Here is a 41,202-nt window from a genome sequence, read left to right as displayed (position 1 = left end):
CGCGCCCGTCCCGCCCGCCCGATCCGGCCCGCCCGGACGCCCCGGAGGTCCTGCCCCCCATGAGCCTGGCGACCCCCGCCCCGGCCACCCCCGCCCCGGTCCTCCCCGCCCCCGTCACCGCCGCCGTCACCGCCTACCCCGGGGTCGAGGACCGGCTCCTCGCCGGCCGGGGCGAGCGCGAGGACCTCGCCGCCTACCGGGCCGGCGGCGGCTACGCGGCCGTCGCGGACGCCGAGCGGCTGCTCGACGAGGTGGACGAGGCCGGCGTCCGCGGCCGCGGCGGCGCGGCGTTCCCCGCCGCCACCAAGATCCGGACCGTCCGCATCGGCCGCGGCGTCCCCGTCGCCGTCGCCAACGGCGAGGAGGGCGAGCCGGCCTCGGTCAAGGACCGCTGGCTGCTGCGCACCCGCCCGCACCTGGTGCTCGACGGCCTGCGGCTGGCCGCGCTGATGGCCGGCGCGGACCAGGTGCACGTGTACGTCTCCGACCCCGGCGCCGCCGCGAGCGTCACCCGCGCCGTGGAGGAGCTGCGCGGGGCCGGGGTGTGGGACGCCGACGTGGCCGTCACCCTCGTCGAGCCGACCTACGTGGCCGGCGAGGAGACCGCCGCCGTCCAGGCGCTGAACGGGGGGCCGGCGCTGCCGACGGACAAGCCGCCGCGGCCCTTCGAGGAGGGCGTCGGGGGCCGGCCGACCCTCGTCTCCAACGTGGAGACCCTCGCCCACCTGCCGCTGGTGCAGCGCCTGGGCGCGACCGGCTACCGGGCGCACGGGACCGTCGCCTCCCCGGGCACCTTCCTGCTGACGCTGTCCGGCGTCGCCGCCACCGGGCTGTACGAGGTGCCGTTCGGGGTCACCCTGACCGAGGTGCTGCGGTGGCTCGGCGAGGACCCGGAACGGGCGGACGGCGTGCTGATGGGCGGCTACTTCTCCGGCGTCCTCGGCCGGCACGTGCTCGACGTGCCGCTGGAGTACGACGCGCTCAAGGCGCTGCACAGCGGCCTGGGCTGCGGCGCGGTGGCCGTGCTGAACTCGGGCACCTGCCCGGTCGAGGTCTCGGCCGCCGTCATGGCCTACTTCGCCCGGGAGAACGCCGGCCAGTGCGGCTCCTGCTTCAACGGGACCGCCGCGATGAGCGCCGTCCTGGAGGCGCTGCGCGACCACCGGGCCGAGGAGGCCGACGTGCAGCGGCTGACCGACTGGTCGGTGCGCCTGCGCGGCCGCGGGGCCTGCGGCACGCTCGACGGCGCGACGAACGTGGCGGCCGCCGTCCTGCGGGAGTTCCCCGACGCCGTCCGCACCCACCTGGACGGCACGTGCGCCCCCTGCGCCGAGGCGGAGGGGCAGCCGCTGCCCCGGGAGCCGTTCGCCGTCGGCCTGCCGGCGCCGGCCTGACCGCGAGGAGGACCGCCGTGAAGATCAAGCTCGACCGGACCAGGTGCGACGGCTTCGGCTTCTGCGCCCGCTACGCCCCCGACGTGTTCGACCTCGACGAGTGGGGCTATGTCTCGCTGATCGGGGCCGGCACCGTCACGCCCGAGCGGGAGGACGACGTGCGCCGCGCGCTGCTCGACTGCCCCGTGCACGCGATCACCGAGCTGCACCCCGTCGCCGAGGCCTGACCTCGCCTCGACGAGATCTGCACTCTCGTCGCCATCAGGCGCTGATACCGACGACTGTGCAGATCTCGCCGGTCAGGGCAGGCGCAGCACCCGGGCCTCCCAGGCGCGCAGCTCGGGGCCGGGGTCGGGCAGGTTCCCCAGCACGAGCTCCGCGCCGGCCGCCTCGGGCAGCAGCCCGGCCAGGTCGTGCGGCCGCGCCGACAGGTTGCAGGCCACCAGCAGCGTCTCCCCGGCCAGCGAGCGGGTGAACGCGTAGACGTCGTCGTGCTCGGGCAGCAGCATCCGGAAGTCCCCGACCGCGACGACGTCGGAGGAGTGCCGCAGCGCGATCAGCCGCTTGTGGTGGGCGAACACCGAGTGCGGGTCCGCGCGCTGGGCGGCGGCGTTCCACTCGACGTGGTCGGGGTTGACCGCGATCCACGGCGTGCCGGTGGTGAACCCCGCGTTCGCCGAGGCGTCCCACTGCACCGGGGTGCGCGCGTTGTCCCGGCTCATGGCCCGCAGCGCGGCCAGCACGGCCTGCGGGTCCGCGCCGGCGGACACCGCGTGCACGTGGTGGTTGAGCGACTCGACGTCCCGGAACTCCTCCAGCGAGGCGAACGGGGCGTTCGCCATCCCGAGCTCCTCGCCCTGGTAGACGTACGGCGTCCCGCGGTGCAGGTGCAGCAGCGTGGCCAGGCAGGTCGCCGAGTCGCGGCGGTACCGGGGCGAGTCGTCGCCGAAGCGGGAGACCGCCCGCGGCTGGTCGTGGTTGTCCCAGTAGAGGGAGTTCCAGCCGACCTCGGCCAGGCCGGCCTGCCAGCGGCCGAACGAGGCCTTGAGGTCGCGCATCCGCAGCGGGTGGACGTCCCACTTCGACGTCCCGTGGTCCAGGCCGACGTGCTCGAACTGGAACACCATGTCCACCTCGGCGCGCGCCGGGTCGGTGAACAGCCGCGCCTGCTCCACCGTCACGCCCGGCATCTCGCCGACGGTGAGGAACGCGCCCTCCCGCCCGGCGAACACCTCGCGGTGCATCTCCTGCAGGAACTCGTGGATCCGCGGCCCGCAGAGGTAGGACGCCGACCCGTCCCCCCACGCCGAGCCCGGCAGCGGCGGCCCGTCGTGCAGGGCGCCGTCCGGGCCGACGTCCTTGCTGATCATGTTGATGACGTCCATCCGGAAGCCGTCGACCCCGCGGTCGAGCCACCACCGCATCATCGCGTACACCGCCTGCCTGACCTGCGGGTTCTCCCAGTTCAGGTCGGGCTGGCGCCGGTCGAACAGGTGCAGGTAGTACTCGCCGCCGGCCTCGTCGAGCTCCCAGACCGGGCCGGAGAAGAAGGACTGCCAGTTGGTCGGCTCGGCGCCCGGGGCGCCGGCCGCCATGCCCGGCCGCGGCGGCCGCCACCAGTACCAGTCCCGCTTCGGGCTCGCCGGCGACGACCTCGACTCGAGGAACCACGGGTGCGCGTCGCTGGTGTGGTTGACGACCAGGTCCATGAGCAGCCGGATCCCGCGGGCGTGCAGCTCGGCGACCAGCCGGTCGAAGGTCGCCAGGTCGCCGAACAGCGGGTCGATGTCGGTGTAGTCGCTGATGTCGTAGCCGTTGTCGGCCTGCGGCGACGGGTACACCGGCGACAGCCACAGGACGTCGACGCCCAGGTCGGCCAGGTGGTCCAGCCGCTGCAGGACGCCGCCGAGGTCGCCGATGCCGTCGCCGTCGGAGTCCATGAACGAGCGCGGGTACACCTGGTAGACGACGGCGCGGGTCCACCACGCCGATTCCCCACCCACCCGCTCGCCGTCCACGTCCCCAGCCCAGCACGGCCCGGCACCCGGCGCATCCGCGTGCTGCGGCGGCCGCGCGCGAAGGGGGTGACGGCGGCCGGGACCCCGGCTACCTTGCCGCCCGGCTCGAGCCGGAAGCGGCTCGGCCGCACCCCGTGCGCGACCGCCCGCGGGACAGTCGTGCCCGAGGAGACCCATGTCCCGCCCCGCCGTCCGCCGTGCCCTCCCCGCCGCCCTGTTCGGTGCCGCGCTCCTGCTCACCGCCTGCGGCTCGGACGACGACACCGCCGACGCGACCGGCTCCGCCGGCTCGGGCGGCGACACGGGCGCGGTGGAGGACGCCGCCGCCGACAGCGGCGTGCCCGAGGAGTGCGCAGAGGCGTACCCGACGGCGTTCGGCCCGGCCGACATCGCCGACGTCGAGCTCGCCGCCGGCTTCCCCGAGCCGCCGTCGGGCGCGGTGCTCTGCGAGACGGGCGGGACCGCCGACGGCTCCCAGGAGTACGCCAACTACGCCGCCGGCCTCAGCGAGGAGGAGGTCTTCGCGTACTACGAGGGCGAGCTCGCCGGGGCCGAGCGCGGCGAGGACGGCATCGGCGCCCCGATCCTGTCCGGCACCACCGACGGCGTGTACTGGCAGGTCCAGTCGGAGGACGGCGGCTTCAGCGTCCTGTTCGCCACCGAGTGACCCCCTCGGTCCCCGCCACTGCGCCGGCCCCGGCCGGCGCTGCTTGGATGGACCGCGGTGCCGGGACCTCCCCGGTGCAGGAGGGAGAGATCTCGTGGCCGAGCTGACCCGACCGGACGTCGACCCACCCACCGGCCCGGCGCCGGCGGACCTGGTGATCGAGGACATCACCGTCGGCGACGGGCCCGAGGCGACCCCCGGCAGCCTGGTGAGCGCCCACTACGTCGGCGTCACCCACGACGGCGGCGAGACGTTCGACGCCTCCTGGGACCGCGGCGACCCGCTGGAGTTCCGGCTGGGCGTCGGCATGGTCATCCAGGGGTGGGACGAGGGCATCGCCGGCATGCGCGTCGGCGGCCGGCGGCGGCTGACCATCCCGGCGCACAAGGCCTACGGCGACCGCGGCGCCGGCGGCGTCATCAAGCCCGGCGCGACCCTGGTCTTCGTCGTCGACCTCGTCGGCGTGCGCTGACCCGCGGGGGCGTCCCCGCGGCGGCGCTTGACCCGCCACCCGCGGGGGCATCCCCGCGCCCATGACCGAGCCGGCGCCCACGCCCCAGCACGCGCTGCTCACCGAGGCGGGCAGCGGCGGCGGTGGAGGTGGCGGCGGCGCGGGGTCCGGCGGCGAGTCGACCGGCACGGTCGTCGTCGCCGGCCTGGCCAACCTCGGCATCGCGATCGCGAAGCTGGTCGGCGGCCTGATCAGCCACTCCTCGGCGATGCTGTCGGAGGCGGCGCACTCGCTGGCCGACACGATCACCGAGGTGCTGCTGTTCGTCGCGCTCAAGCGCGGCGACCGCGCCCCCGACCGGCGCCACCCGGTCGGCTACGGGCGGGAGACCTACTTCTGGGCGCTGCTGGCCTGCCTGGCCACCTTCACCCTCGGCGCGGGCTTCTCCTTCTACCAGGGCGTGGAGACGATCCTCGAGGGCGAGGAGCAGGGCGACCCGCGGGTCGCGTACGTCGTCCTGGGCGTCTCCTTCCTGCTCGAGGGCGCGTCCTGGCTCAAGGCGGTCCGGCAGGTCCGCGGCGCCGCCCGCCGGTGGGGCACGACGCCGCGCCGCTACCTGGCCGAGACCAGCGACACCACGGTCAAGGCGGTCACGTTCGAGGACAGCGCCGCCCTGGTCGGCCTGGTGCTGGCCGCGCTGGGGCTGTTCCTCGAGCAGGTGACCGGCGACCCGCTGTGGGACGGCATCGCCGCGATCCTCATCGGCGTCCTGCTGCTCGTCGTCGCCGGCGCGCTGGCGCGGGCCAACGTGTCGCTGCTCATCGGCCAGTCGGTGCCCGAGCGGCTGCAGGCGGAGCTGCGGGCCGAGATCCAGGCGCTGCCGCAGGTGGTCGGCGTCCCCGTCCTGCTGACGACGGTGCTCGGCCCCGGCCGGCTCGCCGTCATGGCCAAGGTCGACTTCGCCGACGACGCCACCGTCGCCGACGTCGAGCGCGCCTCCGACGAGGCCGAGCGGCGGCTGGTGGCCCGGCACGAGGGCGTCCGCTACGTCTTCCTCGACCCCACCCCCGGCGACGGGCGGGCGCGGGCGCAGGCGCACCGGCCGGAATGACGCCGCCGCCGCCGTCGTTGGCGGCGGCGTGCGCGTAGAGGTGTGGAGCGACGTCGTCTGTCCCTGGTGCTACATCGGCAAGCGGCGGCTGGAGGCCGCGCTCGAGCGGTTCCCGCACCGCGACGAGGTCGAGGTCGTGTGGCGTTCCTTCGAGCTGGACCCGTCGGTGCCGGAGGGGGAGACCCACCCGACGCTGCCGGCGCTGGCCGCCAAGTACGGCCGCAGCGTCGAGGAGATGCGCGGCATGATGCGGCACGTCGAGGAGACCGCCGCCGGCGAGGGCCTGCGCTACGACCTCGCGAACGGCGTCAGCGGCAACACGCTGCTGGCCCACGAGCTGCTGCACCTGGCCGCCGAACGCGGCCGGCAGGGCGAGATGAAGGAGCGGCTGCTGCACGCCCACTTCGAGCAGGGCCGCTCGGTGTTCGACGTCGACTCGCTGGCGGCGCTGGCGGTCGAGGTCGGCCTGGACGAGGCCGAGGTCCGCGCGGCGCTGGCCGACTCCCGCTACCGGCAGGCGGTGCGCGACGACGTCGCCACCGCCCGGGCGCTGGGCGCCACCGGCGTGCCGTTCTTCGTCGTCGACCGCCGCTACGGCGCCTCCGGCGCCCAGCCGGCCGACCTGCTGCTCCAGGTGCTCGAGCGGGCGTGGGCCGACGCCCACCCGCTGCTCACCGTCCCCGCCGCCGAGGGCTGCGAGGGAGACAACTGCGCGGTCTGAGGAAGGACCCCGTCCTCCCCAGCCCTCGCACGCTCGGGGCGGTGCCCTGGACGGGGCCGGCGGGTCCCGTCCAGGGCGTGACGCTGCGGCTCAGCTGGTGGCCGGGCCGCCCTGGTCGGTGCCGGACAGCTTCCGCAGGAACTCGTGGCACCGCCGCGCGCGGGCCGAGTCCTGCTCCATGACCTCGCGGAAGAACCCCGCGATGTCGTCCAGGCCCGCGTTCTCGGCGTCCCGGACGTACTGGCCGTAGTCGTGGCCGGCCTTGAGCGAGTGGTACTGCACCGAGATCAGGTCGTAGGTGACGTCCTCGAAGCCGGTCTCCCCGGTGGCCATGGCTGTCCTCCGTCCTGTTCCGGATGTGTCGCAGGACACCGTTCCCCCGCCGGGCCGGATGAAACGGACCGCTCCGTCACGGGCTAGGAGACGCCGCCCGCGGTCTCCCCGCCGCCGGTCAGCGGGCCGCCGACGAGGTCCTCGCCGACCGGGTCGTCGACCGCCGAGCCGCCGGTCACGTCGCCGCCGCCGGCGTCGTCGGCCTCCGTCTGCCCGGCCGCGAGCTCGTCCTCGCCGCCGGCGGTGGGGTCGTCGGCGGCCGAGGCGAGGTCGTCGCCCTGGCCGTGGGCGCCGGGGTCGGCCTGCAGCGTCCGGGGGTCGTTGAGCGGGTCGGGCACGTCGGGGTCGGTGACGGTCATGGCCGAGCCGTTCCCGGGACGTCGTCGGCGCAATCCCGCGCCCCGAGCCGGACCGGACATGTCAGCGATGTGTTACACATCGGGCCGTGCAGGCGCTCGCGGCGGTGGCCGACCCGATCCGGCGGGAGATCGTGGCGCTGCTCGCCGGCGGCGAGGTGTCGGCGGGCGACCTGGCGCGCCGGTTCCCGGTCAGCCGCCCCGCCGTCAGCCGGCACCTGCGCGTGCTGCGCGAGGCCGGCCTGGTCCGCGCCCGCGTCGAGGGCCGGCGGCACCTGTACGCGCTGGACCCCGAGCCGCTGCGCGAGATCGACGCGTGGCTGGAGCCCTACCGCGACCTGTGGGCGCGGCGGCTGGACGCGCTGGACACCGAGATCGCCCGCGGACGGCGGGCGCGGCGGGAGGAGACCCGATGACCGCAGGGCGGCCGGACGACCGGCGCGGCGAGGTCAGCACCGATCCCGACGGCCGGCGGCGGCTGGTCTTCCGGCGCTCCTGGCCCGATCCCGCCGCGGACGTGTGGGCGGCGCTCACCGAGCCCGAGCGCTCGCAGCGGTGGATCGGCCGGTACGACGGCGAGCACGGGGCCGGCGCCGAGGGCACGTTCACGATGACCGCCGAGGACGGCGCCCCGGTCACGCAGATCCGCCTCGAGGAGTGCGACCCGCCGCGGCGGCTGGTCGTGCGGTTCCTCGACGGCATGGCGTGGCGGCTGGAGGTGGACCTGGCCGAGGACGCCGGGCGGACGACGCTCACCTTCACCCAGGTGCTGGCCGCCGACACCGGCGTCGCCGACGTCGCGGCCGGCTGGCACTGGTACCTCGACCGGCTCGACGCCGTCCTCACCGGCGGTGAGATCCCGGCGGACTGGGACGCCTTCTACGCCGCCGTCGGCCCGCAGTACGCCGTCCCGCCGGCCTGAGGGAGATCCGGACCGCCACGGTCCGGCGCGCCTCCGTCCCTCGGCGGCCGGACGGCGCGGTGTGGGTTAGCGTGGCGGAGGTCCCTTCCCCGAAGTCGACGGGCTCCTCCTCTGGTGTCTCCCTACCTGCACGTCCTGCGGACCCCGCACGCCGTGCCGATGGTCCTCGCCGCGTTCATCGGGCGGCTGCCGCTGTCGATGGTGGGTCTCGGCTGCGTCCTGCTGGTGGCCGACGAGACCGGGTCCTACGCCTTCGGCGGCGCAGTGGCCGCGGTGGGGGCCGTGACGACCGCGGCGGCCGGGCCGCTGCTCGGCCGGCTCGCCGACACCTTCGGGCAGAGACGCACCCTGCTGCCGGTGACCGCGGTGTTCGCGGCGTCCGGCGCGGCCTTCCTCGCGGCGGTGAAGGAGGACTGGCCGGCTTTCACGGTGTTCCTCTTCGCCGGCCTCGCCGGGGCCTGCATCCCGCCGGTGGCCTCGATGATCCGGGTCCGCTGGACGCACCTGCTGCGCGGCACGCGGCGACTGCCGGCCGCGCTGGCGATGGAGTCGGTCGTCGACGAGTTCGTCTTCATCGTCGGGCCGGTGCTGGTCACCTTCCTGTCCACGACCGGGCACTCCACCTCCGGCGTGGTCACCGCCTTCGTCCTGGCCGTCGTCGGCAGCCTGCTGTTCGCCGCCCAGGGCCGGACCGAGCCGCCCCCGCACGGCCACGTCAGCCGCAACGGGCCCTCGGCGATCCGGACCCCCGGCATCCGGGTGCTCTTCGTGGTCGGCGCCGCGGTCGGCGCCATCCTCGGCACGCTGGAGATCGCGCTGGTCGCCTTCGCCGACGAGGTCGACGCCATGTCGCTGTCCGGCGTCCTGATCGCCGGGCTCGCGGTCGGCTCCATGGTCAGCGGCATCGGCTGGGGCACCGTGCACTGGCAGGCCCCGCTGCGCAAGCGGCTGTTCTTCGCCCTCGCCGCGCTCACCGTGCTGATCGTGCCGCTGCTGCTGATCGAGGACGTCTGGCTGATGCTGCCGTTCGTCGTCATCGCCGGCGTCGCCGTCTCGCCGTCGCTGATCAGCTCCTTCACCCTCGCCGAGCTGCTGGTGCCGCCGTCGGCGACCACGGAGGCGTTCACCTGGATCGGCACGGCCCTGGGGCTCGGCGTCGCCGTCGGCTCGTCGCTCGCCGGCCTGATCGTCGACGCCCAGGGCGCCAACGCCTCGCTGGTCGTCGCCGTCGTCGCCGCCGGGGTGGCGGCCCTGGCCGTCGGCGCCTTCCGGCACGTGCTCATCGTGCCCGCGCAGAACGCCGAGGCCGAGGCGGTGATGGCCGGATGAGCGCCGCCGAACGCCCCGCCGGGGCGAAGACCATCGCCGAGGTGCTCGCCGAGGCCCGCGGCCGGCTGCGGCGGGTCGAGCCGCGGGAGGCGGCCGAGCGCGCGGCGGCCGGTGCCGTGCTGGTCGACACCCGGCCCGCGTCCCAGCGCGACCGGGACGGGGCGATCCCCGGGGCCCTGGTGATCGAGCGCAACCACATCGAGTGGCGCTTCGACCCGGCCAGCGACGCGAAGGTGCCCGAGGCCACGGGCTACGACGTCGAGGTCGTCGTCTTCTGCGACGAGGGCTACTCCTCCAGCCTGGCCGCCGACTCGCTGCGTGCCCTCGGCCTGCACCGCGCCACCGACGTGATCGGTGGCTTCCAGGCGTGGAAGGCGGCCGGCCTGCCGGTCATCAGCAGCGACTGAGCCGTGGCCCTCCCCCCGAGCGCGGCGCCGCGGCGGCGACGCCGGCCGGCGCTGCTGGCCGTCGCCGTGCTCGCCACCGCAGCCCTCGCCGGCGGGGCCGCCGTGCTGGCCGGCGGGGACGAGGTCCCCGGGCGCGGGACGGCGGCGAGCGCCCCGCCGTCGCCGGCCGGTCCGCCGCCGGACGAGCCGCCGGCGGCGCGCCCCGCGGCGGCGGCCGGCGCCGCACCGCCGGGCAGCCGGGAGGACCCGGTGCCCGGCGACGCGCTGCACGTGGCGCCCTCCGGGGACGACGCCGCGGCGGGCGGCCCCGGCGACCCGTTCCGCACGGTGGCCCGGGCGGTCGAGGCGGCGCCGGACGGCGCGACGATCGTGCTGGAGGCCGGCACCTACCACGAGCGGGTCACCCTGCCCGAGGACCGGGCGCTCACCCTGCAGCCCGCCCCCGGCGCGGAGGTCTGGTTCGACGGCACCCGCGAGGTGACCGGCTGGGTCGCGGACGGCGCCGCCTGGCGGCTGGACGGCTGGACGGTGGAGTTCGACAGCAGCCCCACCTACGAGCAGGGCGCCCCGGACGGCACGGAGAAGGGCTTCACGTTCGTCGACCCGGCCTTCCCGCTGGCCGCGCACCCGGACATGGTGTTCGTCGACGGCGTGCCGCAGCGGCAGGTGGCGAGCCGGGCCGAGGTGGGCCCGGGCACGTTCGCGGTGGACGACGCCCGGGACCGGCTGTGGCTGGGCACCGACCCCACCGGGCGGGCGGTCCGCGCCAGCGACCTCGACGTGGCGCTCACCGTGCTCGGCGCCGGCAGCACCGTCCGGGGGCTGGGCTTCCGCGGCTACGCGACCTCGGTGCCGCAGAAGGGGACGGTGCGGGTCACCGCCCGCGGCGCCACCCTCGAGGACGTCGTCGTGCGGGACAACGCCACCCAGGGAGTGTTCGTCGGCGGCCGCGGGCAGGGCGAGGACGTCGTCGTCCGCGACGTCACCGTGGAGGGCAACGGGCTGATCGGGCTGGAGTCCTCCTACGCCGACGGGCTGCTGGTCGACGGGCTGCGCGCGGTCGGCAACAACACCGAGCGGTTCAACGCCGCGCCCGTCTCCGGCGGCGCCAAGCTCGGGCGGGCGCGCGGGCTCACCGTGCGCGACAGCCTCTTCGCCGACAACCGGGGCACCGGCCTGTGGTTCGACGAGTCGGTGTACGGGGCGACGGTGACCGGCAACGACGTCCTCGGCAACACGGCGAACGGCATCGCGTACGAGATCTCCAGCGCCGCCGTCCTGGCCGACAACCTCGTCGCCGGCAACGGCCGCACCGGCGTGAAGATCAACAACGCGGCGGGCGTCGAGGTCTGGAACAACACCGTGGTCGGCAACGGCGAGCGCCCGCTGTGGGTGGTGCAGGACGAGCGGCTGGCCGAGGACCTCGACCTCCCGGGCCACGACCCCCGGCAGGACCTCCCCGACCCCTCGGTCACCTGGGTGCTCGGCCCGGTGACCGTCGGCGACAACGTGATCGGCGGCGGGCCGGGCGCCGCGTGCCTGGTCTGCGGGCAGGACGGCGCCCTGCGGCGCACCGCGGCCGAGATCGGCCTGACGCTCACCGGCAACGCCTACCTGGTGGCCGGGCCCGGCGACCCGGCCGCGGTGGTGACCTGGCCGGAGGGCGCGGCGGCGCCGGTGCCGTACCCGAGGCTCGCGGAGTTCCGGGCGGCGACCGGGCAGGAGGCCAGCGGCGCGGAGTTCCCGCCGTCGGCGCTGGCCGGCACCGCGCCCGCGCCGGTGCTGGTGGCCGCGCAGGAGCGGGTCGCCGTGGGGCTGCCGGCCGCGGTGGCGGACGTCCTCGGCCTGCCGGAGGGCACCCGGCGGCTGGGCGCGCGGCCGTGAGCCGCGCCCGGCCCGCCGCCGGCGGTGGCCGCCGGCTGGGCGTGCCCCCGCAGCGGCTGGGCCGGTGGCTGGACGGCGTCGCGGAGCGGCACGGCGCGTTCGCCGACGTGCGGGTGGCGGACGGCGACGCCCTGGCAGTGGCCTGCGCGGACGGCACCGCGGTCACGCTGCGCGCCCCGTTCGGCTGGGCTCCCGAGCCGCCGCTGCTCGCCTCGTTCGCCGCCGCCGCCCGGCGGCCGCACCGGGTGGCGGTGCTGCTGGTGCGCCGCGGGCGTTGGGCGGTGGGGGTGTTCGCCGGCGCGGAGCTGGTCGCGTCGAAGGTGGACAGCCGGCAGGTGCAGGGGCGGACGGCGGCCGGTGGCTGGTCCCAGCAGCGCTTCGCCCGGCGCCGGGACAACCAGACCGCCGCCGTGGTGGCCGCGGCCGCCGACACCGCGGCCCGGGTGCTGCTGCCGCACGCGGGCACCCTGGCCGCCCTGGCGCCCGGCGGCGACCGCGGCCTGGTCGACGACGTGCTGGCCGACCCCCGCCTGCGCCCCCTCGCCGCCCTGCCCCGCCTCGCCCCGCTCGAGGTCGGCGAGCCCACCAAGGCCGTGCTGCTGGAGACCCCGCAGCAGTTCACCGCCGTCGACGTCCACATCGTCGAGCCCGGCGAAGGGGAGGCCCCCACCGGGCGATAGGGCGGTCCTGCACGGGGCAGAACCGCCCTGCCGCGCCGATCTCAGGGCTGGATCACCAGGCGGATGGGGTTGCCCTCCTTGCGCTCCAGCTGCTCGACCCCGCGGGCGGCCTCGGCCAGCGGCAGGGTGCCGGAGATGGACCTCGAGAGGTCCAGCCGGCCGTGCCGGACCAGGCGCACGAGCTGCTCCACGTGCTGCGGCTCGGAGCCGTAGTGGCCGAGCAGGCGCTGGCCGAAGTAGCTGAACTGCGTGCCGTTGCGGATGGTCAGCGGCTGGTCGGTGAGGCCGACCAGCACCAGGCCGCCGTCCCGCTCCAGGCAGCGGACCGCCTGCTCGCGCACCGGCGCCACGCCGGCGAAGTCGAACGCGTACGCCAGCCCGGCGCCGCCGGTGAGCTCGCGGACCCGGGCGGCGACGTCCTCGGCCGGGTCCAGCGCCAGGTCGGCGCCGAAGGCCAGGGCGCGCTCGCGGGCGGCCTCCACCGGGTCGACGGCGACGATCGGCGCGGCGCCGGCCAGCCGCAGCAGCTGCACCGCGTGCGCGCCGAGCCCGCCGATGCCCCACACGCCGACCGGCTCCCCGGCGCGGACGCCGGCCGTGCGGACGATCGAGGCCCACGGCGTGGAGACGGCGTCGGGCACGATGCAGGCCTGCTCGAAGGGCATGTCGTCGGGGATCGGCACCAGGGTGGGCACCGTGGCCAGCGCGTACTCGGCCCAGCCGCCGTCGTAGTCGACCCCGCGGGTGTGGATCCAGCCGCCGATCTCCTCGCCGGCCTGCAGGGTGACCCGCTGGCCGACGGTCGCGCCGCTGACGCCCTCGCCGAGCTCGGCCACCTCGCCGGCGACCTCGTGGCCGAGGGTGACCTCGTCCCCGGCGAGGAACAGCGGGGACAGCTCCCCGGAGATGAGGTGGACGTCGGAGAGGCAGATGCCGGCCGCGCGGACGCGGATCAGCACCTGGCCGGGGCCGGGTGCGGGGCGCGGCACCTCGCGGACCGCGAACTCCCTCGTGCGCACGTTCAACCGGCCGGCGAGCATCGTGTCGGACATGCCCACTCCCTCCCCACCGGGTGCCGGAGGCAACCGCACGGGTCGGCGCAGGTCGGGGACGGCACGGGGCAGGGTGAACTCGTCGCGGGGGGCCGGAGGCCCTCCCGACGAGGACACGGGCAGCGGCTCGGCCCAGGGCGGGGACGGCACCTGGTGGCGGTGTCGTCCGGTAGGACGACGATGTGACCGTGTCGATCCCGCCTGCTGAGACGACCACCACCTCCGATCCCGTCCTCGCCGCCGAGCGCGCGCACCTGGAGCTCGCCGCCGAGTGCCTGGCCGGCATGCGCGCCGCGGCCGCCGCCGTGGTGGACGCCGGCGTCGACGCCTGGGCCTCCGAGCGGCTGGGCGCCGCCCGCGCCGAGCGGCTGCGCGCGCTGGCCGAGGACCCCGGCGTCCCGCCCTTCTTCGGCCGCACCGACGGGCAGGGCGAGACCTTCCACATCGGCCGCCGGCACGTCCGCGACGACGCCGGGCACCCGGTGGTCATCGACTGGCGGGCGCCGATGAGCCGGCCGTTCTACCGCGCGACCGCCGCCGACCCGCAGGGCCTGGTGCGCCGCCGCCGGTTCGGCTTCGACGGCGGCGAGCTCACCGGCTACGAGGACGAGCTGCTGGCCGCCGGCCAGCAGGAGGACGGCCGGCTGCTCGACGGCGCGGGGAGCCGGGTCCTGCTCGAGGAGATCGAGCGCCCGCGCAGCGGCCCGATGCGCGACATCGTCGCCACCATCCAGCCCGAGCAGGACGAGATCGTCCGGGCGCCCCTGGCCGAGTCGGTCTGCGTGCAGGGCGCGCCCGGCACCGGCAAGACGGCGGTCGGCCTGCACCGCGCCGCCTACCTGCTCTACAGCCACGCCGGCCAGCTGGCCCGCAGCGGCGTCCTCGTCGTCGGCCCCAACCGGGCGTTCCTGCGCTACATCGAGCAGGTCCTGCCCACCCTCGGCGAGGTCGACGTCGAGCAGACGACGGTCGCCGATCTCACCGCCCGGGTCCCGGTCCGCGCCGCCGACCCGCCGGAGGTCGCCGCGCTCAAGGGCGACGAGCGGATGGCCGCCGTCCTGCACCGCGCCCTGTGGGGCGCGATCGTCAAGCCCGCCGAGGACGTGCAGGTGCCGCTGGCCGGCCGGCGCTACCGGGTGCCGGTGGAGCGGCTCAAGCGCTACGTCGACGACCTGCGCCGCCGCGGCCGCGGGGACGACGACCAGCAGGTGCTGCACTACGCCGCCGGCCGGGAGCGGCTGGCGATGAGCCTGGCCGAGGACGCGCGCCGGCAGAAGGAGGCCGCCGGCGGCAGCCCGTCCGACGCCGAGACCCGCCGCGCCGCCCGCAGCCCGGAGGTCCGCGCGTTCTGCGACGCGGTCTGGCCGGCGCGCGAGGCCGCCGCGCTGGTCTGCGGGCTGCTGTCCGACCCCGCCCAGCTGGCCCGGGCGGCCCGCGGCGTGCTCGACGAGGCCGAGCAGGCGGCGCTGCGGTGGCCGGTGCCGCCGCGGTCGGTCCGGACGGCGCCCTGGTCGGCGGCCGACGCGGTGCTCGTCGACGAGGTCGCGGGCCTGCTGGAGCGCACCGCCGGCTACGGGCACGTCGTCGTCGACGAGGCGCAGGACCTCTCCGCCATGCAGTGCCGCGCGATCGCCCGCCGGCTGGCCGCGGGCTCGCTCACCGTCCTCGGCGACCTCGCCCAGGCCACCAGCCCCTGGGCGGCGGGGGACTGGGCGCCGACGCTGCGCGGCCTGGGCCGGCCGGACGCCGCCGTCCGCCCGCTGGTGCGCGGGTACCGGGTGCCCGGGGAGGTGCTGGACTTCGCCAACCGGCTGCTGCCGGTGATCGCGCCCGGCCTGCCGGCCGCCACCGCGGTGCGCCGAGAGCCCGGCTCGCTGACCGTGCGGCCGGAGGCGAGTCTGGCCGGCCCGCTGGCCGACGTCGTCCGCGAGCTCGCGGCCGCGCCCGGCTCGATCGGCGTCGTCTGCGCCGACGCGGCGGTCGCGGACGTCGTCGCGGGCCTGCGGGACGCCGGGCTCCCCGCCGAGGCCCTCACCGACGACGGCGCCGCGGCCGGCCGGCCCGCGGTGGTGCCGGCCGGGCTGGCCAAGGGGCTGGAGTTCGACGCCGTCGTGGTGGTCGACCCGGCGGCGATCGCGGCCGCCGAGCCGCGCGGGCTGCACCGCCTCTACGTCGTCCTCACCCGGGCGGTCAGCCGGCTGGTCGTGCTGCACCGCGGCGACCTGCCGGAGGCGCTGGCGGGCTGAGCGTCGTCACCACCCGTCATGCCCTCGTCGCGCGGTGCGTCGTCCCGCCCGTCCCGGGCGTCCCGCCGCGGCGCGGGAGGTTGTGGCACCGGGCGTCGTCTGTTTCCGTGGGCGACCGTCTGGGAGGAGGACCATGGACCCGCGTAGGGGCCGGCTGCGCACGCTGCTCCAGTTGGCCGCCACCATCGTGGCGACGGGCGCACTGGTCGCGGGGCTCCTCTTGCCCTGGGTGGGCGGCCCGGCCCTGCTCGCCTCGCAGTCCACGGGGCTGCTCGGCGACCTCCCGCTGGAGCTGACCGACCGCACCCCGCCGGGCAACACGGTGCTGCTGGCCGCCAACGGCGAGCCGATCACCTGGTTCTACGAGGAGAACCGGCAGCCGGTCGCGCCCGACCAGATCGCCCAGGTCATGCAGGACGCGATCGTCGCGATCGAGGACTCCCGCTTCTACCAGCACAACGGCCTGGACGTGCAGGGCACGCTGCGGGCGCTGGTCCGCAACGTCACCGCCGGCGAGGTCGCCGAGGGCGGGTCGACGATCACCCAGCAGCTGGTCAAGCAGACGCTGCTGCAGACGGCCGACACCCCCGAGGAGCGGGACGCGGCGACCGAGCAGACGGTGGGCCGGAAGCTGCGCGAGGCGCGCCTGGCCCTGGGGCTGGAGGAGGAGTACTCCAAGGAGGAGATCCTCACCCGCTACCTGAACATCGTGTACTTCGGGCAGAACGCCTACGGCGTGCAGCCGGCGGCCCGGGCCTTCTTCGGCGTCGATGCCTCCGCGCTCACCCTCCCGCAGGCGGCGCTGCTCGCCGGCCTGGCGCAGAGCCCGACCAACGACGACCCCTTCACCGCGCCGGAGCGGGCGACCGAGCGGCGCAACGAGGTCCTGTCCCGCATGGCCGACCAGGGCTACGTCTCCGAGGAGGAGGCGGCCGCCGCCCAGTCCGCCCCGCTCGGCCTGGCGCCGGCCCCGGCGCCCCGCCGCGGCTGCGCCGAGGCCAGCGTCGGCCCGTTCGTCTGCGACTTCGTCCAGCGCTTCCTCATCCAGGACCTGGGGCTCACCCAGGAGCAGCTCGACAACGGCGGCTACGTCGTCCAGACGACGCTGGACGTGGAGCTGCAGCGGGCCGGGGACGCCGCCGTCCTCCAGACGCTGCCGCTGGGCGACTCGCTGGCCGCCATGTTCACCGCCGTGGAGCCCGGCACCGGGCACCTGCTGGCGATGAGCGTGAACCGCGTCTTCGGCTACGACCGCGACGACCCGGCGCAGGAGTCGTTCAACCTCAACGTCGCGCCCAGCCAGGGGTCGGGGTCGACGTACAAGGTCTTCGTCGCCGCCGCCGCGCTCGCCCGCGGGTACTCCCCGTCCTACACCCTGACGACGTCGGACCCCTACGTCTCCCGCGTCTACCGGGACGGCACCGGGCCCTACGACGTGCGCAACGCCGGCCGCTACCGGTCCAGCCTGGACATGACGACGGCGCTCTACCAGTCCTCCAACACCTACTTCCTGGCGCTGGAGGACGCGCTCGGCAGCGTCGAGGAGCCGGTGCGGATGGCCGAGCGGATGGGCCTGTTCCAGTTCAGCCCGCCGGAGCTGCCGCAGCAGATCATCGACGACAACCGCGGGTCGTTCACCTTCGGCGCCGAGGCCACCAGCCCGCTCGGCCTGGCCAGCGCCTACTCGACGCTGGCGGCCAGCGGCACGCAGTGCGACGTCGTCCCGGTGACGGCGGTGCTGGACCCGACGGGCGAGCCGGCCGTCGGCGCCGACGGCGAGCCGCTGCCGATCGGCGACCGGTGCACCCCGGAGGCGATCCCGCCGGGCGTGGCCGACACCCTCAACCAGATGCTCCGCCGCGACGTCGAGCCCGGCTACGCCGGCCAGACCGGCCGGCGCGCCTACGTCCCCGGCCACCAGATCGCGGGCAAGACCGGGACGTCGCAGGACAACTTCTCGGTCGCGTTCGTCGGCTACACCCGCGAGATCGCCGGCAGCGTCATGGTGCTCAACCCCAAGCAGAACGAGGACGTCGGCGGCTTCGGCGGCGGCAAGGGCGCGACGATCTGGCACGACGCCATGGCCCCGGTGCTCGAGGCGCGCGGCAGCAGCGACTTCCCGCCCGAGGACCCGGCCGTCGTCCGGGGCAACACCCGGCCGGTGCCCGGCTGCTCGTCGGTCCGCGCCTGCGAGACCGCGCTGGTGAGCGCCGGCTTCGCGACCGCCCGGATCCGCGTCGACAGCGCCCAGGAGGCTGGCACCCTGGTGGGGACCAGCCCGCCGCGCGGCGGCCGGGCGGTGCCCGGCCAGGTGGTCACCATCCTGGTGAGCAACGGCGCGGACTACGTCGAGCCCGCGCCCGAACCGCCGGACCCGCCCGCCGGCGGTGGCGGCGGGGGTGGCGGCGGGGCGCCGTCACCGCAGCCCTCGCCGTCGCCGCCACCGGGACCCGCGCCGGGGCCGGCCCCCGAGCCGGAACCGGAGCCCGGCCCGGGCGGCGGTCCGGGCGGTGGCCCGGGCGGTGGCCCGGGCGGGGGGCCGGTGGCCCCCGGCGAGCCGCTGCCGCCGGACGGCTGACCCGGGCGGGCGGCCCGGCCCGCCGCCAGCCGCTCGTCGAGGGCCTGGGTGATGAGCCACCCGCCCAGCAGCACCAGGTGCAGCAGGAACAGCCACAGGGCCAGGGCGACCGCCGCGCCGACCGCGGTCAGGCCGCCGAACGGCGCGCCCAGGTCCAGCGGCAGGGACAGGAAGAACACGAACCCCTGCAGGAACCCGGACAGGCAGGCGGCGGTGAACAGCGACGCGCAGACCAGCGCCGGCCACCGCAGCCGGCCGGCCGCCACGACGCGGAAGCCCCACACCAGCGGCACGGTCAGCGCGAACAGCACCGAGTAGTAGCCGAGCGCGAACCGGCCGATCGCGGCCCCCGCGCCGGGGCGGGGAGCGAGCTCCGCCATGCCGCCGGCCGCCAGCAGCAGGGGGTACAGCAGCAGCGGGGTGACGACGACGAGCGGGAGCCCGAGCAGCCGGCCCCGCCAGCCGGTCAGGGTGTCCCGCCGGCGGCTGAACCGCAGCAGCGCCCGGCGCAGCCCCTCGCCGTAGAGCGAGAGCGGGACGAGGGCCAGCAGGAAGCCCAGGACGTCCATCCCCAGCCCGGCGTCCACCAGGTCGCGCACCACCCCCGGCGCGCCGAGCTGCTCGGGTAGCACCTCGGTCAGCCGGTCGGTCAGCCGGGAGACCTCGGCCCGCCCGGTCAGCAGACCGGTGAGCCGGACGGCGACCAGCAGCAGCGGGACGACGGCGATCCCGGCGTAGAAGGTCAGTCCCGCGGCGATCAGCGCGAGGTCGCGGCCGTGCAGCTGCTCGCGGACCGACGCGGTCAGGAAGCGGACCTCCGCGACGACCCGGGCCCGGGTCCACGCGGCCCCGGGCGGCGGTGGTGCCGGCGCCGCGCTCAGCCGGCGGACTCGGAGGTCTGCGCCCCCGAGGTCTCGGTGCCCCCCGAGGTCTCGGTGGCCCCGGAGGTCCCGCTGCCCGACGTCCCGCTGCCGGAGGAGTTGCTCCCGGACGACGCGGGCGCCTCGGAGGTCTGGGTCGGCGGGCCCTCGGTCTCCGCGCAGTCCCCGCTGTCCTCCGCCGTCCCGCACTCCTGCTCGTTGCGGTCGACGTCGGTGTTCCCGCCGCTGTTGCTGCACGCCGTGAGCGAGCCGGCGATCGCGAGGACGACGAGCGGGCGGGCCAGCGCCCGCCGGGAGATGCGCATGCGGGGGTGGTGCGCGCCGCGGCAGCTCCTGAAACCCGCGCGCGCCGGGCGCCAGCAGACCGGCCCGCCCCTCGCAATGTGGCGTTGATCGCTCACTGTGAGCGAACGAATTACACGCTGGTGATTGTCACGCCGCCATAACGGCCCTTACGGTCTGTGTGTCCAACGGGGCGCTCCGTCACTGAAGTGGGTGACACCCCGTGGACGCCGTCGAGCCGGCCGACCCCTCGGGGGACGCCGGGCCGGGGACCCACCGCAGTCCTGGGGTGCAGTGCACGCGGATCCACCGCGGGCACCGGGCGAACTCCCGCCCGAACCCGTCAGCTAACCCGGTAGGCGGCCGTCGGAGAAACGGAGAGCCGCCTCCCCATGGCGACCCCTGAGCGCGCCTTCCCCGCGCGCCCGCACCGCGCCCGCCGGGCGCTCCTCCTCGCCTCCTCCGTGGGCGTCGCCCTCGGCGTGGCGCTCGTCCCGGCCCCCGCGGCCGCCGAGGAGCCGGGGACCGCCGCCGAGGCCGCCGAGCTCATGGCGGCCCGCGGCCACGAGCTCGAGGCGGTGACCGAGCAGTTCAACGAGGCGCGCGAGCAGCTGGCCGCGCTGCAGGCCACGGCGGCCGAGGCCACCGCCGCCGCCGACGCCGCGCAGGCGCAGGTCACCACGGCCCAGCAGCAGGTGCGCGGCGTGGCCCGCAGCGCCTGGACGGGGCAGAGCGGCGGGTCCCTCGCGGCGCTGCTGACCAGCGACTCCGCCGAGGAGTTCATCGACGCGGTGAACGTGCTCGACATGGTGGCCGACCACCAGAACGGCGTCCTGAGCACCGCGGTGACCGCCAGCGACGCCGCGGCCGCCGCGCGCGCCACGGCCGACCAGGCCGCCGCGCAGGCGCAGGAGACCTACGACGCCGTCGCCGCGCAGCAGGCCTCGCTCGAGGCCGAGATCGCCGAGTACCGGGCGGACTTCGAGCGGCTCACCGCCGCCGAGCAGCAGGCCGCCCTGGCCGCCTCCGCCGCCGCGCACGCCGAGACGTCGGCCAGCCGCGACGACCGCGAGTCCCCGGCGGCCGCCCCCTCGGCCCCGGTCGTGGCCAGCAGCGACGCGGCCCAGATCGCCATCGACACCGCCATGGCCCAGCGCGGCAAGCCCTACGTCTGGGCCGCCGCCGGCCCGCGCTCCTACGACTGCTCCGGCCTGACGCAGTACGCCTACCGCGCGGCCGGGATCAGCCTGCCGCACTCCAGCCGGATGCAGTCCCAGATGGGCCAGGCCGTCTCCCGGGCGGACCTGCGCCCCGGTGACCTGGTCTTCTTCTACAGCCCGGTCAGCCACGTCGGCATCTACATCGGCAACGGCCAGATGGTGCACGCGCCGACGTCCGGGGACGTCGTCAAGGTCGCCAGCATCGACTCGATGGGCGGCTACGCCGGCGGCCGCCGGATCGCCGGCTGAGCCCTCCGGGGCCCTCCCCGGCTCCTCCGCAGTCCGACCCGCAGCCCCGGCCGCCCCGCGCGGCCGGGGCTGCGGCGTCCCGCCCTCTTGACTGCACCGCTCTCTTCTGTGAACACTGCTCTCGAAACGACACGGTGATCGCAGAAGAGGGAGTCCGACGTGGTGGAGACCTGGCAGTGGACCTGGGCGCTGGCCGCCTTCGCCGCCGAGCTGGCGGCGCTGGTCGTGTTGTCCCGCTGGGGCCTGGCCGCGGGGCCGGCCGGCGCGGGCCGGGTGCTGCTCGCCGTGGCGCTGCCGCTGGCGGCCGCCGTCCTGTGGGGGCTCTTCGCCGCGCCCCGGTCGGTGGTCGACGTCCCGCTGCTCGCCGTCCTGACGAAGGTCGTCGTCTTCGGTGCCGCCGTCGCCGCGTTGTGGGCGAGCGGGTCGCCCCGCCTGGCCGCCGTCCTCGGCGTGGTCGCCGTGCTGAGCGCGGTGCTGTCCGGTCCCGTGGTGCCGGAGCCGGCGCCGGTGGTCGCCGTCAGCTCCCCGGCTCGCTGACGGACTGGAGCAGCCCCCAGACGAAGCGGGCGCGGCGGCCGTCGGGCAGCGCGACGTCCCAGTGCGCCGGCGCCGGGGCGCCCACGTGCGAGGCCCCGGGCACCGCCGCGACGTCGTCCACCACGTGCTGCCAGACCAGCAGCCGGTCCGCCCGCGCCCGCGGGACGCCCGAGTCCGGTCCGCGCACCAGCTGCTCGTCCAGGACCTCGCCGCCCGGGCCGCTCACCACCCGCCAGCGCAGCTGCGGCCACAGCGGCAGCGGCCACTGCCGCAGCTCCAGCTCCAGGTCGCCGTGCCGGCGCGGGACGCAGGTGTCGGGCGGGCCGAGCACCGCCGTCCGCAGCGCCAGGCCGCGCGGCGCCCGCGGGCTGTGGTGCAGCGCCTGCCAGCGGGCGTGCGCCGCGTGCGCGGCCCCGCGGGTGGCCGACAGCCGCGGCAGCGCCTCGGCGACCAGGTCGGGACGGACGTCGGCCATCCGGCGCAGCAGCACGAGGCAGAACTCCCGCCGCGCCAGCCCCCGCACCCCGCCGACCCTGCCACGCCGCGGGAGCAGCTCGCCGTCACCGGGCAGCGCTCCCGTCGCGTCGCGGCGCGACAGCAGCGCCGGGGGATGACGGTGAGGGCGCGCCGCCCGCCCCGGGACCGGCCCTGCCGCGGAGGTCACACCCCCGGACGGGGACCCCGCGGGCGGGCCGGCCGTTGGCACCGGGAGGAGACCGCCCGCTCGAGAGGGAGCCGATGACCCCGCGCACCGCCGTCCTGCTGTTCCGCGCCGTCGCCGTCACCGAGGCGCTGACCTGGGTGGGGCTGCTGGCCGGCATGTACGTCAAGTACGTGCCCGAGACCACCGAGCTGGGCGTGCAGGTCTTCGGCCCGATCCACGGCGGGGTGTTCGTCCTCTACGTCGTCGTCTCCCTGCTGGCGGCGCGGCTGCTCGGCTGGTCGAAGGGGACGACGCTGCTCGCCCTGGCCGCCTCGGTGCCGCCGTTCGCCACGGTCGTGTTCGAGGTGTGGGCCCGCCGCACCGGGCGGCTCGGCGCGGTCGCCCCGGCCTGACCCGGGGCGGCGCCCGGCCGGTGGCCTACGGTCGCCGTCATGCCCGAGCCCGTGCTGCCCTCGACCGCCCGGACCCTGCTGGCGCGGACCGCCCTGGCCCAGCGCGACGGCCGGGTCCCGGGGCTGGTCGCCGGGGTCGTCCGGGACGGCGGGCTGGCCTGGTCCGCGGGCCGCGGCGACGTGCCCGGACCGGTGACCGACGTGCAGTACCGGCTGGGCTCGATCAGCAAGACCGTCACCGCGGTCGCCGTGCTGCGGCTGCGCGACGAGGGCCGGCTGCACCTCGACGACCCGCTGGAGCGGCACGTGCCCGGCACCCCGCTCGGGGACCGCACGGTGGGCCAGCTCCTCTCCCACCTGGCCGGGGCGGCCGCCGAGAGCCCGGGCGGGTGGTGGGAGCGCGTGCCGGGTGGCTCGCTGGCGGACCTGCGGCTGCACGAGGAGCACGCGGTGCTGGGCGCCGCCCGCCGGTTCCACTACTCCAACCTCGGCTACGGGCTGCTCGGCGAGCTGGTCGCCCGGCACCGCGGGCGGCCGTGGGCCGACGTCGTCCGCGACGAGGTGCTGCTCCCGCTCGGCATGGTCCGGACGACGCCGCGCCCGCAGCCCCCGGCCGCCCCGGGCACCGCGGTGCACCCGTGGGCCGACGTCGTCCTGTCCGAGCCCGAGCACGACGCCGGGGTGATGGCCGCGGCCGGCCAGCTGTGGGCGCCGCTGGCCGACCTGGCCCGCTTCGCCGTCTTCCTGCTCGGCGACACCGGCGACGTGCTGCGGCCGGCCACCCTCGAGGAGATGGCGGTGCCCGCCGGGGTCGACTCCTCCGCGCCGGGCTGGTCGGCCTACGGCCTGGGCCTGCAGGTGATCCGGCTCGACGGGCGGGTGTACACCGGCCACGGCGGCTCGATGCCGGGCTTCCTGGCCGGCGTCTTCGTCGACCGCGAGGAGGGCACCGGCGCCGTCACGCTGGCCAACACCACCAGCGGCATGCTCCCGCTGTGGCCGGGGCTGCTGGCCGACCTGCGGGCCGCCGAGCCCCGGGTGGTCGAGGAGTGGCGGCCGGCCCCGCCGGCGGTCGACCTGGACCTCCTGGGCGTCTGGTTCTGGGGGCCGGCGCCCTACGTGCTGCGCGCCGTGGGCGCCGGGCTGCTGGACCTGGCCCCGCTGCCCGGCCGCCCGGGCCGGGCCAGCCGGTTCACGCCGCGCCCGGACGGCACCTGGCTGGGCCTGGACGGCTACCACGCCGGCGAGACGCTGCGGATCGCGCCCGACCACCTGGACCTGGGCACGTTCGTGTTCACCCGCACGCCCTACGACCCGGAGGCCCCGGTGCCCGGCGGCGTCGACGAGCGCGGCTGGCGCTGAGCGCCACTCCTCGGCGAGATCTGCACACTCGTCGGGATCAGCCGCTGATGGCGACGAGTGTGCAGATCTCGGCGGGGTCAGGGGCGGTCGAAGGCGTCCATCGTCGACTTGAGGACCGCACCGTAGACCAGGTGCGGCACCAGGTCGCTGACCCAGTCGGTGGCCGACCACGTGCGCGGGTCGGTGATGCCGAGCGCCGTCATCGGCCCGTTGGCCGCCACGAGCACCCCCGCGGTGGTCAGCAGCGTGCCGACCAGCCACTGGGAGCGGAACCCGGCCGCCCGGGCCAGCCCGGTGACGACGCCGACGCCGACCCCGGCCACCAGCCCGGTCAGCGGCCCCAGTCCCTCGACCCGGTGCTGCCGGGTCTCCTCGTCACCGGGGATGTGCACGTGCGCCTTCGCGGCGAGCGTCTCGACGGTCTGCTCGGGGGTCGAGCTGCTGCCGCGGCCGCGGACGGCCATGTCCACGTAGGTGACCGCGTTGAGCGCGGTGGTGGCCGCCGCCCCGGCCGCCGCGCCCCGCAGCGTCCAGCCGAGCAGGCTGATGCCGCGGCGGCCCTTGCCGATGGTCCCGATCGCGGTCTGCTTCGCCATGCCGCGGCCGGTACCCCCGGCGCCGACCGGCACACCCGCGTGGCGGCCGGACCCGGCCGGCCGCACCCTGGCGGGGTGGACGACGTCGACCGCGCGCTGGAGCGGCAGATCGGCGCGCTGCTCGCCGCCCGCGCGGCCGGCGCCTCGATCTGCCCCTCGGAGGCGGCGCGCGCGGTGGACCCGGCCGGCTGGCGGGAGCTCATGCCCGCGGCCCGGGCGGCGGCCGGGCGGCTGGCGGCGGCCGGCGAGGTCGAGGTCACCCAGGGCGGCGCGGCGGTCGACGTGGCCACCGCCCGCGGGCCCGTGCGCGTGCGCCGCCCCCGCTGAGACGGGCTCAGCCGCCGGGGGAGGGGCGGCGCAGGTACTCGGCGAGCAGCCGCGCGGCCCGCTCGACCGTCCCGGTGTGCATGACCTCGTAGCCGTGGGTGGACAGCGTCGGCAGCGACAGCAGCGCCGCCTGCGGGGTCTGCCCGGCGGCCTTGGACTGCGAGGCGTCGGAGTCGAACGACTGCCACACCGCGGTCTGCGGCTCCAGCCCCAGCTCGCGGGCGAGCGCCACGAGGTGGTCGCAGATCCGCTTGTCGTACGCCACCGAGTCGTCGGCGTAGGCGATCACCGGGCCGCCGTCGACGGTCACCTGGTACTCGGCCTCGGCCGGCCCGACCTCGACGGCCAGGGTGACCTCCCCGGGCAGCACGCGGCTGGCGTACGCCGCGCCGATGCCGCCCATCTCCTCGCTGGTGGTGGCCACCAGGTGGACGTCGGCCGGCGGCCGCCCGCCGTCGGCCCGCAGCAGCTGCGCGGCCCGGACGACGGCGGTCAGCGCCGCCCGGTCGTCGAGGAAGTAGGAGCCGGAGAAGTCGCCGAACCGGGTCAGCCCGCGCTTGACGGCGTGCACGCAGACCCGGGTGCCGGGGTGCACCCCGGCGGCGGCCAGCTCCTCGGCCGAGCGGCCGGTGAACACGTACACGTGCGACCAGTCCAGCGCCCGGTCGCCCTGGTCGGGCTTGGTCTCCCAGATCCGCCGGCTCTCGGTGGTGGTGTGCTCCGAGCCGAGGGTGAGGACGGCGGTCAGCGTCTCGTCGTCCCCCAGGACGGCGACCGGGCCCAGGCCGAAGTTGCCCGGGTACATCACGCCGAGCGACGTGACCCGCAGCGTGCCGTCGGGTTCCACCCGCTTGACCAGCATCGTCAGCTCGTCGAGGTGGGCCATCACCCGCACGCCGGGGCCCGCGTCCGGCCCGCCGGAGCCGCGGATCAGCGCCACCAGGTTGCCGGCGGCGTCCACCCACGTCTCGTCGGCCAGCGGCGCCAGCTCCCGCCGCACGACGTCGCGGACGGCCTCCTCCTGCCCGACCGGTCCGTAGGTGCGCAGCAGCTCCTCGAGCAGCTCGGCGGGGTCCGGCGACATGCTCCTCCTCGGGTCGGTGGCCGATCCGCCGGTGCCCCCGGCCGCCGCCCGCGAACCGCGCCGCCGCCCGCGAACCGTGCCGCCCCGCGACTCGCGCGGGCGCCCGGTCGCCCCGGCTCAGTCCCCGGGGACGGCGCCCAGCTCGCCGCCGCCCCGCCGCGCGTCCCGGCGGGCCGCGCTGGCCGGCCGCGGCGTGCGCACTACCTCCAGGGCGATGTCGCGCAGCTTGCGGTTGCTCTCGTTGCTCAGCCGCACGAGCACCTGGAACGCCCGCTGCCCGGTGAGCCCGTAGCGCTCCATGAGGATGCCCTTCGCCTGGCCGATCAGGTCCCGGGCGTCCAGCGCGCGCTCGAGGTCCTCCCGCTTGGCGGCCCCGGCGTAGGCGATCGCGGCGTGCGCGGCCAGCAGCAGGCCGACCTGCTCGGCCTCGGCGTCGAAGGCGTGCGGCTGCGACGCGTACAGGGTGAGCGCGCCCAGCTCCCCCCGCTCCACGTGCAGCCGGAAGCACAGCATCGACCGCGCCCCCAGCGCGGCGGCCCGCGCGGCGAAGTCCGGCCAGCGGGTCTCACCGGCCATGTCCTCCACCCGCACCGTCCGGTGCTCGGCGAGCGTGTCCAGGCAGGGGCCCTGGCCCACCTCCTGCTGCACGGCGTCGACCCGCTGGGGGAGCTCGCCCGTGGCGGCCCGCGAGTGCACCGTGGTGCCGCCGGTCACGGTGCTCACCGAGGCCGCGGCCGCCCCCGGGACCAGGGTGGTCGCGGCCCGCACGATGTCGTGCAGCAGGACGTCGGGGTCGTCCTCGTGCTCGAGCTGCCGGGCCAGGTCGCTGAGGGCGTTGGCCAGGCGCTCCGCGGGCGCGGGCGCCGGCGCGGTCGTCCGGGAGGTGTCGCTGCTGCTCACGTGCCCTCCACGCTCCGGCTGTCGTCGACGCGTCGCCCGGACCCCCGTGCCCCGGGAGGCTACCCGGACGGCTCGTCCCGCGGGGCGCCCTCGCCGGGATCGCCGGCGGCGCGCAGCAGCAGCGGGTCGACCCGGTGCTCGACCAGCCGGCGCAGGGCCAGCGCGGTGTCGGTGCGCTCCACGCCGGGCAGCGCCAGCACCCGCTCGGTGATCCGCCACAGGTCGTCGGCGTCGCGGGCGGCCACGCGCACGAGCAGGTCGGCCACCCCGGACAGCGCGGTCACCTCCAGCACCTCGTCGAGCTCGCCCAGCGCCGTCCCCACGTCGGTCAGGCTGCGCTGCACCACCTGCACGGTCATGTAGGCCTCGAGCCGGTAGCCGAGCGCCTCGGGGCGCACCCGCGTGGTGAACGACGCGAGCGCCCCGCCGGCCTCCAGCCGGGCGAGCCGGGCCTGCACGGTGTTGCGGGCCAGGCCCAGCCGCTGCGACAGGGCCATCACCGAGGCGCGCGGGTCCTCGGCCAGCGCCCGCAGGAGACGGGCATCGGTGGCGTCGAGGACCGGCACGATGCGCAGTCTGGCATGGGTTGACGTCCAAGGACTGAGCGATCTGCGTAGGACGTCCAAGCATCCTTGCGCACTCGTCCGAGTGGGTGATCTGCTCCGCGACGGGGCGCGTCGTGTCACGATGTCGTGAGTGGCGTCACACCCCGGCGTCACGGCACGTCCACCGATCGCAGCCGCCCGGCGACCCCGGGCCTGCGGGAGACGACGAGGAGCAGCCCATGTCCACGGTGCCCCCCGAGGTGGCCGACCCCGTACCGGGAGCCGGTGCCCCGCACCTCCCGCCGCAGCCCGACCTCGTGCAGCTGCTGAGCCCCGAGGGCCAGCGCGTCGAGGACCCGTCCTACTCGATCGACCCCTCGCCCGACGAGCTGCGCGGCCTGTACCGCGACCTGGTGCTGGTCCGCCGGTGGGACGTCGAGGCCACCGCGCTGCAGCGGCAGGGGGAGCTCGGCCTGTGGGCCTCGCTGCTCGGCCAGGAGGCCGCGCAGGTCGGCGCCGGGCGCGCGCTGCGGCCCGACGACATGGCCTTCCCCACCTACCGCGAGCACGGCGTGGCCTGGGCGCGCGGGGTGGACCCGCTGCACGTGATGAGCCTGTTCCGGGGCGTGGACAACGGCGGCTGGGACGCCGCGGCGACCGGCTTCAACCTGTACACGATCGTCATCGGGGCGCAGACCCTGCACGCCACCGGCTACGCGATGGGCGTGCAGCGCGACGGCGCGGAGAGCGCAGTCCTGGCCTTCCTCGGCGACGGTGCGACCAGCCAGGGCGAGGTCAACGAGGCGATGATCTGGGCGGCGTCGTTCCAGGCGCCGGTGGTCTTCTTCTGCCAGAACAACCAGTACGCGATCAGCGCGCCGATCGAGCGGCAGTCCCGGGTCCCGCTCTACCAGCGGGCCTCCGGCTTCGGCTTCCCGGGCGTGCGGGTCGACGGCAACGACGTCCTCGCCGTCCTGGCCGTGACCCGGGCCGCGCTCGCCGCGGCGCGGGAGGGGCAGGGGCCGACGTTCATCGAGGCGTTCACCTACCGGATGGGCGCGCACACCACCTCCGACGACCCGACCCGCTACCGGCTCGCCGACGAGCTGGAGGAGTGGAAGCTGCGCGACCCGATCGCCCGGCTCAAGGTCCACCTCGCCCGCGAGGGCCTGGCCGACGCCGAGTTCTTCGCCGCGGTGGACGCCGAGGCCGACGAGCTGGCCGCCCGGGTCCGCCGCGGCACCGTGTCCATGCAGCCGCCGCCGGCGGAGAGCATGTTCGACGCCGTCTACGCCGAGCAGACCCCGCCGCTGGCCGCCCAGCGCGACCAGTTCGTCGCCTACCAGGCCTCGTTCGAGGGGAGCCACTGATGGCCACCGAGACGCTCACCCTCGGCAAGGCGCTCAACCTCGGCCTGCGCCGGGCCATGGAGGACGACTCGAAGGTCGTGCTCATGGGGGAGGACATCGGCCGCCTCGGCGGCGTCTTCCGGATCACCGACGGCCTGCAGAAGGACTTCGGCGAGGCCCGGGTCGTGGACACCCCGCTGGCCGAGGCGGGGATCGTCGGCACCGCGGTCGGGCTGGCCATGCGCGGCTACCGGCCGGTCTGCGAGATCCAGTTCGACGGGTTCGTGTTCCCGGCGGTCAACCAGCTGATCACCCAGGTCGCCAAGATCTCCGCGCGCTCGCGCGGGCTGCAGCGGATGCCCGTCGTCGTGCGCATCCCCTTCGGCGGCGGGATCGGCGCCGTCGAGCACCACAGCGAGAGCCCGGAGGCCTACTTCGCCCACACGCCCGGGCTGAAGGTTGTCGCGGTCAGCAACCCGGTCGACGCCTACTGGGGCATCCAGCAGGCCATCGCCTCGCCCGACCCGGTCGTCTTCCTCGAGCCCAAGCGCCGCTACTGGGAGAAGGCCGAGGTCGACCTCGACGCCACGCCCGAGCCGCTGTTCCGCTCCCGGGTGCTCCGGGGCGGCGACGACGTGACCGTGCTGGCCTACGGCCCGATGGTGAAGACGGCGCTGCAGGCCGCCGACGCCGCCGCCGAGGAGGGCCGCTCGCTCGAGGTGGTCGACCTGCGCACCCTCTCCCCGCTGGACCTCGAGCCGGTGTTCGCCTCGGTCCGGCGCACCGGGCGCTGCGTCGTCGTGCACGAGGCCGGGGTGACCCTCGGCCTCGGCGCGGAGATCGCGGCCCGGGTCACCGAGGAGTGCTTCCACTCGCTGGAGGCGCCGGTGCTGCGGGTCGGCGGCTACGACGTGCCCTACCCGCCGGCCCGGCTGGAGGAGGAGTACCTGCCCGACCTGGACCGGGTGCTCGACGCCGTCGACCGCGCGATGGGGTTCTGATGGGCGCCCTGCAGCAGTTCCGGCTGCCCGATGTCGGCGAGGGCCTCACCGAGGGCGAGATCCTGCAGTGGCTGGTCGCCGTCGGCGACGAGGTGACGGTGAACCAGCCGCTGTGCGAGGTGGAGACCGCCAAGGCCGCGGTCGAGCTGCCCTCGCCGTTCGCCGGGACGGTCACCGAGCTGCTGCACGAGGCGGGCAGCACGGTCGACGTCGGCACGCCGATCATCACCATCGACACCGGCGGGGACGCCCCGGCCGACGGCGGACCGGCCGGCGGCGGAGCGGCCGAGCGGACCCCCAACCTCGTCGGGTACGGGCCGCGGGCCACCGAGGCACGCCGCCGGCCGCGCCGGTCGGGCACGACCGTGGCCGCGCGCGCGACCGCGCCGGCCGAGCCGCCCGCCCGGCCCCCGCTGCTGACCACCGTGCCCGACCTCCACACCAAGCCGATGCGCCACGGCGGCCTGGAGATGGGCCGCGCCGCCGAGGCGCACGCGACCGAGGCCGCGGCGGCGCCCGCCCGGCCCGTGCCGCACGGCACCGGCCGGCCGCGGCCGCTGGCCAAGCCGCCGGTGCGCAAGCTCGCCCGCGACCTCGGCGTCGACCTGGCGTCGGTCCCCGGCAGCGGCCCGGGCGGGGTGATCACGCGCGCCGACGTGACCGCCGCCGCCGCGCCCGAGGCGGCCACCGCCCCGGCGGCCACCGCCCCGGCGGCGCGGGCCGGCGAGCAGCGGATCCCGGTCACCGGCGTCCGCAAGCACACCGCCGCGGCGATGGTGGCCAGCGCGTTCACCGCCCCGCACGTGACCGAGTTCCTCACCGTCGACGTCACCCGGTCGATGAAGCTGCGCGAGCGGCTGGCGGCCCGGCCCGAGTTCGCCGGGGTCAAGGTCAGCCCGCTGCTGCTCGTGGCGAAGGCGCTGCTGCTCGCGGTGCGCCGGCACCCGGTGGTGAACAGCCGGTGGGAGGAGGAGACCCGGGAGATCGTCGTCCCCGCGCACGTGCACCTCGGCATCGCCGCGGCGACGCCGCGCGGCCTGCTCGTGCCCAACGTCAAGGACGCCGACCGGCTCCCGCTGCCGGAGCTGGCCCGGGCGCTGGCCGAGCTGACCGAGACCGCACGCGCCGGGCGCACCGCGCCGGCGGACATGACCGGCGGCACGATCACCATCACCAACGTCGGGGTCTTCGGCGTGGACACCGGCACCCCGATCCTCAACCCCGGGGAGTCGGCGATCCTGGCCTTCGGTGCGGTGCGCCCGATGCCCTGGGTGCACAAGGGCAAGGTGGTGCCGCGGCAGGTGACCACGCTGGCGCTGTCGTTCGACCACCGGGTGATCGACGGCGAGCTGGGCAGCCGGTTCCTGGCCGACGTCGGCGCCGTCCTGCACGACCCGGCGGCGGCGCTGGCGTTCTAACGCGATGACGGACCTGGGCCGGTTGCTCGACTTCGCCGCCGGCGCGCGGGTGCCCGAGGGCGGCTTCGGCTACCTGGACGCCGACGGCACGGTGGCCGACCGGCCGCAGGCGACCTGGATCGTCGCGCGGATGACCCACGTGTTCGGGCTGGCGCACCTGCTCGGCCGCCCGGGCGCGGCGGGCCTCGCCCGGCACGGGGTGACCGCGCTGCTCGACGGGCCGCTGCACGACGCCGAGCACGGCGGCTGGCGGGCCGCCGAGGACGACGACGCGAAGACCGCCTACGTGCACGCGTTCGTCGTCCTCGCCGGCGCGACCGCCACCACCGCCGGGATCGACGGCGGCCGGCAGCTGCTCGGGCAGGCCCTCGCGGTGTGGGACGGCCGGTTCTGGGACGACGCCGCGGGCCTCGCGGTCGAGGAGTGGGCCCGCGACTGGTCGGCGTGCGGCGACTACCGGGGCGCCAACGCCAACATGCACGGCGTCGAGGCGACGCTGGCCGCCGCCGACGCGCTGGCCGGGGAGGACCCGCTCGCGGCGACCCGGCTGCGGTCGCGGGCGCTGCGCACGCTGGAGCGCGTGGTGCACGGCTGGGCGCGAGAGCGGGAGTGGCGGCTGCCCGAGCACTTCACCGCCGCGTGGGAGCCGCTGCCCGAGCACAACCGCGACCGGCCGGCCGACCCGTTCCGCCCCTACGGCGTCACCGTCGGGCACCAGTTCGAGTGGGCGCGGCTGTGCCTGCACGCCCGCGCCGCGCTGGGGGACGCCGCACCGGGCTGGCTGCTCGGCGACGCCGTCGGCCTGTTCGACGCGGCGGCCGGCCGGGGCTGGGCGGCCGACGGGGCGCCCGGGTTCCCGTACACCCTCGGCTGGGACGACCGGCCGGTCGTCGTCGCCCGGATGCACTGGGTGCTGTGCGAGGCGATCGCGGCGGCCACGGTGCTGCACGCGGTCACCGGCGAGGAGCGGTACGCCGACCTGGCACGGGCGTGGCGGGAGCACGGCGAGGAGCGCTTCGCCGACCCGGCCACCGGCAGCTGGTTCCACGAGCTGACCCCGGCCGGTGAGGTCGCGCACGACACCTGGCCCGGCCGGCCCGACGCCTACCACCTGGCCCAGATGCTGCTGGTCGAGGGCCTGCCGGTCCGGGGGAGCGTCGCGTCGGCGCTGCGCTGACGCGTGTGTCCCGGGCGGGTCCGGGGGGTAGGTGGTGCACGACCGACATCCCGAGACAGGAGGAGGCCGACCGTGGCCAGCGTGCAGGAGTCCATCGACGTCGACGTCCCGATCCGGGTCGCCTACGACCAGTGGACGCAGTTCGAGTCGTTCCCCGAGTTCATGGGCGGCGTCGAGCGGATCACCCAGATCGACGACACCCACACCCACTGGGTCACCAGCATCGACGGGGTCAAGCGGGAGTTCGACGCCGAGATCACCGAGCAGCACCCCGAGGAGCGGGTGGCCTGGGCCAGCACCAGCGGCGACGCCAAGCACGCCGGTGTCGTCACCTTCCACCGCCTCGACGACGACAAGACCCGCGTCATGATCCAGATCGACTGGGAGCCGCAGGGCATCGTCGAGAAGGCGGGCGCGGCGCTCGGCTTCGACGACCGGCAGGTCAAGGCCGACGCCAAGCGGTTCAAGGAGTTCATCGAGAAGCGCGGCACGGAGACCGGCGCCTGGCGCGGCGACGTCTCCCGGCCCGACCAGCCGTAACCGCAGAGCCGGACAGCACGACGGCGCCCGCCCCCCTCGGCCGGGGGGCGGGCGCCGTCGTCGTGTCGCGGAGAGCTACTCCGCGTCGAGGTCCGCGGCCACCAGGTCGGCGATCCGCGCGAGGGTCGCCTCGTCGTCGCTGGTGACGACGACCTCCGCCCCCTGCTTCGCGCCGAGCGTCATGATCATCAACGCCGACCCGCCGTCGACGGGCACGCCGCCGGGGGTGGCCAGGGTGACCGGGACGCCGGACTTGGCGACGGCCTCGGCGATCAGGGCCGCCGGCCGGGCGTGCAGCCCGACGCGCGAGCCGACGGTGACGGTCTGACTGGGCATGGGTGCCTCTCCTCGCTGCTGGGGACGCTGGTCCATCATCTGGCCTCGCTGCAGGGTCCCATCGCGAGCTTGCGAGCGCTGGGGGGCAGCGAGGTCCTTGCTCAGGCGCGGGCCGGCTGGGCGGGGGCCGGGTGGGCGGGGGCGACCCCGGTGGCCGCGTGGGCGTGGCCGAGGTCGACGGCGTCCTCCGGGACGTCGTCCGCCCGGGGCCGGCCGATGCTCTTGAGCACGGTCACCGCGACGGCGCCGACGACCGTGCCGGCGAGCAGGGCGAGCAGGAACCAGACCACGCCGGTCATCGCGAAGAACACGAAGATGCCGCCGTGCGGGGCCCGCAGCTCGACGCCGGCCGCGGCCACGATCGCGCCGGTGGTCGCCCCGCCGAGCATCATCGAGGGGATGACCCGCAGCGGGTCGGCCGCGGCGAACGGGATCGCGCCCTCGGAGATGAACGACAGCCCGAGCAGCCAGGCGGCCTTGCCGTTGTCCCGCTCGGCCGGCGTGTAGAGGCTCGGGCGGATGACGGTGCTCAGCGCCATCGCCAGCGGCGGCACCATGCCGGCGGCCATGACCGTCGCCATGATGACCAGCGGCGTGCCGGTCGCGGCCGCCGTCAGGCCGGTGGTGGCGAAGACGTAGGCCGCCTTGTTCACCGGGCCGCCCAGGTCGAAGCACATCATCAGGCCGAGGATGATCCCCAGCAGGGCCGCGGAGGTGCCGGTCAGGCCCTCCAGCCAGTTGCCGAGGCCCTCCAGCGCGGCGGCCAGCGGCCGGCCGAGGACGACCGCCATCAGCCCGCTGGAGATGAGCGTCGCCAGCAGCGGGATGATCACCACCGGCTGCAGCCCCCGGACGCCGACCGGCAGCCTCCAGCGGCTGATCCACAGCGCGGCGAAGCCGGCGATGATGCCGCCGACCAGGCCGCCGATGAAGCCGGCGCCGACGGTGACGGAGACCGCGCCCACGACGAAGCCGGGGACGATGCCCGGCCGGTCGGCGATGGCGTAGGCGATGTAGCCGGCCAGCGCCGGGACGAGGAACCCGAAGGCCGCCTGGCCGAGCACGGTGCAGACCGCGCCCAGGTAGCCGAGGAACCCGTCGTTGAGGCCCTCGATCCCGGCCGCCGACGGCAGGTCGAAGAACGAGTTGTTGAGCACCCAGCTCAGGGCGTAGCTCTGGCCCTCGACGTCCGGGTTGTCGGTGACGATCCGGTAGCCGCCGAACAGGAAGCCCAGCGCGATGAGCAGCCCGCCGGCCGCGACGAACGGGATCATGTAGCTGACCCCGGTCAGCAGCCAGCGGCGGATCTCGGCCCCCGTCGACGGGCGCGGGCCGGCCGGGGCGGCGGCCTCGGCGCCGCCGGCGGTGCCGGGCACCCGGCGGGCGGCCGGGTCGTCGGCGGCGGCCAGCGCCTCGCGGACCATCGCGTCGGGCTCGTTGATCGCCCGCTTGGTGCCGGCCTGGACGACGGGCTTGCCGGCGAACCGGTCGCGGTCCTTGACGCCCACGTCGACGGCGAACACGACCGCGTCCGCGGCCCGGATCACCTCCGGGTCCAGCGGCGTGGAGCCCGAGGAGCCCTGCGTCTCCACGTGCAGGACGACGCCGGCGGCCTCCGCGGCCGCGGCCAGCTTGTCGGCGGCCATGTAGGTGTGCGCGATGCCGGTCGGGCAGGCGGTGACGGCCACCAGGCTGCGGGTCGCGGCGGTCGCCGCGGGCGCGGCGGGCGGGGCGGCCGGCGCGGGTGCGGCCGGTGCGGGGGCCGCGGCGGTGACCGGCTGCGGCGCCTCCTGCGGGGCCACCACCTCCTGCACCAGGGCGACGACCTCGTCGGCCGAGCCGGCCGCGTGCAGCGAGGCCACGAAGTCCGGCCGCACCAGCGCCCGGGCCAGCGCGGTCAGCAGGGTGAGGTGGTCGGCGTCGCCGTGCTCGGGCGCGGCGATGAGGAACACCAGGTCGGCCGGGCCGTCCGGGGCGCCGAAGGCCACCGCCGGGGCGAGCCGGGCGAAGGCCAGCGAGGCCTCGGTGACCGCGCCGGAGCGGCAGTGCGGGATGGCGATGCCGCCGGGCAGGCCGGTCGCGGCCTGCGCCTCGCGGGCGAGGGCGTCGCCGGCGAGTCCCTCGGCGGAGGTCGCCCGGCCGGCGCCGGCGACGAGCGCCGCCAGCCGGCGGACGACGTCCTCCTTGTCGGTGCCCAGGGCGGCGTCCAGGGCGACGAGCTCGCGCGTGATGAGTGCGGACATGCGGACCTCTCGGAAGGCGCGTCAGAGGGTGTCGCGCCCGGCGGGCGCGACGGGAGCGGGGGAGGGGGTCGGCTCCGCCGGGCGGAGCGGACCGGCGACGACGGAGGCGGCCACGCTGTCGACCTGCGCCGGGGTGGGGACGGCGGAACCGGGCAGGCCGGCCGCGGCGGCACCGGAGGCCACCGCGCGGCGCAGCCGCTCCACCGGGGGTGCGCCGGCCAGGTCGGCCAGCAGGTGCCCGGCGAGACTGCAGTCCCCGGCACCGACCGTGCTGCGCACGGCGATCCGCGGCGGGCGGGCGGTGAAGCGGCCGCCCGCCGCGGTCGACAGGAGGGCGCCCTCGGCGCCCAGGGTGAGGAGCACCTCGGCGACGCCGCCGGCGTGCAGACCGTCCACGGCGGCCAGCAGGGCGGCCGGGTCGGCGGCGAGCGCGGCCTCGTCGGTGCCGGCGACCTGGGCCAGCTCCTCGGCGTTGGGCTTGAGCAGGTCCGGCGCCGCCGTGGGGCCGGCCGCCAGCAGCGCCAGCAGGGGGGCCTCGGAGGTGTCGACGGCGATCCGCGCGCCGGTGGGGCGCAGGGCCGCGACCAGCTCGGCGTACCAGTCGACCGGCGTCCCCGGCGGCAGCGAGCCGGCCAGCACCACCCACGCCGCGTCCGCCGCCGCGCGCAGCAGCGCGTCGGTGAGCGCGGCGCGGGTCGCCGCGTCCAGCGGGGCGCCGGGCTCGTTGAGCTTGGTGGTGGTGCCGTCGGGCTCGGTGAGGCTGTAGTTGGTGCGGACCGGGGCGGGCACGTCGACGGTCGCCATGGGCAGCGCCAGCCGGCGCAGCGCGGTCACGATCGGGTCGTCGAGCGCCGCGGGCAGCACCGTCACGACCTCGCCGCCGGCCGCCGCCAGCGCGCGGGCGACGTTGACGCCCTTGCCGCCCGGCTCCGTGGAGCTGGTGCCCAGCCGGGCGACCGCCCCGCGCTCGAGCGCGCCCGGGAGCACGAGGGTGCGGTCCATGCTCGGGTTGGCGGTGAGGGTGACGACCCGGGTCCTGCCGCGGCCGCCCGCTGCGCTCGCGAGCTCGCTCACGCGACCACGACCTCGACGCCCGCCGCCTCCAGCGCGGCGACCGCCGCGGGATCGGCCTCGGCGTCGGTGACCAGCACGTCGACCTGCTCGACGGTGGCGAAGCGGACCAGGTGCTCGCGGCCGAGCTTGCTGCTGTCGGCGAGCACCACCACCCGGTGCGCGGCCCGCACCATGGCCCGCTTGACCGAGGCCTCGGCCTCGTCCGGGGTGGTGCAGCCGTGCTCGGCGGTGACGCCGTTGGCGCCGAGGAAGGCGACGTCGAGCCGCAGCTCGCCGAGGGCGCGGACGGGGGTCTCGCCGACCGCGGTCTGGGTGATGCCGCGGACCCGCCCGCCCAGGACGTGCAGGGTGAGGCCGGGCGCGGTGGACAGCCGGGCGGCGATCGGCACGGAGTTGGTCGCGACGAACAGCCGCCGGTCCGGGGGCAGCACCTCGGCCAGGGCGGCGGTGGTGCTCCCGCCGTCGAGGAGCAGGCTGCCGTCCGTGTCCGGGAGCAGGTCGAGCGCCGCGGTGGCGATCTTGCGCTTCTGCTCGTGGCGGCTGGCCGTCCGCTCCCCGAGGGCGGTCTCGGCGAGGGTCAGCGCCCCGGCGGGCACCGCGCCGCCGTGCACGCGGCGCAGCGTGCCCGTGCGCTCGAGGAGGGCGAGGTCCCGGCGGATCGTCTCGGTGGTGACGCCGAACTCCTCGGCCAGCGCGGTGACCGCGACGCGGCCGCGGTCGGCCACCAGTCCCGCGATCGCCTGCTGGCGCTCCTCGGCGTACACCGCGACCCCATCCTGTTCGTATGCCCGGTTCGTTGGTTTCTTGTCTGTGTTGGTGTTGTTCTACGTTGGTTACGTTGACAAGTCAACACCGATTCGTGATGGTGGTCACCAGCACGGACCGACGTCGCTCCGTCTCCCCGCCCCTGCGCCCCAGCGAGGTACCGATGTCCTCTCCCGTCGCCGCACCGCCGTCGTCGCCGACCGTGCTGACCGGCACCCCCGTGGTCCCCGGGGTGGCGTGGGGGCCCGTGGTCCGCCCGTCCGGTGCGGTGCGGCTGCCCGACGAGCCGGCCGGTCCGGTCGCCGAGGCCGAGCGCGCGGGGGAGAAGGAGCGCTTCGCCGCGGCCGCCGCGGTCGTCGCCGACCGGCTGGCCGCCCGGGCCGGCGCGGCGACCGGCGCCAGCGCCGAGGTGCTGGCGGCCACCGCGGGGCTGGCCCGCGACCGGGGGCTGCTGGCCGCGGTGGAGCAGCGCATCGACGCCGGCTCGCCCGCCGCGGTCGCGACCGTGGCGGCCGCCCAGCAGTTCGTCGACCTGTTCGCCGGGCTCGGCGGGCTGATGGCCGAGCGCGTCACCGACGTCCGCGACGTCCGGGACCGGATCGTCGCCGAGCTGACCGGCCAGGGGGAGCCCGGCGTGCCCGCGCCCGCGGAGCCGTCGGTGCTGCTGGCCGACGACCTCGCGCCGGCCGACACCGCGGGCCTGGACCCGGCCCGGATCACCGGGCTGGCGACCACCCAGGGCGGTGCGACCAGCCACACGGCGATCATCGCCCGGCAGCTCGGGCTCCCCTGCGTGGTCGCCGTCGCCGGGCTGGACGACGTCCCGGCGGGCGCGACCGTCCTGCTCGACGGCGAGCACGGCACCGTCACCGTCGCCCCGGACGAGGCGACCGCCCGCGCCCGGGTCGCCGAGGCCCGCGAGATCGCCGCGGCGCTGGCGGCCTACCGCGGGCCCGCGGTCACCCGGGACGGCGTCGCCGTCCCGCTGCTGGCCAACGTGCAGGACGGCGCCGGTGCCCGGCTGGCGGTGGACGCCGCGGCCGAGGGGGTCGGGCTGCTGCGGACCGAGCTGGCGTTCCTGGGCCGGGCGGAGGAGCCCTCGGTCGCCGAGCAGGCCGACGGTTACGCCGAGGTCCTCGCCGCCTGCGCGGGGCGGCGGGTCGTCGTCCGCACCCTGGACGCCGGCTCGGACAAGCCGCTGGCCTTCGCCACCCCGCCGGCCGAGGCGAACCCGGCCCTCGGCGTCCGGGGGCTGCGGGTGGCCCGCCGCGACCCGGGCCTGCTGGAGCGGCAGCTCGACGCGATCGCCGAGGCCGCCCGGCGGACCGGCGAGGTCCCGTGGGTGATGGCGCCCATGGTCGCCACCGAGGCCGAGGCCGCCGACTTCGCCGCGCGGGTCCGCGCCCGCGGCCTGGTGCCCGGGGTCATGGTGGAGGTGCCGTCGGCAGCGCTGCTGGCCGACCGCCTGCTGCGGCACGTCGACTTCCTGTCGCTGGGCACCAACGACCTGTCCCAGTACACGCTGGCCGCCGACCGGCTCTCCGGCGAGCTCGCCGACCTCACCGACCCGTGGCAGCCCGCGCTGCTCGCCCTGGTGCGGCACACGGCCGAGGCGGGCGCCCGGGCCGGGCGGCCGGTCGGCGTGTGCGGCGAGGCGGCGGCCGACCCGCTGCTGGCGTGCGTCCTCGTCGGCCTGGGCGTGACGTCGCTGTCCTGCGCCGCGTCGTCGGTCGCCGGCGTGGGTGCCCGCCTCGCCACGGTGACCGCGGACGCCTGCCGGCGGGCGGCGGAGGCGGCGCTGGCGGCGGCCGACCCCGCCGCAGCCCGGGCCGCCGCGCGGGCCGCCCTCGCCGCCGGATGAGGCGGCCGCACCCCCCCATGGGGTGAACTTCCGCAGGCGTGCGAGCGAACACGCCTGCGATCCTTCGGAATATTGGTGGCGCGACCTGCTTTACTACGGATGTCCGCGAACGACGAACACCCGGAGAGAGCACCATGAGCACCGTGTCCACCTGGCGTCAGCGTCGGCAGGCCTCGCGCACCCGCCGGGCCCTGGAGCGCGCGCTGTTCCGTGCCCCCAGCCCCGCGCTGCGCGACGAGCTGCTGACCATCGCCAACGGCCGCTGAGCCACCGCGACGCGAGCGACCCCGGCCCCTCGAGGGGCCGGGGTCGCTGCGCGTCGGGGGTCAGTGCAGCGCGTGCACGACCGCGTGACCCCGCCCGCGGCTCATCATCCAGCGGTTGACCGGCAGGGTGACCACGAAAGCCACGGCGAGCGCGAACGCCAGCGCGCCCCAGAACAGGACGTCGGCCAGCCCGGCCTCCATCGCCCCCGGCACGGCCACCAGGACGCCGTTGTCCACGAGCTCCATCACCGCGATCGAGGCGGTGTCCGCGGCGAGCGCGACCCTGACGGCGGCCCGGAACGGCAGGCCGGCGCGGAGCACGCCGCGCATCGTCAGGGCGTAGCCGAAGACGAAGGCCAGGGCGACGGCGAGCGCGACGGTCGCCCCGGTCGACCACCCCAGGCTCGTGCCGATCACCACGCCGAGCACCTCGCCGATCGCACAGCCGGTGAGGCAGTGCAGCGTCGCCTGCGCGGCGGTGGACCAGCTCACCCGCCCGGCAGCGGTGGTGTGGGCGTGGGCGCCCGCGTGCGCGTCGGCCTCGACGGGCCAGGCCTCCGCGGTTGGGTGGCGGTGCTCCATGGCGGCCTCCTCGCGATCCGTTCTAGTACCCCCCGGGGGTATATGCATTGGTACGCCGCCCGGGCGAGGCCGTCAACCCCCTGCCGCCGTCTCCCCCCGTCGGGGCGGAGCGCTCAACCGCCGGGCCCGTCGTGCCGATCCGGAGCAGGTGAGGACTCCCGACCGCGGCGGCGCGCTGCGGCGCCGGCACCGCGCCACCCCGCCCGCCGTCGAGCCGGACGGGACGACGGCGGTCCGCCTGGCGGCGTTGCAGGCGGCCGCCTCCGGGCTGGCCGCGGGGGCCGAGCCCCTCGACGCCCTCGACCACCTGCTGGCCTGCGCGGCCGAGGCGCTGCCCGGGGCCGGGCTGCTGCTGGCCGCCACGCCCCCGGACGGGGCCGGCGTGCTGTCGCGCGCCGTCGGGGTGCCCGCCGGGCAGGTGCCCGGCCTGGCCGCGGTGCTGCTGTCCGGCAGCGCGCCCGGCCCGGGCGCCGTCGTCGTCGACGTGGTCTGCGGCCGGCGCTGGCTGGGCCGGCTCGCCGCCCTGCCCGCCGCCGCGCCGCCGGCCGAGCCGGCGCCGACGGCGGAGCCCGCGCCGGCCGACGCGGCGCCGGTGCTGCAGGCCTCGGCCGGGCTGGTCGCTGCCGTCCTGGAGCGCTGGGCCGCCGCCGAGGACGCACGGCGCGAGGCGGCCCGCGCCGCCGCGCTGACCGCGCTGGGGACGGCCCTGGCCGGCGCCCCGGACGCGACCGCCGCGTGCGTCGAGGCCGCCGGGGTGCTCCCGGCCGCCGTCGGGTGCGACCGGGCGAGCCTGCTGCTGTGGGAGGCCGGGACCGGGCGGCTGCGCGCCGTCGCGGGCGCCGGGGCCGCCGAGGCCGTCCCGCTGGAGCTCTACGCCGAGGAGACCCCCGAGCTGGTGGGGATGCTGACCGACCGGGCGCCCCGGGTGCTGCGCTGGGAGACGTGCAGCCCGGCGGTGCGGGACCTGCTGGGCGCCGGCGGGACCACCGACGCCCTGGCGGTGCCGCTGGTCGCCGGCGACGTCTTCCTGGGCGTGGCCGCCGCGAGCTGGCCGGCCGGCGGCGCGCCGGCCGGGCTGGAGGGCGAGCACCTCGACCGGCTGCGCGGCGTCGCCGACCAGGTGGCGGTCGCGCTGGACCGGATCCGGCTGGCCGACACGCTGCGGCACCGGTCCACCCACGACGCCCTCACCGGGCTGCCCAACCGGGAGCTGCTGCGGCAGCGGCTCGAGGCGGCGCTCACCGCCGTCCGCGCCGACCAGCACGTCGGCGTCCTCTGCTGCGACCTCGAGGGGTTCGTGGCGGTGAACACCGAGCACGGCGCCGCGGCCGGCGACGAGCTGCTCCGCCAGGTCGCCGCGCGGCTGCGGGCCGCCGTCCGTCCGGCCGACACCGTGGCCCGG

42 protein-coding genes, 1 pseudogene and 1 riboswitch (1 of these 44 cut by a window edge) are annotated in these 41,202 nt (G+C 76.8%); of the genes and pseudogenes, 27 read left to right on the top strand and 16 right to left on the bottom strand.

What is annotated here, in order from left to right; all coding sequences use genetic code 11:
• On the top strand, positions 1–1,394 hold a 1,394-nt coding region (locus ACI79F_RS10875; protein WP_456578900.1), incomplete at its 5' end, for an NADH-ubiquinone oxidoreductase-F iron-sulfur binding region domain-containing protein.
• A gap of 17 nt (positions 1,395–1,411) precedes the next feature.
• The gene (locus tag ACI79F_RS10870; protein WP_456545132.1) at positions 1,412–1,621 is read left to right on the top strand and encodes a ferredoxin; all 210 of its coding nucleotides are present in this window, start codon (positions 1,412–1,414) and stop codon (positions 1,619–1,621) included.
• Positions 1,622–1,693: 72 nt separating this feature from the next.
• Here the strand turns inward: ACI79F_RS10870 and ACI79F_RS10865 are convergent, their stop codons facing one another.
• Entirely contained in the window at positions 1,694–3,412 is a 1,719-nt protein-coding gene (locus ACI79F_RS10865) for a glycoside hydrolase family 13 protein (RefSeq protein ID WP_456545133.1), read from the bottom strand.
• A gap of 175 nt (positions 3,413–3,587) precedes the next feature.
• Between ACI79F_RS10865 and ACI79F_RS10860 the strand changes: the two genes are divergently transcribed.
• The 4 genes from ACI79F_RS10860 to ACI79F_RS10845 all read left to right on the top strand — a co-directional run bounded on the left by ACI79F_RS10860 (position 3,588) and on the right by ACI79F_RS10845 (position 6,362).
• Positions 3,588–4,079, top strand: a complete 492-nt coding sequence (locus ACI79F_RS10860) for a hypothetical protein (RefSeq protein ID WP_456545134.1) — start codon at positions 3,588–3,590, stop codon at positions 4,077–4,079.
• A 94-nt stretch (positions 4,080–4,173) separates the two neighbouring features.
• Positions 4,174–4,551, top strand: coding sequence for an FKBP-type peptidyl-prolyl cis-trans isomerase (locus ACI79F_RS10855; RefSeq protein WP_456545135.1), 378 nt, complete (start codon positions 4,174–4,176; stop codon positions 4,549–4,551).
• Positions 4,552–4,612: 61 nt separating this feature from the next.
• Entirely contained in the window at positions 4,613–5,641 is a 1,029-nt protein-coding gene (locus tag ACI79F_RS10850; RefSeq protein ID WP_456545136.1) for a cation diffusion facilitator family transporter, read from the top strand.
• A 28-nt stretch (positions 5,642–5,669) separates the two neighbouring features.
• Positions 5,670–6,362, top strand: a complete 693-nt coding sequence (locus tag ACI79F_RS10845; protein ID WP_456545137.1) for a DsbA family oxidoreductase — start codon at positions 5,670–5,672, stop codon at positions 6,360–6,362.
• Between the two features lie 90 nt (positions 6,363–6,452).
• Here ACI79F_RS10845 and ACI79F_RS10840 read toward each other — a convergent pair whose 3' ends face one another.
• Positions 6,453–6,695 carry an acyl carrier protein gene (locus ACI79F_RS10840; protein ID WP_456545138.1) on the bottom strand — a complete coding sequence of 81 codons (243 nt, stop codon included), beginning with the start codon at positions 6,693–6,695 and terminating at the stop codon, positions 6,453–6,455.
• An 83-nt stretch (positions 6,696–6,778) separates the two neighbouring features.
• A complete protein-coding gene (locus ACI79F_RS10835) occupies positions 6,779–7,054 on the bottom strand; it encodes a hypothetical protein (RefSeq protein WP_456545139.1) in 276 nt (91 codons plus the stop codon).
• Positions 7,055–7,140: 86 nt separating this feature from the next.
• Here ACI79F_RS10835 and ACI79F_RS10830 point away from each other — a divergent pair, with 86 nt between their 5' ends.
• From ACI79F_RS10830 to ACI79F_RS10805, 6 genes are all read left to right on the top strand, one after another.
• Positions 7,141–7,467 carry an ArsR/SmtB family transcription factor gene (locus ACI79F_RS10830; protein WP_456545140.1) on the top strand — a complete coding sequence of 109 codons (327 nt, stop codon included), beginning with the start codon at positions 7,141–7,143 and terminating at the stop codon, positions 7,465–7,467.
• Positions 7,464–7,973, top strand: a complete 510-nt coding sequence (locus ACI79F_RS10825) for an SRPBCC family protein (protein ID WP_456545141.1) — start codon at positions 7,464–7,466, stop codon at positions 7,971–7,973. Before ACI79F_RS10830 ends, ACI79F_RS10825 begins: the two co-directional genes overlap by 4 nt.
• Positions 7,974–8,087: 114 nt before the next feature.
• Complete coding sequence (locus ACI79F_RS10820; protein WP_456545142.1) at positions 8,088–9,302, top strand: MFS transporter; 1,215 nt, start codon at positions 8,088–8,090, stop codon at positions 9,300–9,302.
• Positions 9,299–9,709, top strand: coding sequence for a rhodanese-like domain-containing protein (locus ACI79F_RS10815; RefSeq protein ID WP_456545143.1), 411 nt, complete (start codon positions 9,299–9,301; stop codon positions 9,707–9,709). The genes ACI79F_RS10820 and ACI79F_RS10815 overlap by 4 nt, the downstream gene beginning before the upstream one ends.
• Positions 9,710–9,712: 3 nt before the next feature.
• On the top strand, positions 9,713–11,593 hold the full coding sequence (locus tag ACI79F_RS10810) for a right-handed parallel beta-helix repeat-containing protein (protein WP_456545144.1): 1,881 nt from the start codon (positions 9,713–9,715) through the stop codon (positions 11,591–11,593).
• The gene (locus ACI79F_RS10805; RefSeq protein WP_456545145.1) at positions 11,590–12,273 is read left to right on the top strand and encodes an acVLRF1 family peptidyl-tRNA hydrolase; all 684 of its coding nucleotides are present in this window, start codon (positions 11,590–11,592) and stop codon (positions 12,271–12,273) included. Before ACI79F_RS10810 ends, ACI79F_RS10805 begins: the two co-directional genes overlap by 4 nt.
• Positions 12,274–12,314: 41 nt before the next feature.
• Here the strand turns inward: ACI79F_RS10805 and ACI79F_RS10800 are convergent, their stop codons facing one another.
• The gene (locus ACI79F_RS10800) at positions 12,315–13,325 is read right to left on the bottom strand and encodes a zinc-binding dehydrogenase (RefSeq protein ID WP_456545146.1); all 1,011 of its coding nucleotides are present in this window, start codon (positions 13,323–13,325) and stop codon (positions 12,315–12,317) included.
• 182 nt (positions 13,326–13,507) lie between these two features.
• Between ACI79F_RS10800 and ACI79F_RS10795 the strand changes: the two genes are divergently transcribed.
• Entirely contained in the window at positions 13,508–15,571 is a 2,064-nt protein-coding gene (locus tag ACI79F_RS10795) for a HelD family protein (protein ID WP_456545147.1), read from the top strand.
• Between the two features lie 133 nt (positions 15,572–15,704).
• Positions 15,705–18,149 carry a transglycosylase domain-containing protein gene (locus ACI79F_RS10790; RefSeq protein WP_456545148.1) on the top strand — a complete coding sequence of 815 codons (2,445 nt, stop codon included), beginning with the start codon at positions 15,705–15,707 and terminating at the stop codon, positions 18,147–18,149.
• Positions 18,150–18,190: 41 nt separating this feature from the next.
• Here ACI79F_RS10790 and ACI79F_RS10785 read toward each other — a convergent pair.
• Together ACI79F_RS10785 and ACI79F_RS10780 are read right to left on the bottom strand one after the other, a co-directional pair.
• Positions 18,191–18,910, bottom strand: a pseudogene (locus tag ACI79F_RS10785) (YhjD/YihY/BrkB family envelope integrity protein); the annotation flags it as partial.
• Between the two features lie 116 nt (positions 18,911–19,026).
• A complete protein-coding gene (locus ACI79F_RS10780; protein WP_456578901.1) occupies positions 19,027–19,335 on the bottom strand; it encodes a hypothetical protein in 309 nt (102 codons plus the stop codon).
• 241 nt (positions 19,336–19,576) lie between these two features.
• Positions 19,577–19,669: riboswitch (cyclic di-AMP (ydaO/yuaA leader) on the top strand.
• 35 nt (positions 19,670–19,704) lie between these two features.
• On the opposite strand from ACI79F_RS10780, the gene ACI79F_RS10775 reads away from it, so the two are divergent.
• Positions 19,705–20,781 carry a C40 family peptidase gene (locus ACI79F_RS10775; protein WP_456545149.1) on the top strand — a complete coding sequence of 359 codons (1,077 nt, stop codon included), beginning with the start codon at positions 19,705–19,707 and terminating at the stop codon, positions 20,779–20,781.
• A 159-nt stretch (positions 20,782–20,940) separates the two neighbouring features.
• Positions 20,941–21,318, top strand: coding sequence for a DUF2568 domain-containing protein (locus ACI79F_RS10770; RefSeq protein WP_456545150.1), 378 nt, complete (start codon positions 20,941–20,943; stop codon positions 21,316–21,318).
• Here the strand turns inward: ACI79F_RS10770 and ACI79F_RS10765 are convergent.
• The gene (locus tag ACI79F_RS10765) at positions 21,299–21,841 is read right to left on the bottom strand and encodes a hypothetical protein (RefSeq protein ID WP_456545151.1); all 543 of its coding nucleotides are present in this window, start codon (positions 21,839–21,841) and stop codon (positions 21,299–21,301) included. The two genes, ACI79F_RS10770 and ACI79F_RS10765, sit on opposite strands and share 20 nt — an antisense overlap.
• A 215-nt stretch (positions 21,842–22,056) precedes the next feature.
• Between ACI79F_RS10765 and ACI79F_RS10760 the strand changes: the two genes are divergently transcribed.
• Together ACI79F_RS10760 and ACI79F_RS10755 are read left to right on the top strand one after the other, a co-directional pair.
• Entirely contained in the window at positions 22,057–22,374 is a 318-nt protein-coding gene (locus tag ACI79F_RS10760; protein WP_456545152.1) for a DUF3817 domain-containing protein, read from the top strand.
• Positions 22,375–22,413: 39 nt separating this feature from the next.
• Entirely contained in the window at positions 22,414–23,736 is a 1,323-nt protein-coding gene (locus ACI79F_RS10755; protein ID WP_456545153.1) for a serine hydrolase domain-containing protein, read from the top strand.
• A gap of 77 nt (positions 23,737–23,813) precedes the next feature.
• Here ACI79F_RS10755 and ACI79F_RS10750 read toward each other — a convergent pair whose 3' ends face one another.
• On the bottom strand, positions 23,814–24,332 hold the full coding sequence (locus ACI79F_RS10750) for a hypothetical protein (protein WP_456545154.1): 519 nt from the start codon (positions 24,330–24,332) through the stop codon (positions 23,814–23,816).
• A gap of 75 nt (positions 24,333–24,407) precedes the next feature.
• On the opposite strand from ACI79F_RS10750, the gene ACI79F_RS10745 reads away from it, so the two are divergent.
• Positions 24,408–24,659, top strand: coding sequence for a DUF3253 domain-containing protein (locus ACI79F_RS10745; RefSeq protein ID WP_456545155.1), 252 nt, complete (start codon positions 24,408–24,410; stop codon positions 24,657–24,659).
• Between the two features lie 7 nt (positions 24,660–24,666).
• Here the strand turns inward: ACI79F_RS10745 and ACI79F_RS10740 are convergent, their stop codons facing one another.
• From ACI79F_RS10740 to ACI79F_RS10730, 3 genes are all read right to left on the bottom strand, one after another.
• Positions 24,667–25,743 carry a M42 family metallopeptidase gene (locus tag ACI79F_RS10740; protein WP_456545156.1) on the bottom strand — a complete coding sequence of 359 codons (1,077 nt, stop codon included), beginning with the start codon at positions 25,741–25,743 and terminating at the stop codon, positions 24,667–24,669.
• 117 nt (positions 25,744–25,860) lie between these two features.
• Entirely contained in the window at positions 25,861–26,643 is a 783-nt protein-coding gene (locus ACI79F_RS10735; RefSeq protein WP_456545157.1) for a GAF and ANTAR domain-containing protein, read from the bottom strand.
• A 59-nt stretch (positions 26,644–26,702) separates the two neighbouring features.
• Positions 26,703–27,209, bottom strand: coding sequence for an Lrp/AsnC family transcriptional regulator (locus tag ACI79F_RS10730; RefSeq protein ID WP_456545158.1), 507 nt, complete (start codon positions 27,207–27,209; stop codon positions 26,703–26,705).
• A gap of 218 nt (positions 27,210–27,427) precedes the next feature.
• Here ACI79F_RS10730 and pdhA point away from each other — a divergent pair, with 218 nt between their 5' ends.
• The 5 genes from pdhA (at position 27,428) to ACI79F_RS10705 (ending at position 32,673) form a co-directional block, all read left to right on the top strand.
• Positions 27,428–28,558: a pyruvate dehydrogenase (acetyl-transferring) E1 component subunit alpha gene (pdhA, locus tag ACI79F_RS10725; protein WP_456545159.1), complete on the top strand. Its 1,131-nt coding sequence runs from the start codon at positions 27,428–27,430 to the stop codon at positions 28,556–28,558.
• Positions 28,558–29,538 (top strand): alpha-ketoacid dehydrogenase subunit beta, encoded by a 981-nt coding sequence (locus ACI79F_RS10720; RefSeq protein ID WP_456545160.1) that lies wholly within the window; start codon positions 28,558–28,560, stop codon positions 29,536–29,538. The genes pdhA and ACI79F_RS10720 overlap by 1 nt, the downstream gene beginning before the upstream one ends.
• Entirely contained in the window at positions 29,538–30,956 is a 1,419-nt protein-coding gene (locus tag ACI79F_RS10715; protein WP_456545161.1) for a dihydrolipoamide acetyltransferase family protein, read from the top strand. The genes ACI79F_RS10720 and ACI79F_RS10715 overlap by 1 nt, the downstream gene beginning before the upstream one ends.
• Positions 30,957–30,960: 4 nt before the next feature.
• Positions 30,961–32,133, top strand: a complete 1,173-nt coding sequence (locus ACI79F_RS10710; RefSeq protein WP_456545162.1) for an AGE family epimerase/isomerase — start codon at positions 30,961–30,963, stop codon at positions 32,131–32,133.
• A gap of 72 nt (positions 32,134–32,205) precedes the next feature.
• Positions 32,206–32,673, top strand: coding sequence for an SRPBCC family protein (locus ACI79F_RS10705; protein ID WP_456545163.1), 468 nt, complete (start codon positions 32,206–32,208; stop codon positions 32,671–32,673).
• Positions 32,674–32,748: 75 nt separating this feature from the next.
• Here the strand turns inward: ACI79F_RS10705 and ACI79F_RS10700 are convergent, their stop codons facing one another.
• The 4 genes from ACI79F_RS10700 to ACI79F_RS10685 form a co-directional block, all read right to left on the bottom strand.
• Positions 32,749–33,009, bottom strand: coding sequence for an HPr family phosphocarrier protein (locus ACI79F_RS10700; protein ID WP_456545164.1), 261 nt, complete (start codon positions 33,007–33,009; stop codon positions 32,749–32,751).
• 101 nt (positions 33,010–33,110) lie between these two features.
• Positions 33,111–35,252 (bottom strand): PTS fructose transporter subunit IIABC, encoded by a 2,142-nt coding sequence (locus ACI79F_RS10695; RefSeq protein WP_456545165.1) that lies wholly within the window; start codon positions 35,250–35,252, stop codon positions 33,111–33,113.
• Positions 35,253–35,273: 21 nt separating this feature from the next.
• Entirely contained in the window at positions 35,274–36,326 is a 1,053-nt protein-coding gene (locus ACI79F_RS10690) for a 1-phosphofructokinase family hexose kinase (protein ID WP_456545166.1), read from the bottom strand.
• Positions 36,323–37,090: a DeoR/GlpR family DNA-binding transcription regulator gene (locus ACI79F_RS10685; RefSeq protein ID WP_456545167.1), complete on the bottom strand. Its 768-nt coding sequence runs from the start codon at positions 37,088–37,090 to the stop codon at positions 36,323–36,325. Before ACI79F_RS10685 ends, ACI79F_RS10690 begins: the two co-directional genes overlap by 4 nt.
• A 164-nt stretch (positions 37,091–37,254) precedes the next feature.
• On the opposite strand from ACI79F_RS10685, the gene ACI79F_RS10680 reads away from it, so the two are divergent.
• Both ACI79F_RS10680 and ACI79F_RS10675 read left to right on the top strand, forming a co-directional pair.
• On the top strand, positions 37,255–38,952 hold the full coding sequence (locus ACI79F_RS10680; protein WP_456545168.1) for a phosphoenolpyruvate--protein phosphotransferase: 1,698 nt from the start codon (positions 37,255–37,257) through the stop codon (positions 38,950–38,952).
• Positions 38,953–39,095: 143 nt separating this feature from the next.
• The gene (locus tag ACI79F_RS10675) at positions 39,096–39,218 is read left to right on the top strand and encodes a hypothetical protein (RefSeq protein ID WP_456545169.1); all 123 of its coding nucleotides are present in this window, start codon (positions 39,096–39,098) and stop codon (positions 39,216–39,218) included.
• A gap of 60 nt (positions 39,219–39,278) precedes the next feature.
• Here ACI79F_RS10675 and ACI79F_RS10670 read toward each other — a convergent pair whose 3' ends face one another.
• Entirely contained in the window at positions 39,279–39,800 is a 522-nt protein-coding gene (locus ACI79F_RS10670) for a DUF4396 domain-containing protein (RefSeq protein WP_456545170.1), read from the bottom strand.
• Positions 39,801–39,948: 148 nt separating this feature from the next.
• On the opposite strand from ACI79F_RS10670, the gene ACI79F_RS10665 reads away from it, so the two are divergent.
• On the top strand, positions 39,949–41,202 hold the 5' portion of the coding sequence (locus tag ACI79F_RS10665; RefSeq protein ID WP_456545171.1) for a diguanylate cyclase domain-containing protein. Its footprint extends 225 nt past the window's final position; only the first 1,254 of its 1,479 coding nucleotides appear in the window; its start codon is at positions 39,949–39,951; its stop codon lies off the right edge, out of view.

The sequence above is a fragment of the Blastococcus sp. SYSU D00868 genome (assembly GCF_054050575.1).
Note: the sequence above shows the minus strand (reverse complement) of the source record. Positions and strands in the feature narration are given on the sequence as shown.

Bases quoted from the DNA above. Each gene is read 5' to 3' on its own strand.
- ACI79F_RS10860 (WP_456545134.1), top strand. From the start codon at position 3,588: ATGTCCCGCCCCGCCGTCCGCCGTGCCCTCCCCGCCGCCCTGTTCGGT.
- ACI79F_RS10850 (WP_456545136.1), top strand. From the start codon at position 4,613: ATGACCGAGCCGGCGCCCACGCCCCAGCACGCGCTGCTCACCGAGGCG.
- ACI79F_RS10840 (WP_456545138.1), bottom strand. From the start codon at position 6,695: ATGGCCACCGGGGAGACCGGCTTCGAGGACGTCACCTACGACCTGATC.
- ACI79F_RS10835 (WP_456545139.1), bottom strand. From the start codon at position 7,054: ATGACCGTCACCGACCCCGACGTGCCCGACCCGCTCAACGACCCCCGG.
- ACI79F_RS10825 (WP_456545141.1), top strand. From the start codon at position 7,464: ATGACCGCAGGGCGGCCGGACGACCGGCGCGGCGAGGTCAGCACCGAT.
- ACI79F_RS10815 (WP_456545143.1), top strand. From the start codon at position 9,299: ATGAGCGCCGCCGAACGCCCCGCCGGGGCGAAGACCATCGCCGAGGTG.
- ACI79F_RS10800 (WP_456545146.1), bottom strand. From the start codon at position 13,325: ATGTCCGACACGATGCTCGCCGGCCGGTTGAACGTGCGCACGAGGGAG.
- ACI79F_RS10790 (WP_456545148.1), top strand. From the start codon at position 15,705: ATGGACCCGCGTAGGGGCCGGCTGCGCACGCTGCTCCAGTTGGCCGCC.
- ACI79F_RS10780 (WP_456578901.1), bottom strand. From the start codon at position 19,335: ATGCGCATCTCCCGGCGGGCGCTGGCCCGCCCGCTCGTCGTCCTCGCG.
- ACI79F_RS10775 (WP_456545149.1), top strand. From the start codon at position 19,705: ATGGCGACCCCTGAGCGCGCCTTCCCCGCGCGCCCGCACCGCGCCCGC.
- ACI79F_RS10760 (WP_456545152.1), top strand. From the start codon at position 22,057: ATGACCCCGCGCACCGCCGTCCTGCTGTTCCGCGCCGTCGCCGTCACC.
- ACI79F_RS10755 (WP_456545153.1), top strand. From the start codon at position 22,414: ATGCCCGAGCCCGTGCTGCCCTCGACCGCCCGGACCCTGCTGGCGCGG.
- ACI79F_RS10750 (WP_456545154.1), bottom strand. From the start codon at position 24,332: ATGGCGAAGCAGACCGCGATCGGGACCATCGGCAAGGGCCGCCGCGGC.
- ACI79F_RS10740 (WP_456545156.1), bottom strand. From the start codon at position 25,743: ATGTCGCCGGACCCCGCCGAGCTGCTCGAGGAGCTGCTGCGCACCTAC.
- pdhA (WP_456545159.1), top strand. From the start codon at position 27,428: ATGTCCACGGTGCCCCCCGAGGTGGCCGACCCCGTACCGGGAGCCGGT.
- ACI79F_RS10720 (WP_456545160.1), top strand. From the start codon at position 28,558: ATGGCCACCGAGACGCTCACCCTCGGCAAGGCGCTCAACCTCGGCCTG.
- ACI79F_RS10715 (WP_456545161.1), top strand. From the start codon at position 29,538: ATGGGCGCCCTGCAGCAGTTCCGGCTGCCCGATGTCGGCGAGGGCCTC.
- ACI79F_RS10710 (WP_456545162.1), top strand. From the start codon at position 30,961: ATGACGGACCTGGGCCGGTTGCTCGACTTCGCCGCCGGCGCGCGGGTG.
- ACI79F_RS10700 (WP_456545164.1), bottom strand. From the start codon at position 33,009: ATGCCCAGTCAGACCGTCACCGTCGGCTCGCGCGTCGGGCTGCACGCC.
- ACI79F_RS10695 (WP_456545165.1), bottom strand. From the start codon at position 35,252: ATGTCCGCACTCATCACGCGCGAGCTCGTCGCCCTGGACGCCGCCCTG.
- ACI79F_RS10680 (WP_456545168.1), top strand. From the start codon at position 37,255: ATGTCCTCTCCCGTCGCCGCACCGCCGTCGTCGCCGACCGTGCTGACC.
- ACI79F_RS10670 (WP_456545170.1), bottom strand. From the start codon at position 39,800: ATGGAGCACCGCCACCCAACCGCGGAGGCCTGGCCCGTCGAGGCCGAC.